Source organism: Primorskyibacter flagellatus, from assembly GCF_900176485.1.
GTDB classification, from domain to species: Bacteria; Pseudomonadota; Alphaproteobacteria; order Rhodobacterales; family Rhodobacteraceae; genus Primorskyibacter; species Primorskyibacter flagellatus.
This window is the reverse complement of record NZ_FWYD01000001.1, coordinates 172856-227923: the sequence shown is the minus strand read 5'-3', so window position 1 is coordinate 227923 and position 55068 is coordinate 172856. Positions and strand designations below refer to the sequence as shown.

60 protein-coding genes (2 of these 60 only partly in view) are annotated in these 55068 nt (G+C 61.4%); 22 read left to right on the top strand and 38 right to left on the bottom strand.

Going from position 1 to position 55068, the window contains the following annotated elements; translation table 11 throughout:
• On the top strand, positions 1-113 hold the 3' end of the coding sequence (locus B8991_RS01080) for a MurR/RpiR family transcriptional regulator (RefSeq protein ID WP_084349953.1). The gene continues 769 nt to the left of window position 1, outside the view; 113 of the gene's 882 nt are visible here — the last part of the coding sequence; the start codon falls outside the window, past its left edge; it ends in the stop codon at positions 111-113.
• A 42-nt stretch (positions 114-155) separates the two neighbouring features.
• On the opposite strand, the gene B8991_RS01075 is transcribed toward B8991_RS01080, so the two are convergent.
• From B8991_RS01075 to B8991_RS01065, 3 genes are all read right to left on the bottom strand, one after another.
• The gene (locus B8991_RS01075; RefSeq protein ID WP_084349952.1) at positions 156-1367 is read right to left on the bottom strand and encodes an MFS transporter; all 1212 of its coding nucleotides are present in this window, start codon (positions 1365-1367) and stop codon (positions 156-158) included.
• Between the two features lie 192 nt (positions 1368-1559).
• A complete protein-coding gene (locus tag B8991_RS01070; protein WP_084349951.1) occupies positions 1560-2327 on the bottom strand; it encodes an SDR family NAD(P)-dependent oxidoreductase in 768 nt (255 codons plus the stop codon).
• A 97-nt stretch (positions 2328-2424) separates the two neighbouring features.
• Complete coding sequence (locus tag B8991_RS01065; RefSeq protein ID WP_084349950.1) at positions 2425-2634, bottom strand: hypothetical protein; 210 nt, start codon at positions 2632-2634, stop codon at positions 2425-2427.
• A gap of 240 nt (positions 2635-2874) precedes the next feature.
• Between B8991_RS01065 and B8991_RS01060 the strand changes: the two genes are divergently transcribed.
• The 3 genes from B8991_RS01060 (at position 2875) to B8991_RS01050 (ending at position 4790) form a co-directional block, all read left to right on the top strand.
• Complete coding sequence (locus B8991_RS01060; protein WP_084349949.1) at positions 2875-3225, top strand: hypothetical protein; 351 nt, start codon at positions 2875-2877, stop codon at positions 3223-3225.
• On the top strand, positions 3222-3791 hold the full coding sequence (locus tag B8991_RS01055) for a DedA family protein (protein ID WP_084349948.1): 570 nt from the start codon (positions 3222-3224) through the stop codon (positions 3789-3791). The genes B8991_RS01060 and B8991_RS01055 overlap by 4 nt, the downstream gene beginning before the upstream one ends.
• Before the next feature lie 231 nt (positions 3792-4022).
• A complete protein-coding gene (locus B8991_RS01050) occupies positions 4023-4790 on the top strand; it encodes a LuxR family transcriptional regulator (RefSeq protein WP_084349947.1) in 768 nt (255 codons plus the stop codon).
• Between the two features lie 370 nt (positions 4791-5160).
• Here the strand turns inward: B8991_RS01050 and tsf are convergent, their stop codons facing one another.
• The 3 genes from tsf to B8991_RS01035 all read right to left on the bottom strand — a co-directional run bounded on the left by tsf (position 5161) and on the right by B8991_RS01035 (position 8484).
• On the bottom strand, positions 5161-6036 hold the full coding sequence (tsf, locus tag B8991_RS01045; protein ID WP_084349946.1) for a translation elongation factor Ts: 876 nt from the start codon (positions 6034-6036) through the stop codon (positions 5161-5163).
• Between the two features lie 94 nt (positions 6037-6130).
• The gene (gene rpsB / locus B8991_RS01040; protein WP_084349945.1) at positions 6131-6904 is read right to left on the bottom strand and encodes a 30S ribosomal protein S2; all 774 of its coding nucleotides are present in this window, start codon (positions 6902-6904) and stop codon (positions 6131-6133) included.
• Between the two features lie 263 nt (positions 6905-7167).
• On the bottom strand, positions 7168-8484 hold the full coding sequence (locus B8991_RS01035; RefSeq protein ID WP_084349944.1) for a HupE/UreJ family protein: 1317 nt from the start codon (positions 8482-8484) through the stop codon (positions 7168-7170).
• 117 nt (positions 8485-8601) lie between these two features.
• Between B8991_RS01035 and B8991_RS01030 the strand changes: the two genes are divergently transcribed.
• From B8991_RS01030 to B8991_RS01020, 3 genes are all read left to right on the top strand, one after another.
• Positions 8602-9501, top strand: coding sequence for a PfkB family carbohydrate kinase (locus B8991_RS01030; RefSeq protein WP_084349943.1), 900 nt, complete (start codon positions 8602-8604; stop codon positions 9499-9501).
• Entirely contained in the window at positions 9498-10427 is a 930-nt protein-coding gene (locus B8991_RS01025) for a pseudouridine-5'-phosphate glycosidase (protein WP_084349942.1), read from the top strand. The genes B8991_RS01030 and B8991_RS01025 overlap by 4 nt, the downstream gene beginning before the upstream one ends.
• Before the next feature lie 70 nt (positions 10428-10497).
• On the top strand, positions 10498-11211 hold the full coding sequence (locus B8991_RS01020) for a DUF502 domain-containing protein (RefSeq protein WP_084349941.1): 714 nt from the start codon (positions 10498-10500) through the stop codon (positions 11209-11211).
• 51 nt (positions 11212-11262) lie between these two features.
• Here B8991_RS01020 and B8991_RS01015 read toward each other — a convergent pair whose 3' ends face one another.
• Positions 11263-12297: a patatin-like phospholipase family protein gene (locus B8991_RS01015; RefSeq protein WP_084349940.1), complete on the bottom strand. Its 1035-nt coding sequence runs from the start codon at positions 12295-12297 to the stop codon at positions 11263-11265.
• A 151-nt stretch (positions 12298-12448) separates the two neighbouring features.
• Positions 12449-13222, bottom strand: coding sequence for a 3-hydroxybutyrate dehydrogenase (locus B8991_RS01010; RefSeq protein ID WP_084349939.1), 774 nt, complete (start codon positions 13220-13222; stop codon positions 12449-12451).
• 792 nt (positions 13223-14014) lie between these two features.
• On the opposite strand from B8991_RS01010, the gene B8991_RS01005 reads away from it, so the two are divergent.
• Together B8991_RS01005 and B8991_RS01000 are read left to right on the top strand one after the other, a co-directional pair.
• Positions 14015-15832 carry an extracellular solute-binding protein gene (locus B8991_RS01005; protein WP_084349938.1) on the top strand — a complete coding sequence of 606 codons (1818 nt, stop codon included), beginning with the start codon at positions 14015-14017 and terminating at the stop codon, positions 15830-15832.
• A 1-nt stretch (position 15833) separates the two neighbouring features.
• Complete coding sequence (locus B8991_RS01000; RefSeq protein ID WP_084349937.1) at positions 15834-15962, top strand: entericidin EcnA/B family protein; 129 nt, start codon at positions 15834-15836, stop codon at positions 15960-15962.
• A 195-nt stretch (positions 15963-16157) separates the two neighbouring features.
• Here the strand turns inward: B8991_RS01000 and pgi are convergent, their stop codons facing one another.
• From pgi to B8991_RS00980, 4 genes are all read right to left on the bottom strand, one after another.
• On the bottom strand, positions 16158-17765 hold the full coding sequence (gene pgi, locus B8991_RS00995; RefSeq protein ID WP_084349936.1) for a glucose-6-phosphate isomerase: 1608 nt from the start codon (positions 17763-17765) through the stop codon (positions 16158-16160).
• A 6-nt stretch (positions 17766-17771) separates the two neighbouring features.
• Complete coding sequence (gene pgl / locus B8991_RS00990; protein ID WP_179141399.1) at positions 17772-18443, bottom strand: 6-phosphogluconolactonase; 672 nt, start codon at positions 18441-18443, stop codon at positions 17772-17774.
• Entirely contained in the window at positions 18440-19894 is a 1455-nt protein-coding gene (gene zwf, locus B8991_RS00985) for a glucose-6-phosphate dehydrogenase (RefSeq protein ID WP_084349935.1), read from the bottom strand. Before zwf ends, pgl begins: the two co-directional genes overlap by 4 nt.
• Positions 19895-20236: 342 nt before the next feature.
• Positions 20237-21328 carry an anhydro-N-acetylmuramic acid kinase gene (locus B8991_RS00980; protein ID WP_084350292.1) on the bottom strand — a complete coding sequence of 364 codons (1092 nt, stop codon included), beginning with the start codon at positions 21326-21328 and terminating at the stop codon, positions 20237-20239.
• Positions 21329-22054: 726 nt separating this feature from the next.
• Here B8991_RS00980 and tyrS point away from each other — a divergent pair.
• Positions 22055-23308, top strand: a complete 1254-nt coding sequence (gene tyrS / locus B8991_RS00970) for a tyrosine--tRNA ligase (RefSeq protein WP_084349933.1) — start codon at positions 22055-22057, stop codon at positions 23306-23308.
• A gap of 77 nt (positions 23309-23385) precedes the next feature.
• Here tyrS and B8991_RS22120 read toward each other — a convergent pair whose 3' ends face one another.
• Positions 23386-23514: a hypothetical protein gene (locus B8991_RS22120; protein ID WP_268876723.1), complete on the bottom strand. Its 129-nt coding sequence runs from the start codon at positions 23512-23514 to the stop codon at positions 23386-23388.
• A 46-nt stretch (positions 23515-23560) separates the two neighbouring features.
• Between B8991_RS22120 and B8991_RS00965 the strand changes: the two genes are divergently transcribed.
• Positions 23561-24478 carry a lipid II:glycine glycyltransferase FemX gene (locus B8991_RS00965; protein WP_084349932.1) on the top strand — a complete coding sequence of 306 codons (918 nt, stop codon included), beginning with the start codon at positions 23561-23563 and terminating at the stop codon, positions 24476-24478.
• A 254-nt stretch (positions 24479-24732) separates the two neighbouring features.
• Here B8991_RS00965 and B8991_RS00960 read toward each other — a convergent pair whose 3' ends face one another.
• Together B8991_RS00960 and B8991_RS00955 are read right to left on the bottom strand one after the other, a co-directional pair.
• On the bottom strand, positions 24733-25278 hold the full coding sequence (locus B8991_RS00960) for a peptidylprolyl isomerase (RefSeq protein WP_084349931.1): 546 nt from the start codon (positions 25276-25278) through the stop codon (positions 24733-24735).
• Positions 25271-25777 (bottom strand): peptidylprolyl isomerase, encoded by a 507-nt coding sequence (locus B8991_RS00955; RefSeq protein WP_084349930.1) that lies wholly within the window; start codon positions 25775-25777, stop codon positions 25271-25273. The genes B8991_RS00960 and B8991_RS00955 overlap by 8 nt, the downstream gene beginning before the upstream one ends.
• Before the next feature lie 129 nt (positions 25778-25906).
• Between B8991_RS00955 and B8991_RS00950 the strand changes: the two genes are divergently transcribed.
• From B8991_RS00950 to B8991_RS00915, 8 genes are all read left to right on the top strand, one after another.
• Positions 25907-27094 carry a phosphoglycerate kinase gene (locus B8991_RS00950; RefSeq protein ID WP_084349929.1) on the top strand — a complete coding sequence of 396 codons (1188 nt, stop codon included), beginning with the start codon at positions 25907-25909 and terminating at the stop codon, positions 27092-27094.
• 216 nt (positions 27095-27310) lie between these two features.
• Entirely contained in the window at positions 27311-28240 is a 930-nt protein-coding gene (locus B8991_RS00945; RefSeq protein ID WP_084349928.1) for a class I fructose-bisphosphate aldolase, read from the top strand.
• Between the two features lie 178 nt (positions 28241-28418).
• Complete coding sequence (locus tag B8991_RS00940) at positions 28419-28721, top strand: FtsB family cell division protein (protein WP_084349927.1); 303 nt, start codon at positions 28419-28421, stop codon at positions 28719-28721.
• 146 nt (positions 28722-28867) lie between these two features.
• The gene (gene pdhA, locus B8991_RS00935; RefSeq protein WP_084349926.1) at positions 28868-29866 is read left to right on the top strand and encodes a pyruvate dehydrogenase (acetyl-transferring) E1 component subunit alpha; all 999 of its coding nucleotides are present in this window, start codon (positions 28868-28870) and stop codon (positions 29864-29866) included.
• Complete coding sequence (locus B8991_RS00930; protein WP_084349925.1) at positions 29866-30249, top strand: VOC family protein; 384 nt, start codon at positions 29866-29868, stop codon at positions 30247-30249. Before pdhA ends, B8991_RS00930 begins: the two co-directional genes overlap by 1 nt.
• 3 nt (positions 30250-30252) lie before the next feature.
• Positions 30253-31623, top strand: a complete 1371-nt coding sequence (locus tag B8991_RS00925; protein WP_084349924.1) for a pyruvate dehydrogenase complex E1 component subunit beta — start codon at positions 30253-30255, stop codon at positions 31621-31623.
• Positions 31624-31666: 43 nt separating this feature from the next.
• Positions 31667-32020 (top strand): hypothetical protein, encoded by a 354-nt coding sequence (locus B8991_RS00920; RefSeq protein WP_179141398.1) that lies wholly within the window; start codon positions 31667-31669, stop codon positions 32018-32020.
• Between the two features lie 3 nt (positions 32021-32023).
• Positions 32024-33307 (top strand): pyruvate dehydrogenase complex dihydrolipoamide acetyltransferase, encoded by a 1284-nt coding sequence (locus B8991_RS00915; RefSeq protein WP_084349923.1) that lies wholly within the window; start codon positions 32024-32026, stop codon positions 33305-33307.
• Between the two features lie 193 nt (positions 33308-33500).
• On the opposite strand, the gene cysE is transcribed toward B8991_RS00915, so the two are convergent.
• Positions 33501-34310 carry a serine O-acetyltransferase gene (gene cysE, locus B8991_RS00910; RefSeq protein WP_084349922.1) on the bottom strand — a complete coding sequence of 270 codons (810 nt, stop codon included), beginning with the start codon at positions 34308-34310 and terminating at the stop codon, positions 33501-33503.
• A 79-nt stretch (positions 34311-34389) separates the two neighbouring features.
• Between cysE and B8991_RS00905 the strand changes: the two genes are divergently transcribed.
• Positions 34390-34722 carry a TraR/DksA family transcriptional regulator gene (locus B8991_RS00905; RefSeq protein WP_084349921.1) on the top strand — a complete coding sequence of 111 codons (333 nt, stop codon included), beginning with the start codon at positions 34390-34392 and terminating at the stop codon, positions 34720-34722.
• A gap of 59 nt (positions 34723-34781) precedes the next feature.
• Here the strand turns inward: B8991_RS00905 and B8991_RS00900 are convergent, their stop codons facing one another.
• The 22 genes from B8991_RS00900 to fabD all read right to left on the bottom strand — a co-directional run bounded on the left by B8991_RS00900 (position 34782) and on the right by fabD (position 54222).
• The gene (locus B8991_RS00900) at positions 34782-38690 is read right to left on the bottom strand and encodes a baseplate multidomain protein megatron (protein ID WP_084349920.1); all 3909 of its coding nucleotides are present in this window, start codon (positions 38688-38690) and stop codon (positions 34782-34784) included.
• 4 nt (positions 38691-38694) lie between these two features.
• Positions 38695-39132, bottom strand: coding sequence for an NlpC/P60 family protein (locus B8991_RS00895; RefSeq protein WP_084349919.1), 438 nt, complete (start codon positions 39130-39132; stop codon positions 38695-38697).
• The gene (locus B8991_RS00890) at positions 39132-40016 is read right to left on the bottom strand and encodes a DUF2163 domain-containing protein (RefSeq protein ID WP_084349918.1); all 885 of its coding nucleotides are present in this window, start codon (positions 40014-40016) and stop codon (positions 39132-39134) included. The genes B8991_RS00895 and B8991_RS00890 overlap by 1 nt, the downstream gene beginning before the upstream one ends.
• Positions 40016-40648, bottom strand: coding sequence for a DUF2460 domain-containing protein (locus B8991_RS00885; RefSeq protein ID WP_084349917.1), 633 nt, complete (start codon positions 40646-40648; stop codon positions 40016-40018). The genes B8991_RS00890 and B8991_RS00885 overlap by 1 nt, the downstream gene beginning before the upstream one ends.
• Positions 40649-40658: 10 nt before the next feature.
• Positions 40659-41321, bottom strand: a complete 663-nt coding sequence (locus B8991_RS00880; RefSeq protein ID WP_084349916.1) for a phage tail tape measure protein — start codon at positions 41319-41321, stop codon at positions 40659-40661.
• Positions 41314-41517 carry a rcc01693 family protein gene (locus tag B8991_RS00875; RefSeq protein ID WP_084349915.1) on the bottom strand — a complete coding sequence of 68 codons (204 nt, stop codon included), beginning with the start codon at positions 41515-41517 and terminating at the stop codon, positions 41314-41316. Before B8991_RS00875 ends, B8991_RS00880 begins: the two co-directional genes overlap by 8 nt.
• On the bottom strand, positions 41514-41840 hold the full coding sequence (locus B8991_RS00870; protein ID WP_084349914.1) for a gene transfer agent family protein: 327 nt from the start codon (positions 41838-41840) through the stop codon (positions 41514-41516). Before B8991_RS00870 ends, B8991_RS00875 begins: the two co-directional genes overlap by 4 nt.
• A gap of 4 nt (positions 41841-41844) precedes the next feature.
• Complete coding sequence (locus B8991_RS00865; RefSeq protein ID WP_084349913.1) at positions 41845-42258, bottom strand: phage major tail protein, TP901-1 family; 414 nt, start codon at positions 42256-42258, stop codon at positions 41845-41847.
• A 23-nt stretch (positions 42259-42281) separates the two neighbouring features.
• Complete coding sequence (locus B8991_RS00860; RefSeq protein WP_084349912.1) at positions 42282-42692, bottom strand: DUF3168 domain-containing protein; 411 nt, start codon at positions 42690-42692, stop codon at positions 42282-42284.
• On the bottom strand, positions 42689-43027 hold the full coding sequence (locus B8991_RS00855) for a head-tail adaptor protein (protein WP_084349911.1): 339 nt from the start codon (positions 43025-43027) through the stop codon (positions 42689-42691). The genes B8991_RS00860 and B8991_RS00855 overlap by 4 nt, the downstream gene beginning before the upstream one ends.
• Positions 43024-43620, bottom strand: coding sequence for a head-tail connector protein (locus B8991_RS00850; RefSeq protein ID WP_084349910.1), 597 nt, complete (start codon positions 43618-43620; stop codon positions 43024-43026). The genes B8991_RS00855 and B8991_RS00850 overlap by 4 nt, the downstream gene beginning before the upstream one ends.
• A gap of 159 nt (positions 43621-43779) precedes the next feature.
• On the bottom strand, positions 43780-44961 hold the full coding sequence (locus B8991_RS00845; RefSeq protein ID WP_084349909.1) for a phage major capsid protein: 1182 nt from the start codon (positions 44959-44961) through the stop codon (positions 43780-43782).
• Positions 44962-44989: 28 nt separating this feature from the next.
• The gene (locus B8991_RS00840) at positions 44990-45544 is read right to left on the bottom strand and encodes an HK97 family phage prohead protease (protein WP_084350291.1); all 555 of its coding nucleotides are present in this window, start codon (positions 45542-45544) and stop codon (positions 44990-44992) included.
• A gap of 32 nt (positions 45545-45576) precedes the next feature.
• Positions 45577-45798: a GTA head formation protein, RCAP_rcc01685 family gene (locus B8991_RS00835; RefSeq protein WP_084349908.1), complete on the bottom strand. Its 222-nt coding sequence runs from the start codon at positions 45796-45798 to the stop codon at positions 45577-45579.
• A complete protein-coding gene (locus B8991_RS00830; protein ID WP_084349907.1) occupies positions 45791-46999 on the bottom strand; it encodes a phage portal protein in 1209 nt (402 codons plus the stop codon). Before B8991_RS00830 ends, B8991_RS00835 begins: the two co-directional genes overlap by 8 nt.
• A 201-nt stretch (positions 47000-47200) precedes the next feature.
• Entirely contained in the window at positions 47201-48544 is a 1344-nt protein-coding gene (locus B8991_RS00825) for a DNA-packaging protein (protein ID WP_084350290.1), read from the bottom strand.
• Positions 48492-48821, bottom strand: a complete 330-nt coding sequence (locus B8991_RS21360) for a hypothetical protein (RefSeq protein WP_165907508.1) — start codon at positions 48819-48821, stop codon at positions 48492-48494. The genes B8991_RS00825 and B8991_RS21360 overlap by 53 nt, the downstream gene beginning before the upstream one ends.
• 337 nt (positions 48822-49158) lie before the next feature.
• The gene (mltG, locus tag B8991_RS00815; RefSeq protein WP_084349905.1) at positions 49159-50316 is read right to left on the bottom strand and encodes an endolytic transglycosylase MltG; all 1158 of its coding nucleotides are present in this window, start codon (positions 50314-50316) and stop codon (positions 49159-49161) included.
• The gene (gene fabF / locus B8991_RS00810; protein ID WP_084349904.1) at positions 50316-51575 is read right to left on the bottom strand and encodes a beta-ketoacyl-ACP synthase II; all 1260 of its coding nucleotides are present in this window, start codon (positions 51573-51575) and stop codon (positions 50316-50318) included. The genes mltG and fabF overlap by 1 nt, the downstream gene beginning before the upstream one ends.
• 269 nt (positions 51576-51844) lie before the next feature.
• On the bottom strand, positions 51845-52081 hold the full coding sequence (locus B8991_RS00805) for an acyl carrier protein (protein WP_084350289.1): 237 nt from the start codon (positions 52079-52081) through the stop codon (positions 51845-51847).
• A 205-nt stretch (positions 52082-52286) separates the two neighbouring features.
• Positions 52287-53024 carry a 3-oxoacyl-ACP reductase FabG gene (fabG, locus tag B8991_RS00800; RefSeq protein WP_084349903.1) on the bottom strand — a complete coding sequence of 246 codons (738 nt, stop codon included), beginning with the start codon at positions 53022-53024 and terminating at the stop codon, positions 52287-52289.
• A gap of 259 nt (positions 53025-53283) precedes the next feature.
• Positions 53284-54222, bottom strand: a complete 939-nt coding sequence (fabD, locus tag B8991_RS00795; RefSeq protein ID WP_084349902.1) for an ACP S-malonyltransferase — start codon at positions 54220-54222, stop codon at positions 53284-53286.
• A 242-nt stretch (positions 54223-54464) separates the two neighbouring features.
• Between fabD and rpsF the strand changes: the two genes are divergently transcribed.
• Both rpsF and rpsR read left to right on the top strand, forming a co-directional pair.
• The gene (gene rpsF, locus B8991_RS00790) at positions 54465-54818 is read left to right on the top strand and encodes a 30S ribosomal protein S6 (RefSeq protein WP_084350288.1); all 354 of its coding nucleotides are present in this window, start codon (positions 54465-54467) and stop codon (positions 54816-54818) included.
• A 25-nt stretch (positions 54819-54843) separates the two neighbouring features.
• Positions 54844-55068 carry the 5' portion of a 30S ribosomal protein S18 gene (gene rpsR / locus B8991_RS00785; protein WP_025061827.1) on the top strand. The gene runs 3 nt beyond the window's last position, so the window shows 225 of its 228 coding nt (coding positions 1-225); the start codon lies at positions 54844-54846; the stop codon falls past the right edge of the window.

Sequence of the window (55068 nt, the reverse complement as noted above, 5' to 3'; positions counted from 1 at the left end):
ACTTTCTGATCGAGGCGCTGGTGGCGGGCATACAGGCACGATCATCCAGCACCGACCGGATTGCCGCGCTCGAAAAGATGATCGGTGCATCGCGGATATTTCGCGGGACGTAGGCCCCCGTTCAGAACCACTCGATGCCGCGCAGGATCAGGACGTTACCGCCGCCCGCCCGCGATCTTCGCAGCTTCGGGCATGCGTCGCAATGTCAGCATCGCCCAACTTCCCAGCACAGGCCCAGGCACCAGCACGAGAAAGCTCCATCGCCACGACCCAAGCGCCTCGGCGATCAGCGGCATCATCCAGATCGTCACGATGGTGATCGCAAATCCCACGCCCATCTGGAATGCCAGCGCCGCACCGACATGGTTTTGATCCGCCAACTCGGTCACTGCGGCCGAGAACTGAGCAGAGTCGGCCGCCACGGTCATGCCCCAGAACAATGCAACCACGGTAAAGATCCAGACCGGTCCGTCAAAGCTGACCCCGATCAACACAGCGGAAACGCCCGAAAGCCCCAATGCAATCGCCGTTGTCTTGCATCGCCCAATCCGGTCGGCGACCAACCCGCCCAGCACGCTGCCCGGTGCGCCGAACGCAATCGCCGCGAAGGCAAGGATCGAGGCATTGGTCACAGCCAGCCCAGCCTCTTGCGCGGCACCGATATAGACCAGTATCCACGCCCACATTGCGTACACCTCCCACGTGTGGCCGAAATAGCCCGCATTGGCCAGCATCACCGGCCGGTCGCGAATGACCTTGCCAATCTGGCGCAGATCGACAGCGGCCCGGACAAACGGGTCCGGCCCTTCGCGCAGTACAAGTCCGAAGATTGCCGCCGCAACAAGGCTCGCCAAAGAGCTGACAACAAGCACCGCCTGCCAATCGAACCCCACGCCGACCCCGCGCACCAGATGCGGCAGTGCAGATCCAAGCGTCAGCGCGCCAACCATGACCCCCATCGCAAATCCCCGCCCCTTGCGGAACCACGTCGCGATGAATTTCAGCGAAGGGGGGTAGACCAGCGCAAGTGACGCGCCCGTTGCAAACCGCGCGGCAATCACCCAACCGGCCCCCGGATCCAGCAGCGCCACCGCATTGAACGCCGCCGCCGCAAGGCTTGCCACCGCCATCAGCCGGGTCAGCGGCAAGACATCCGACAGTGCCAGAACGCTGGAAACCAACGCCCCCAGAACAAAACCAGCCTGCACCGCATTTGTCAGCCAGGCCGCCCCTGACGCATCAAGCCCCAACACGATCTGCAAGTCCGGCAGAACCGCTGTCGCTGAAAACCACGTTGTCAGCGACAGGACGACGGCCAATCCGGCCAGCGTAAGCGCGACCCATTTATTCGAGAGCTGTGCGGACATTTAGACCCTGTTCTCCGGCATCCTGAATGCAACCCCCTGCCCGCATCCCGGACACGACGCAAGTGTCACCGTAGACGACCGGAACGATCGACAGGCTCTGTCCAAATCATCGAACCGCCGCTTCAGCGCAGTCTGGTTGCATGGTGACGGCCTCCAGCGCAACCCGACCTCACCTGCGACGTCAGAAATGCCTTAGCGCGGGGCCATGCGGATCGCCCCGTCAAGTCGGATGACCTCACCGTTCAGCATCTGGTTTTCGATGATATGCAGCGCAAGGGCCGCGTATTCCGCAGGATCGCCCAACCGCGACGGGAACGGCACCTGTTGTCCAAGGCTGTCCTGCACATCGTCAGGCAAACCCTGCAACATCGGTGTCAGGAAAAGTCCCGGCGCGATGCTGCAAACCCGTATTCCAAGGCTGGCCAGATCGCGCGCCATGGGCAGCGTCATGCTGACAATGCCACCCTTGGAAGCTGCATAGGCAATTTGTCCGACTTGTCCCTCATAAGCTGCGACCGACGCCGTGTTGATGATCACGCCGCGGCTTCCATCCCCAGGTCCGGGGTCATTTTTCGACATTATCGCAGCAGCTTGGCTGGCGCAGTTGAAGCTTCCTATGAGGTTGACCTGAATGGTCTTGGAGAACATCGCCGGATCATGCGCGCCGTCGCGCCCCACGGTTTTGGCCGCCGGGCCGATGCCGGCACAATTTACCAGAATATCTAGCCTGCCGTAAACCCTTGCCACTTCATCAAGCGCTGCGCGCACGCTGTCGGCGTCACTGACATCGACCTTGTAAAAGCCTCCGTCGAGTTCCTTTGCCATCTCGGGTCCGGACGTCGTGTTCATGTCGAACAAAACAACGGTCGCACCCGCAGTTGCCAAAGCCCGCGCCGTTGCGGCGCCAAGCCCTGACGCGCCGCCAGTCACCACGGCGATGCGGTTATTGTCGATGATCATGTGAAAGCCCTCTCTTTTCAGTGGCGCGGCGCCGGATTGCACGGCCGCTGCAATTTGTCCTCAAAGTGCGCGGTGCGCGGGCCAAGCGCAAGTCCGGTCAGGTATCCTTGTCGCCCTTGAAATTCTCGGGATCGAAAACGATGAAAAACTCATAGGCACAAAACGCGCTCGCAGCGCCGAAAATCGCAGCCCATCCAGGATTTCCATTCGCCAGTTCGAAAGCCGCCCAACCACCCGTCAAGACGACGGTAACGACGCGCCGCCAGAGCGGCAGAAAGAACGGAATGCGAAGATCAAAGAATTTCATGTCGGGTTATCGCTTGGCATGCTCGCTCCTGTTCGCAACGCGGCTTGACTGCCGCCTTCAGTGATCTGCGATGCCCAATCTCGGCAGGACGGTCAGATACATCAAGCCAAAACCGGCCTGCGGGCGAAAAACCTGCCGACAACGCTTTGCGAAACCGCCTGCGCGGCCCTCCGCATTGTTCCCCGCGCCAGGATGCGTCACACTATACCCGCCCAGACGACACCATACGGAGACCAGAAAGTGAGCCGGAACGCCAAACATCGTGAACGCAACCGGCGCGCGGCCCGTTGGTTGCTGGGGCTGTCGCTCGTGGCCGCGCTGTTCTTTGGCGTGCGTGTCGGATTGGACATGGTGTACTGGAACGACCCGAAACACCATGAACAACAGTTGGAACCCTGGATGACGGTCGGATATGTCGCGCGGTCATGGGTTCTGGACCCGCGAAAGCTGCACGAGGCGCTGGCGCTTGGGCCTGGCCGTGATCGCAAGACCAGCCTGGGTCATCTGGCGCGTCAACAGGACATCGACTTCGAGACCTATGCGCTTCGCGTCATGGATGTCATCGCCCGACAAAAAGCGGCAACTGAATGACAGAAGTCGCATTGGAATGGTTACCGGTTTACGGCCTTCCGGTGCTTGTGCTGATCATCGGACTTGGGTGCCTGGGGGCACCTGCGCCGGCCTCACTGACGCTGCTTATCAGCGGGTCTTTGATCGCCGCCGGCGATTTTAACGGCACGCAGGTCTATGTGACCAGCCTTGTCGCGGCGATCTTCTTTGATCATGCGGGCTACGCCGTTGGACGTTGGGGCGGCCCGCGCCTCGCGCAGTGGCGCATCCCGCTGATGGACCGCGCCCGCCACATGCTGGAGACGCGCGGCGGCATGGCGGTGTTCCTGACCCGTTGGCTGCTGGCTCCGCTGGGGCCGGGCGTCAACTATATGGCAGGCGTGGTGACAATGCCTCTGCAACGCTTCACGCCTTTCGATATTGCAGGCGAGGTGGTGTGGGTGACGCTTTATCTCGGGTTGGGATATGTGTTCGGCAGCTACGTCTCGCAGATCTCCGAAGTGCTTGGCGACATTACCGGATTTCTGGCCTTCGCGGTTTTGGCCTGGCTGCTTTGGCGCTTTATCCGAAGCGATTTGAAACGTTAGAAAAATGCGAAGGTTGCATTTTGACCGGCTGGTCAATTTCAGACTGGACAGCAAAACTTGCAACTGTCACCCTTACGCCTATACACCAAGGGTGGCTGTTTCATCTATAAAGAGTGAACGCGCCTGCCTGGGTGCCGATGTCAGAAATGGTTCCGGCTCCGGGGAATGCCAGACATTGCGACCGTTGCGCGTCTGGCCGTATGGGCTAAGCCTGAATGACAAGAGGCAGACATGAACGCTGGCGACAAGACATATCTGATCGAGATGACCAATACGCCCAGCATCGAAGAGCTTTGGGCGATGCATACCGAACGCATGGCCAGCTTCGGATTTGACCGGATCATGTACGGGTTCACCCGGTTCCGCAGCGCCAGCTCGCTTGGGGATCCCAATGACTTTCTTCTGCTGACCAATCACAGCACGGCCTATACGGATGGGTTTATAGGCCGGGGGCTGTATCATCACGCGCCGATGGTCAACTGGGCGCTGGAGAACGAAGGCGATTGCAGTTGGCGGGTGATCGCCGACATGGCGCGCGCCGATGCGCTCAGCAAGGCCGAACGTCGCGTGGTCGATTTCAACCTGTCCCAAGGCGTGACGGCCGGCTATACGCTCAGCTTCAAATCGGTTTCGGCGCGCTCCAAAGGTGCCATCGCCCTGACCGCCCGTAAGGGCCTGACGCAAGACGAGGTCGACGATATTTGGGTGCGTCATAGCGATGACATCATCCTGATGAACAATCTCGCGCATCTGAAAATTCTTACCCTGCCCTATTTCGCCCCGAACCGGACACTGACACCGCGCCAGCGCGAAGCCTTGGAATGGGTGGGTGACGGCAAAACGATGCAGGACATTGCAATCCTGATGGGGCTGACAACAGCGACGGTGGAAAAGCATCTGCGGCTTGCCCGCGTCGCGCTGAGCGTTGAGACAACGGCGCAGGCCGTGCTCAAAGCTTCTTTCCAGAATCAGATGTTCGTTCTGGATGTCCAATCCTAAAATGGCATTAAAATTAGATGGTTATTCGACGACCTGAGAGTTTTCTCCGAAAGGTCCGGAATACCTTACTTTCGTGACCTAGGGTTAAGAGGCATGCTGAAGATGTTCCGTGAGTGGTGGCTTTAGCCAAAGGAACAGGGGACGGCACCCTAGCGATTACTAGGCCCTGCCGTCCCTAACCGGCAATTCCTGCCGGTGCGGACTGTACCGTTTTAGTTGGTTCGTTTTTGTGTGTGGTTTGGTCGCCTTTTATCGGCCCTCCCTGCTTGCTCCCCGCATTGGGACGGATCGAAAAAGAAACGGTGCCGCGGCTTTCGCCGCGGCACCGTTCGAAAGTCCATCGACCGCCCGAAAGCGACCGCCACATGGTTCAGCCCTGAGCAGCCTTGGCCACTTCTGCGGCGAAATCTTCTTCTTTCTTCTCGATGCCTTCACCGACTTCAAGACGGACATAGCCGACAATCTCGACACCGGCTTCCTTGGCGGCGTCTTCAACCGTCAGATCGGGGTTGACCACGAAAGCCTGGCCTAGAAGGGTGACTTCGCCGAGGAATTTTTTCATCCGGCCAACGATCATCTTTTCGATCACCTGCTCCGGCTTGCCCGACTCGCGCGCGATATCGATCTGGACCTGACGCTCTTTCTCGACCACGGCCGGATCAAGCGAGTCAGCGTTCAGCGCCTGCGGCGATGCCGCCGCGATATGCATCGCAACCTGCCGTCCGAATGCGGCATTGTCACCTTTCAGCGCAACCAGCACACCGATCTTGCCCATGCCGTCAGCGACTGCGTTGTGGACATAGGACACAACCGTGTCACCCTCGATTGAGGCCATCCGGCGCAGGGCCATGTTCTCGCCAATCGTGGCGATCTTGGCGGTCAGGGTCTCGGCGACGGTCTTGCCACCCAGATCCGCATCGGCCAGTTCCTCGACCGTTGTCACATTGACCGCCGCTTCGGCAATCGCAGCGACCATCGACTGGAATTCAGCGTTCTTACCGACAAAATCGGTCTCGGAGTTAACTTCTACGGCGACGCCCTTGTTGCCTTCGACCTTGACCGCGACAAGACCTTCGGCAGCCGTACGACCGGATTTCTTGGCCGCTTTCGCCAGACCTTTGGTGCGCAGCCAGTCGATTGCGGCTTCCATATCGCCGTCATTCTCGGTCAACGCCTTCTTGGCGTCCATCATGCCTGCGCCGGTCATTTCGCGCAGTTCTTTCACCTGGGATGCTGTGATCGCCATTTCGGCTCTCCTCATGTTCTTGGTGGTCGGGGGCGGCAGTGGCCGCGCCCCAGTATCAAGCTATCATGTCGTTCTCACGACATCGCTGTCGGGCTTACGCCTCGGCAGGTGCGTCTTCGGCGATGGCTTCTTCGACAGGGGCTTCTTCAAGCGCACCCAGATCGACGCCGGCAGCGCCCAGCTGAGCCTGCATGCCGTCGAGCGCGGCACGGCTGGCCAGATCGCAATACAGGTTGATCGCACGGGCCGCGTCGTCGTTGCCCGGAATGATGTAGTCGATGCCATCGGGCGAGCAGTTGGTGTCAACCACGGCCACAATCGGGATGCCCAGCTTGTTGGCTTCGGCAATTGCCAGTTGCTCTTTCTTGACGTCGATGACGAACAGCAGATCCGGCAGGCCGCCCATTTCACGAATACCGCCAAGCGAGGCTTGCAGTTTGGTCTGCTCGCGCTCCATGCCCAGACGCTCTTTCTTGGTCAGGCCCTCGGCACCGTTTTCCATCTGCTCGTCAATCTGCTTGAGACGATTGATCGACTTTGACACGGTCTGCCAGTTGGTCAGCGTACCACCCAGCCAGCGGTGGTTCATGTAATACTGGGCGCATTTTTCAGCGGCTTCGGCAACGGGGGTCGCGGCCTGACGCTTGGTGCCTACAAACAGCACGCGGCCATTCTTGGCAACGGTTTCGCGGATCACGTTCAGCGCCTGGTCCAGCATCGGAACGGTCTGTGTCAGGTCCATGATGTGGATGCCGTTGCGCGCACCGTAGATGAACTCGCCCATACGGGGGTTCCAGCGCTGCGTCTGGTGGCCAAAATGTACGCCTGCTTCAAGCAGTTGGCGCATGGTGAACTCTGGAAGAGCCATGTCTTTATCCTTTCCGGTTTTCGCCTTGGTACGGGGTGCAGCGCGGAATGCGCCAACCGGTGGACGGATGAGGATGTCTCCCCCATCAGCCCGCCCATACCTGCGGATTGAGTGGCGCGCGTATAGACCGCATCAGAGCCGCGCGCAAGCCCCGATGCATTGCAAACAGGTTCAACACGCGCGCGTCGTCGCAATCCCCGTGGTGCAGGAGCGCAGAAGGATGCGCAGGTTACCGCATCTTCACCAGCGTTATCAGGCCACGGCTAAAGGAAAACCCGTTCGATCACCCAATAGACGCCGACCAGACCGATCACGGCAGAGGCGGGAACCTCGACGAACCGGCGATAGGCTGCAAGTTCATCGACCAGCGTGACCGATGCCAGACACAGCGCCGACAGCACGGCAAGCGGGGCAAGAAAGACGATCGGATCGACCTCCAGCACTGCCGCCATCGCGCCGCGATCCACCAAAAAACCGGCACCCAGGAACAGCACAATCAGCACGCCATAGACGGTTTGCCCTGCCTCGACCTTTGCCCGCCCCTCATCGACACGCAGCGCCACCCAGACCAGCGCCAGCATCGCGGCGATCACGGTCAACTGACCCAGTTCCACACCGATATTGAAGCCAATCAGCGCGGAAAGGAACCGGTCCTGCGGCAATCCGAACTCTCCCAGAACAGAGGCAAAGCCCAACCCGTGCAGCAGCCCGAACCCGAAGATCACCAGCGGACGCCAGCGGCTCATCACGGGCGAGCGGATATTCTCGAAGGCGACATAGGCGATGGATGCTGCGATCAGCGGTTCGACAATGGCGGGTGACACGCTGACCACCCCGGTCGCCCCAAGCGCCAGCGTCACGGTATGGGCGAGCGTGAAGGCCGAAATCTGCCACAACAGTGGCTGGATGCGCGGCGAAAGAAAGAACAACCCCAGCACGAACAGGATATGGTCGAGACCAAGCGGCAGAATATGGTCGAACCCCACCGGCACATAGGCGGCAAAGGTCGCAAGCGCCCCGCGCTGATCGCCGCCCGAGACCGATATGGGCCCACTGCCCTGCCCGCCCGACAAGTATTCGGTATAGGGATCCTCGACCCCCTGCTGGCGCAGCACCAGCGTGCCGTATTCTGCGGGCCAGGACATCTGGACCGTATCGACGGCAGGCGGCAGATCGGCGCTGAGCACAATCGTCGTGTCACGCGGCAGATCTGTATTTCCCACCGGTGCCACGTCAATGCTGTCGATCTGGGCAGTCAGCGCCGCGTCACCGGCCCGCAAGTCGAGTGCTGTCACGACATCGGCAAGCGCTGCGCGCAGGCGTTCGGCCATCTCCTCCGGCGACAGCGCGCGCAGCGCATCGACGCGGTCGGAACTGTCCGTCTCGTCCGTGTCAGTCACACCGTCAAGGTCGACCCCGGCGACAAGCGCTTCGGCATTCAATGACAATGCCAATTCAAGCCTGCCGTCGGCGGTGGTCAGGTCGCCAATGGCTGGGCGCACCTCATGTGCCCAGACGGTGGACGCGGAAATCAGCAAGAAGACGCCTGTCAGCAGACGAACGAGTAACAAATGTGGCATGCGCCCTCCGAAGAACTTGTCTTTGCAAAGTATTTCAGGTGGATCGTCAATCAAGTAGAAACTTCAACACGGCGGAGTCCTGTTGCGTCGCCGCCGTGAACCGTTCAAAAGATATTCATGACTTCGCACGCGCCCCATACCATCCTTTGCATCGGTTCCGCCTTATGGGACGTAATCGGCCGCGCCGCCAGCCATATGCGTCAGGGATCGGATGTGCCGGGACGGATTACGCGGCTGCCCGGCGGTGTTGCGCTGAATATCGCGATGACGCTGGCACAATTCGAGATGCGCCCGGTGCTGCTGTCAGCTGTGGGGCGCGATGCGGAGGGCGACGAGTTGGTGGCCGCTTGCACGTCGCGCGGATTGGTGATGGACCATATCTACCGGTCAGAAGATCTGCCGACAGATGTCTACATGGCGGTCGAAGGTGCCAATGGTCTGATCGCTGCAATTGCAGACGCGCATTCGCTGGAAGCGGCGGGCGCGCGCATACTGGCCCCCTTGCGTGACGGCACCTTGGGCAGCGCCGACGCGCCATATACCGGGACCGTCGCGCTGGATGGCAACCTGACAACCACGTTGCTGGAAGAGATCGCCAAGGATCCGGCCTTTGCCCGCGCCGACCTGCGCATCGCCCCCGCCTCACCGGGCAAGGCGGAACGCTTGCGCTCTTTCCTGCTGCAACGCCGCGGCATGCTCTATGTCAATCTCGAAGAGGCCGGGCTGCTGTGTCATCAAAGCTTTGACGACAGCGCCGCCGCTGCCGCTGCGCTGGTGAAACTCGGTGCCGCGCGCGCGCTTGTCACCGATGGCGGCAGCCCCGCCTCGGATGCCTCGCCCGACGGGGTGATCCAACAGATGCCGCCCGAAGTGCTGGTGACCCGTGTCACCGGTGCGGGCGATACTTTCATGGCCGCGCATATGGCCGCAGAACAGCGCGGAACCGACAGGCAGGAGGCATTGACCTCTGCCTTGCAGGTGGCCGCCGATTACGTCTCAGGAGAAACACCGCTATGACCGCTTCGCTTACTCTGTCCCCCGTCGTCGAAAAGGCACTGGCCGAAGGTCGTCCCGTTGTGGCGCTGGAAAGCACCATCATCACCCATGGGATGCCTTATCCGCAGAACCTTGAAACCGCACGCCAGGTTGAAAAGGAATTGCGCGACAACGGGGCAGAGCCTGCCACGATCGCGGTTCTGAACGGGACGCTGCATGTCGGGCTGACAGATCCGCAGCTGGAACAGCTGTCGCAGGCCAAGGGGGTGGCCAAGCTGAGCCGGGCCGATATGGCGGTTTGTATGTCGCAGGGCGGCACGGGGGCGACAACCGTCGCCGCCACGATGATCGGTGCCGCGAAGGCCGGGATCGAGGTGTTCGCCACCGGCGGCATCGGCGGCGTGCATCAGGGTGCCGAGATGAGCTTTGACGTCTCCGCCGATCTGGCGGAACTGGCGCTGACGCCGGTCAGCGTGGTCTGTGCGGGCGCAAAGGCCATCCTTGATCTTGCCAAGACGCTGGAAGTGCTAGAAACCCGCGGCGTGCCGGTCATAGCCGTCGGGCAGGATGCGTTTCCGGCCTTCTGGTCGCGCAATTCCGGCCTGCGCGCGCCGCTGCGCATCGACGATCCTGCGGACATTGCCGCAGCACATATGGCACGGCGCGCGCTTGGACTGCCCGGCGGCCAGCTGATCGCCAACCCGATCCCGGTCGAGGCTGAAATCCCCCGGTCTGAAATCCAGCCCGTGATCGCGCAAGCCATGGCCGACGCCAAGCAGCACGGGATCATCGGCAAGGCGGTCACGCCCTATCTGTTGCAACGCATTTTCGAATTGACGAAAGGCCGCTCGCTGGACGCAAATATCGCACTTGTCCTCAACAATGCCCGTCTGGCGGCGAAGATTGCGCAAGAAATGAGCAAACGACCGGAGAATGCGCCGTCTTAAACGGTCGCGCCCATTGTAGCGCCCCCGCTGACCACCTAGTTTGAGACGACCGACCCCTGCGGATAGATCCATGACCAGCCCTTTCGACAAAGACCCGCGACGCCCCGGCCTGTTTACCAGTCTGCGCTCCAGCTTTCTGACCGGTCTTGTGGTGATTGCTCCGGTGGGCCTGACGATCTGGTTCATCTGGACGTTGATCGGCTGGGTCGATGGGGTGGTGCTGCCGTTGGTACCCTATACGTTCCAGCCGGAAAAATACATCGGCATCAACCTGCGCGGTGTCGGCGTCATCATCTTTTTGCTGTTCACAATCACTGTGGGCTGGGTCGCCAAAGGCCTGATCGGCCGGTCCATCCTGCGCTTTGCCGAAAATCTGCTGGAAGGCGTGCCGATCGTCCGTTCGATCTATTCCGGTGTGAAACAGATCGCCGAGACGGTCTTTGCGCAAAGTGACCGCAGCTTTGAGAAAGCTTGCCTGATCCAATATCCGCGCAAGGGCATCTGGGCGATAGGTTTTGTCTCGACCCAAGCCAAGGGCGAGGTTGCGGCCCGGCCCGAAGTGGCCGGTGATCTGCTCAGCGTCTTTGTTCCGACAACGCCGAACCCGACCTCGGGCTTTCTACTGTTTTTCCCGCGCGAGGATGTGGTCGAGCTGGACATGACCGTTGAGGACGCCGCCAAGCTGGTGATTTCGGCGGGGCTGGTCTATCCGCACGAAAAGGCACCGGCAGAGCTGGCCAAGGCGAAATTGCGGGCGCAAGAAAAGAACCGCCTCAGCGCCTGAGCGGGGGCCTTTCTCGCGCTCATGTCGATTGTTACGGTTCGCGCTAATCGCTCAGTCGAACATGTCTTTCAGATCGGCTGTCTGACGCACATTCAGGTCATCCCAATGTGTTTCCAGAAACGTGCCCGCCGCAGTCCGGCCCGCCGCTTTCAACGCGCTCAGAACAGACGGGATCGCAATCGTCTTGGTGGCCACCGACAGGTCATTCATCAGCGCATCGTCCGAGATCATGTGGACCAGGACGCTCTTCATCGCCCCCTCCGTCACCGATCCATCCGTCATCAGACGCTGCACAAAATTGATCGCCCGCAACTCTCGCAGCAGTGACGAGTTGAAGCTGATCTCGTTGATGCGGTTCTGGATCTCCGGCGGCGTGGTGGGCAGTTTTTCGCGGATGATCGGGTTGATATTGATGATCACAAGATCATCGGGAAGCGATTTGGCAAAAAGCGGGAACAGCGCCGGGTTGCCGGTATATCCACCATCCCAGAACGGCTCCATCTTGCCGGAACGCGGATCGCGCAGGGTGACGGCCTGAAAAAGGGTCGGCAAGCAGGCCGAGGCCATGACGACATCTGCATTGATGCTGTCGCCCGAAAAGACGCGCACCTTTCCATCACGGACATTGGTGGCGCAGATGAACAGATCCGGCCCCCCCGGCCCGCAGACATCATCATAATGAAACTGACTGACAATCGATTCCAGCGGGTTGCGATAGAACGGCCCCCAGACATAGGGCGACACCATGCGGCTGAACGAATCTGCCATCATGTAGGGCAAGGACCACTCCAACGCGCCGGAAATCATCCGCGCCTCCGGTATCGCCATGCCCATCCAGGCGGGCACATGCAGGTCTTTCACGGCACCGATCTGTCCCCAGAGCCAGTCCAGATTGTCGCGCGCCTGTTCACGCCCGCCCTGCCGCATTCCAGCCTTCAGCGCGGCACCGTTCAGCGCCCCGGCCGATGTGCCGGAAATTCCGGCGATTTCCAGATCTGGCTCTTCCAGCAGGCGGTCAAGTACACCCCAAGTATAGGCTCCATGTGCCCCACCCCCCTGAAGCGCCAGATTGATCCGTTTCTTCATGGGTTTTGCCATAGGCCTTGCACGCCCTTCAGAGAGGTTCGGATGTATGTCTTGGGGGTCACGCCGATGCCGTCACTTGGGCCGCCCGACATGGTCGCATCGCCACAAACAGCGCCGGACAGATCCTGACCGCGAAAGCGGTTCTCGCCGGTCAAAGCGCCGTCCAGCCGCCATCCACGCTGATTGTCGTGCCGGTGATCTGCTCTGCCGCGGAGGAACATAAAAACACCGCGGTGCCGCCGATCTGTTCGACGGTCGCGAACTCTTTCGAGGGCTGGCGTTCAAGGATCACCTTCTGTTTCACCTCGTCCTCGCTCATGTCGTATTTCTTGGCGGTGTCAGGAATCTGCGCTTCGACCAGCGGTGTCAGCACATAGCCCGGACAGATCGCGTTGCAGGTGATCTGCTCGCGTGCGGTTTCCAGCGCCACGGTCTTGGTCATCCCGACAATCCCGTGCTTGGCGGTCACATAGGCCGATTTGAACGGCGAGGCCGTCAACCCGTGGGCGCTGGCGATGTTGATCACGCGACCCCAGCCCGCCTTGCGCATCAGCGGCAGGGCCGCGGCGGTGGTGTGAAAGGCCGAGCTCATGTTGATGGCGATGATCGCGTCCCATTTTTCGACCGGAAATTCATCAATCGGCGCGACATGCTGAATGCCGGCATTATTCACCAGTATGTCACAAGCGCCTGCGGTTTCGATCAGCTTGCGGCACTCATCGCCCTTGGACATATCCGCCTGGATGTAGCGCGCCTTGACGCTATGTTCCGCGGCCAGATCCTCGGCCAGCTTGTGATCTTCTGCCCGGTCGGTGAAAGAGTTCAACACGACATCCGCGCCGGCACGCGCCAGTTCATGTGCGACGCCCAACCCGATGCCTGAATTCGATCCGGTGATGATGGCGGTCTTGCCCTTCAAGCTCATGTGATAGTCTCCGTCGTTGCGTGAATGCATCGCTATGCTGTCATGCAGCATCCTAGCCCCTACAGTCGCGAGAAACAGGGGAAAATCGGTTTTTCACGATAACTTGGTCGATTGGCAGTTCGCCGCGCCGCGCATTGGCGCAGAACCTGCGCGAGGATATGCGTATTGTCGCGCGGAAATGGGGGTTAGCTCGATTATCTATGATCTGCACCTTGCCCCTCCGACAACGCGCCGACGAAGCCAATCACCTCGGACAGCAAACTATCAGTGCCGCGGCAACGTCGGCCTCGTCATCGGTGCCAATCCGGGCCATTTCGTAAAACGCCAGCCGAATCGCGGATGCGCGTGATGATGACCGACGCCACTGGGCAGCTCGATTCGTGCCCCGCGTTTTTGCGACAGAATCACGCCGCCAGCGCTGCACGTTCCCGCATCTGTGCCGTCGGGTCGCAATATAAGCCATCCATCGCGAATGCCCTCGCCGGCAACCTATCCCGCTTTGCCCGTCAGGCCCGCGTCATGCTGTTATATAGGGCTGCAACACCGTATTCTTGTCCATTATCTGCCGTCGCACGGTTTAAGTGTGGGGCCAAAACTCTGCCAAAAAAAACGCCCGCACGAAGCGGGCGTTAAGTTATTGAGGCAGGTTTCATACAGGCAAGAAACCTATCGAGCAGTGGCCCCTTTATAAGCAATCCTGCGCCGCCATCCAAGCTAAAAGTTTGAAAAGGCGTGAATCCATCGTTACGGTCCGGTTCCATAAAACAAGAGCAGTCGAGGAATGTTGCCAGTATGGGACCAGATTTTTTCCAATCTCTGCGACGTCAGGGGCTGGCAATTGCCCTTTGCTTCGCCGCGACATCAACCGTGGCAGAGCCGCAACATGGCATAGCTATGTATGGCGACCCCGCGCTTCCACCTGATTTTGTGTCCCTGCCCTACGCAAACCCGAACGCGCCCAAGGGCGGGCGCATCGTCACCGGCGAAACCGGCGGTTTCGACAGCCTCAATCCCCACATCCTGAAGGGCACGACGCCGTGGCAATTGCGCTACCTTTCTTATGAAAGCCTGATGGGCCGAAGCTGGGACGAACCCTTCACGCTTTACGGGCTTTTGGCCGAATCGATAGAGGTCGGGCCGAATCGCGAATGGGCGGAATTCACCCTGCGCCCCGAGGCCGCATTTTCCGATGGCGCGCCCGTCACGGTCGAGGATGTCATGTGGTCCTACGAAACTTTGGGCACCGAAGGTCATCCACGCTATCACGGAACCTGGAACCAGGTGGCCCGCATGGAACAGACCGGCCCCCGCAGCGTGCGCTTTACCTTTTCTGAGCCGAACCGCGAGCTGGCTTTGCTGATCGGCATGCGGCCGATCCTGAAAAAGGCCCAATGGGACGGCAAGGTGTTCGGTGAATCCGGGCTGGATACGATTCCGATCGCCACGGCGCCTTATGTGATCGACGATTTCGAGGCAGGCCGTTTCGTGTCTCTGCGCCGCAACCCGGACTATTGGGGCCGCGACCTGCCCTTCATGGCAGGACAGGCCAATGTGGATGAAATCCGCATGGAGTTCTACGGCGACGGCTCTGTGATGTTCGAGGCGTTCAAGGCGGGCCAGTTGACGGCGATGCGCGAATTCAATGTCGAAAAGTGGGACACCCAATACGATTTCCCCGCCGTCACCCAGGGCGATGTGGTCAAATCCGTCATCCCCCATCAGCGCCCCTCGGGCATCACCGGGTTTGTGATGAACACCCGCAGCAAGATTTTCGCGGATTGGCGCGTCCGCGATGCCATGCTGCATGCGTTCAACTTTGAATATGTCAACGAGACGATGACCGGCTCGCAGCAGCCGCGCATCTCCTCCTATTTTTCCAACTCGGTTCTGGCGATGGATCACGGCCCCGCCACAGGCCGCGTAAAGGAGTTTCTGCAACCTTTTGCGGACGAATTGCTGCCCGGCGCGATCGAAGGCTACACTCTGCCCGAAGGTGACGGATCAGAGCGGAACCGCCGCAATATCGCCCGCGCCATGGATCTTCTGGCAAAGGCCGGCTGGACCGTGCAGGACGGGACGATGAAGAATGCCGATGGCGCGCCCTTCACCTTCGACATCCTGCTGCAACAGGCGGGTGGCGAGGAACAGGCCATCATCGACATTTTTGCCCGCTCTCTGAAGCGTCTTGGGATCACGCCCCGGATCACGGTTGTTGACAGCGCCCAGTATAACGAGCGCACCAACAGCTATGATTTCGACATGACCTATATGCGCCGTGGCCTGTCGCTCAGCCCCGGCAACGAACAGCGTCTTTACTGGGGGTCCGAAGAGGCGGACGCACCGGGCGGGCGCAACCTGATGGGGATGAAATCAGCCGCAGCCGACGCGATGATCGACCGGCTGCTGACCTCGGAAAGCCGCGAGGATTTTCTGGCCGCAGCCAAGGCGCTGGACCGCGTGTTGACCACGGGGCGCTATGTGATCCCGATCTATCAATGGAACATCAGCCGCATCGCCCATGTGAAAGAGTTGAAATTCCCCGAAAACATCCCGATGTATGGCGACTGGATCGGCTGGAATCCGGATGTCTGGTGGTATGAAGAGAATTGATATGACACGAACGAAAATAACTGCTGCCTTGGCGCTTCTGTCCCTCGCAGCCCTGACGGCTTGCGCGACGGTCGATGGCGTCGGTCAGGACATCTCTACCGGTGCGCGCAATGTGCAAAGCTGGTTCTAAGCCTGTCGCGACATGCCGCGCGGGAACCGCAAAGCGCCGCTGCGCGCAAAGCGTCGGCTAACCCGTGAGTGATCCGGCACCGCAGTTCCACGGTCGCCGCCCCACGCCAGCGATTTCAACGATAGATCAACGCGACAGGTCAGCGCCTGTCGCGTTGTTACGTTTGACGGGTCTCAGGCTGGCGCAGCGTCAGTCCTAACCGCGATGCTTCAAAACGTAGTCCACCAATGCGCGGGTAGAGCCGTCTTTGCCCTCGGCGCTGGCCTCACCGGCCACGACCGGACCCAGCGAAGTGGCCAGTTCCTTGCCCAGCTCGACACCCCATTGGTCGAAGGAGTTGATGCCGAGGATCACACCTTCGACAAACACCCGGTGTTCATAAAGCGCCACGATCTGACCCAGCACTTCCGGGGTCAGTTGCGGATAGACCAGAGTCGTTGACGGACGGTTGCCGGGGAAGACCCGGTGGCGGGCCTGACGTTCCAGCTCGTCCCCGGTGAAGCCCTTGTCGGCCATCATCTTGCGCGCCTCATCCAGTGAACGGCCGCGCAGAAGCGCCTCTGACTGCGCCAGGCAATTGGCGATCAGCAGCGTGTGGTGATGCGCCAGATCCGGCTCGTGCCCTTCGGCAGCGACCATGAATTCGCATGGAATCACCCGCGTGCCCTGATGGATCAGCTGATAGAACGCGTGCTGGCCGTTGGTGCCCGGTTCGCCCCAGACAACGGGGCCGGAATCGACATCCAGCGTAGAGCCGTCCATCGCGACACGCTTGCCGTTGCTCTCCATTTCCAGCTGTTGCAGATAGGCGGGCAGACGCGACAGCCGCTGGTCATAGGGCAGCACCGCGCGGGTGGCATAGCCGCAGCCCTGATTGTGCCAGATCCCCACCAGCGCCAGCAGCACCGGCATGTTCTCTTCGAGACTGGCGGATCTGAAATGCAGATCCATCGACTGCGCGCCGCGCAGGAAGGCGCGGAAAGCCTCACCGCCGACCGCAATCATCAGCGACAGACCAATCGGTCCCCACATCGAATAGCGACCGCCGACCCAATCCTCGAACCCGAAGACCCGGTTCGACGCAATGCCGAAATCGCCGGTCTTTTCAAGCGAGGTGGACACGGCGGCAAACTGCGCGGCCGGGTCGCTGACGGTCTCGGACATCCACGCCTTGGCGGTGCGGGCATTGGTCATCGTCTCGATGGTGGTAAAGGTCTTGGAGGCGACGATCACCAGCGTCGTTGCCGGGTCCAGACCGCGCAGCGTATCGGCGATATGCGCGCCGTCCACGTTCGACACGAAATGGCAGCGCGGCCCGTCATGGTAGGGTGCCAGCGCCAATGTGCCCATTGCGGGGCCAAGATCCGATCCGCCGATACCGATATTGACCACATCGGTGATCTTGCCGCCCTGCCCGGGAAATGCGCCACTGCGCACTGCCTCGGCAAAACTCTGCATCCGGTCCAGCCCGTCCAGCACGCCGGGCATCACATCGACACCGTCCACCATGACCGGACCGCCATCCAGATTGCGCAGCGCGGTGTGCAGCACGGCGCGGTCCTCGGTATTGTTGATCGCGGCCCCGCTGAACATCTCCTCGCGCTTGGCCTCGACACGCGCCTCGCGGGCGATCTCGATCAGCATCGCGCGGGCCGCGACATCAATGTTGGTTTTCGAATAGTCGAACCGCATCCCCAAAGCGTCCAGACTGAAGGCGTCGGCGCGGGTCTCGTCCTCGAACAATGCCAGCATATGTCGGCCTTCAACGGCATCGGCCGCGGCTTTCAGATCATCCCAAATCATTGCAGCTTACTCCGCCCAGTGGACTGTCATGCCGTCGAGCACAGCCGCGACCGGCGCCTCTTCCGGCGAAAGGGTGCGGGCCTTTTCCAGCGCGTCGCGCTTCTCAGACCCGAAAATCAGCAGGTGTTTGGCCAGCGCCCCGTTCAACACATGCGCCGTGATGGTAATCCGCGGTTCCGGCGCGCCGGGTGCGCGCATCGGCAACAAGACGGGCGCATCGGATGCCAGCGCCTCTGCCAGCAAATCCGCGCCGGGAAAGATCGACGCGGTATGCATATCCGCGCCCATGCCCAGCAACACGACATTCAGCGGCAGGCGCGGTTTGATCTCCAGTTCGATCTCGGCCAGTACATCCTCGGGCTGGCGCGCATCCGCATAAAGCGGCACCAGACGCGCATCGGACGCGCGGTCGGTCAACAAGCGCTGCCGTAAAAGCCGCGTGTTGGATCGTTCGTGATCTGTCGGCACCCAGCGTTCATCGGTCAGCATCACATCGACGCGACCCCAATCCAGCCGCACACCACAAAGCGCATCAAAGACCGGCCCCGGCGAGGTGCCACCCGGCACCGCAAGCGTCACACGGTCATGGCTGTCAAGCGACGCGCGCAGTTCCGATGCCAGCTTGTCTGCCAGGTCAATCGCCAGCATTTCACGGTCTGCATATTCAATCAGGTTCACGTCTTCAACTCCCTCCAGCGGCGTCCGTCACGATGCATCAGCATCATCGAATCGTCGGGGCCGGCCGTGCCGGGATCATAGGGTTTCGGCACATCGCCGCGCTGCTTCCAGCCCTCGATCAGCGGATCGGTCCAAGCCCATGCGGCCTCTACCTCATCCCCGCGCATGAACAGCGTCTGGTTGCCCCGGATCACGTCCATGATCAACCGCTCATAGGCGTCCGTCACCTCTTCGGCCTCGTCGCCAAGCGCATCGGCAAAGGTCATGTCCAACGGCACGTCAATCAGACGCATGCCGCCCGGTCCCGGTTCCTTGATGGTGACGTCCAGCGTCATACCCTCGTTCGGCTGCAACCGGATCGCCAGCACATTGCGGTGCCGTCCGGCATCGACGCCGAAGATCGAATGCGGCGCATCCTTGAACACCACGGCAATCTCGGATGTACGCGCCTTGAGCCGTTTGCCGGTGCGCAGGTAAAACGGCGTCCCCGCCCACCGCCAGTTCGAGATATGCGCCCTGAGCGCGATGAAACTTTCGGTATTGGAACGTGGATTTTCGGCATGGTCGCGATAGCTGGGCTGATCGCCTCCGGCGCTGTATTGCCCGCGCACGATATGGTGCGGCTCGATCGGCTCCAGCGCGCGGATCACCTTCAGCTTTTCGTCGCGCACCTCGTCGGGCTCGAATTTCGAGGGCGGCTCCATCGCGATCAGGCACAAAAGCTGCATCAGGTGATTCTGCACCATGTCCCGCATCGCGCCGGATTTGTCGTAATACCCGCCGCGCCCGCCGACACCGACGGTTTCGGCCACCGTGATCTGGATATGATCGACATATTGCGCGTTCCACAGCGGTTCGAACAACACGTTGCCAAAACGCACCGCCATCAGGTTCTGGACGGTTTCCTTGCCCAGATAGTGGTCGATCCGGTAGATCTGATCCTCGCGGAAATGCTCGGCCAGCGTGGCGTTCAGCGCACGCGCGCTTTGCAGATCACGGCCAAACGGTTTTTCGACGACGATGCGCGATTGATCGGTCGCCAGACCATGCGTGTGCAGCCGTTCCGCCAGATCGCCGAACAGCGATGGACCGACCGAAAAATAGAACGCCCGAACTGTCCCGTCCCGCATCCGGCCAGCCAGCTCCGCCCAGCCATCCGTTCCTGTCGCATCAACGGCGACATAGCCGATCCGTTCAAGAAACGCGTTAAGTGTGGCGGCTTCGAATGTGAATCCGTTGCCGAACTCCTTGATCGCGTCGGCAATCAATTTGCGATAAGCCGCATCATCCATATCGGACCGTGCAGCGCCGATGATGCGGGCCTCTTCGGGCATCTGCCCGGCACAAAAGCGCCGAAACAGACCGGGAAGAATCTTGCGGCGGGCAAGGTCGCCCGTGCCGCCGAAAATAACAAGATCGAACGGGTCGACAGGAATGACGCGGGATACCATCTGGTCTCGGACTCCGATTTTCTGGACGCAATACGCTTTTGCGCATCACTGCGTTAGCGCTAACGAGGATTAGCTATCGCATCTTTCTTCAAGAGTCTAACACGGGTTTGATCCGTCTCAACAGTTTACCAGCATAATGAGGAAACTGGCCGTGCAGACGAATGAATTCGTGGATTTTTCTCGCTGGTCGCGATCCGTCTCGTGCTGAATTTTACGGTAATCGCTTCTTTGTGCCGATTCTACGATTGTAGCAGGTTCAGTCATTGTCGAAGCGCCGCCCCGGCTATCCGGCAAACTCGCGGCCACCGAAAGCCGGATCTAAGGAACCGCTTCGGGAAACGGTCAGGGCGTGCTGATCACTCCGCCGCTTACCGGCACGCGCACGCCCGTTGTGGACGGCGCAGAGGTGGGCAAGCCGCGCGCCACCCGCACCGCGAGGTGGGCAAAGGCCTGTGCCTCCAGCATATCGCCGTCAAGCCCGACGCTTTCGACAGCGATTACCGGGCATGACAGCGCATCCTGAAGCATCCGCATCATCACGGGATTGCGCCGCCCACCGCCCGTCACCAACACGCGGTCCGGCGGAATTGGACATTGCGCCATTCCGCGCTTCACCGACGCGGCCGTCATCGCGGTCAATGTCGCGGCCGCATCGGCGTCAGACAGCCCTCGCACAAGGTCCAGCGCTGTCGCAAAGTCATCCCGGTCCAGTGATTTAGGTGGGCTGCGGCGGAAAAAAGGATGGTCCAGAAACTTCGTCACCGCACTGTCCAGAACCGTTCCGCACGCGGCCAGCGCGCCGTCGCGGTCACACTCCAGCCCGCGGCGCTGCATCATCAAGTCGTTGATCGGCGCATTGGCGGGCCCCGTATCGAAAGCCAGCAACGCGCCATCGACCTCCGGCGCAGGTTTGTTGGGGTCTATCCATGTCAGGTTGCCGACCCCCCCAAGGTTGAGAAAACACAAGGGAACTGTGGTCCCGATCCACGCCGCGCAAGCGAAATGAAAGAACGGTGCCAGCGGCGCGCCTTCGCCGCCTTTCGCCACGTCGTCGCTGCGAAAATCCCAGACCACCGGGACGCCCAAGGCCTGCGCCAATGCCGCGCCGTCCCCCATCTGATGGGTGCCCCGCCCCTGCGGATCATGCGCCAGCGTCTGACCGTGAAATCCCACAAGTTCGGCCCCCTGAAACGTTAACAACAATTCAACATGCGCCGACAGGGAAACATCCGGAGCCTGCCCAAGGTCCTCGTCGGGCCAGCGCCCCAGCGCCGCCCGAAGCGTGGCCTGTTCGCCGCCGGAATACCGCCGATATTTGGTGTCACCAAAGGCTTCGATCTTTACGCCATCAGTGCGCAGCATCGCAGCATCCACCCCGTCCAAAGAGGTGCCGGACATTGATCCCAGCGCCAGAACGCTGCCGTTCGTATCCATTGTCGCCATCCCAAACCGCCCCGTTTGAAACCCTTTTGGGGCGAAACACGCTGCTGTTCAATGCATGCACCGGAAATTCGCCAAAGGTACATGGCTGTGCGCATCTGAGTCGAGCAGCGCCTGATGTTTCGTCTTTTGTGCAGCCGGCATATGCCACCGGGATAAAGAGCACACCCGACGGATGCGATGGAACCACTGCGCATACGCAATGAAAACAAAATGTTTCGTAACATCATACCAAATGTTTCGATAAAATTCTGCTACGAAAAGCCGTTGTCTGACATTTCGGCACACGCTATAGCCTCGTCCTTCTCATTGGCAAAGAACGCGTGTCTGCTGAATGGCGTCGATAATTTTTCAAGTATTGGATATCACGTCCTGAAGACATTCCTCGCTGCGAAAGGCGAGGACTTTCTGGGCAAATCCCGACAAACGGCCATGAGCTTATAATTCTCGACACGCCGAACAAACGGTGGCTGGTTAGCCCATTAGAGCAGACTTTGAAGGCGTCTTGCCCTCGCGGTGCCTGCCGCTGCTGACTGCTCTGGGTGCATGGCTTATCTGCACCACAGGCGCAAAAAAGGACTGCCTGACCCGGCAGTACATTTTGAGAAACGCGCCATCAAAACCCGGGTTCGGTCCGGGTTGTTCTTTGCGCCTTGAAGCCCGGCCCGACGGTAGGCTAAACGAAGCCACCGTATACTCTGGCCAATGAATGGACAAACCATGACCTACCACCCCAAATCGGACTTCATGAATGTCATGATGAAGCGCGGCTTTCTGGCCGATTGCACCGATTATCAGGGGCTGGACGAGGCGCTGAATGCGGGCGTGGTGCCGACCTATATCGGCTATGACGCCACGGCGAAATCGCTGCATGTGGGTCATCTTCTCAACATCATGATGTTGCGCTGGCTGCAAAAGACCGGCCACAAGCCGATCACCCTGATGGGCGGCGGCACCACCAAGGTGGGCGATCCGTCTTTTCGCGCCGATGAACGTCCCCTGCTGACGCCTGCGCAGATCGACGACAATATCGCCGGGATGAAACAGGTGTTCGCCAAATACCTGACCTATGGCGAGGGTCCGACCGATGCCTTGATGCTCAACAATGCCGAATGGCTGGACGGGTTGAACTACCTCGATTTCCTGCGCGACATCGGGCGGCATTTCAGCGTCAACCGGATGCTGTCATTCGAATCCGTGAAATCGCGGCTGGACCGCGAGCAATCGCTGTCGTTCCTCGAATTCAACTACATGATCCTGCAAGCCTATGATTATCTTGAGCTGAACCGGCGCTACGGTTGCCTGTTGCAGATGGGCGGCAGCGATCAATGGGGCAATATCGTCAACGGCATCGACCTGACGCGCCGGGTGCTGGACCACGAGATCTACGGGCTGACCTCGCCTTTGCTGACCACCTCGGATGGCAAGAAGATGGGCAAGTCGGCGGGCGGCGCCATGTGGCTGAATGCCGATATGCTGGCACCTTATGAGTTCTGGCAATTCTGGCGCAACACCACCGATGCCGATGTGGGCCGGTTCCTCAAACTCTATACAGAAATGCCGCTGGACGAATGCGAACGGCTCGGTGCGCTGGCAGGGTCCGAAATAAACGAGGCCAAGATTGTGCTCGCCAATGCCGTCACGACGATGTGCCACGGAACCCAGGCCGCCGCTGCGGCAGCGGATACCGCGCGCGAAGTTTTTGAAAAGGGCGGCGTGGGCGATGATCTGCCAACGCTGGCGCTGTCGGCCGAGGAAATCGGAGAAGGTATTTCCATCGTGCAACTGATCGTCCGGGCGGGTCTTGCAAATTCCGGCAAAGAGGCCAAACGCCTGATCGCCGAGAACGGTGCTCGGATTGACGACGCTCCGCTATCTGATGCCGGTCTGATGCTGGATGCGGCCGCTCTGTCCTCTCCGGTGAAACTGTCGGCAGGCAAGAAACGGCACGCCTTGATCCGTATCGCGGATTGAGCGCGACAAGGCCTTGCCACTGCGCGCGGGTAAACGCGCGCAGTCCGCCATTGAATAGATCGCGATAATCTTCAGCACTACACCGTATACTCCACAATCGCGACGATCGCGGCAGGTAGCGACAGAACCAACGCGACAAGGAAAGCTGCGGCAAGCGTCGGCCTGGGGCGCGGGGCTTTGATGCCGCGAACGGTTTGAATCGTCATGGCGCGATTAACGCCGAATTAGGTTTCCAGCGTCTTAACTGGAGCCATGGAGACTGATTTTCCTGCCAGCCTGGCCCTGCCCTTGCAGCAATCCCTGCATTATGCCCGCGCGCTGGATCTACTTGGTCTGCGCGCCGAAAGTCTGGCAATCCGCAAAGACGGTGCGCCAATCGGGTGGTGCCTGACCCAAACCCGGCGGTTACCGCTGCTGGGCGACGTCCGCATGGTCACGCGCGGCCCTGTCTGGAAGAACGCCCATGCAGACGCTGCGCTCGACTGGTTGGTGCGGTGGCGGCGCGACAACCGTGCCGGGCCTTTGCTTTTGAATGCCGACGGAATGGCATTCGATGCGCTGCGGAACGATGGTTTCTGGCCGTTGATAACCGGGGCCACGGTTGCGATGCTTGCCTTGTCGACCCCCGACGAGATGCGCAGCCGTCTGACGCAAAAATGGCGCAACCGATTGGTACGCGCCGAGAACGGCCCGCTGAGCGTTCGCAGCCAGAATTTTGACGGCGACCCTGCGGATTGGCTTCTGGCGGCAGATAAGATGCAACAGCGCCGACGCGGCTATTCCGGCCTGCCGCCCGCCTTCACCACTGCCTTTGCCCGCTCCAATCCCCGCAGCGCCCGCGTGTTCACGGCCTGCCAGAAGAATGAACCTGTCGCGGCGGTTCTGATTCTGCGGCATGGACGCATGGCAACCTATCACATCGGGCACACGCTGCCCGAGGGACGAAAATGCAATGCCCACAATCTGCTGATGTGGCGGGCGATGACCTGGTTGGCAAAGAACGGCCACGATCTTCTGGACCTTGGGACAGTCAACACGCAGGATGCGCCGGGGATTGCGCGGTTCAAGTTGGGGACAGGTGCCAACGCCAAGCATCTGGGCGGCACATGGCTCCACCTGCCGGGGCTTGCGCCGTTTGCGCGTCGCCTGCCAGCACGGATGGCCGCGTGATGCTGATGCTGGAATACGCGCCCCTGGGTGCGACGATTTCATCAGCGCGATGCCGGGCGCAACAGCAGGGAGTCATCATTCGGCCAGACCTGCCATGCAGGAGCCCGTATCGGATAGGTGTCAGAAGCTTGCTGACCGATATGCCGGAACCCTGAACGCCCCTGTTTCCAACGTTACGCACAGCAAAAAGCCGCGCCCGGTTCACCCCGGCGCGGCCTTTCATCCACATTTGCGTCAGGCATGCGCCGAACGTGTCACCGCGACACAGTGACCTTTGCCATACGGTCAGGCTCTCCGATCACGGCACCGTTCGGACCCTCACCGCGCTTGATCGCATCAACCACATCCATGCCATCGGTGACTTTGCCGACAACCGTGTACTGGCCGTTCAGAAAATCGCCCGGCGCGAACATGATGAAGAATTGCGAATTCGCACTGTTAGGCGATTGCGACCGCGCCATGCCGACAACGCCGCGTTCGAACGGACGGTCAGAAAATTCGGCGGGCAGATCCGGCAGGTCAGACCCGCCGCGCCCCGCCATTCCCATATCGCCACCAAGCTTGCCAAATTCCACGTCGCCGGTCTGCGCCATGAAACCGTCGATCACGCGGTGAAACACGATGCCGTCATAGGCACCCTGCTCTGCCAGCGTGGTAATGCGGTCGACATGTTTCGGCGCCACATCCTCGAACAGGTCGATGGTGATGGTGCCGCTGGTGCCGCCCGCAACCTCGATTGTCATTTCCGTGGCCACAGCTGGCGAGCCTGCCAGCATCAGCGCCAGTGCAAGCTTACGCATCTGCGGCCACCTTGACAGAGATCATCCGGTCCGGGTTTGCTGGCGGCTCACCCTTTGCAATATCATCAACATGCTCCATACCGCTGATCACACGGCCATAAACGGTGTATTGACCGTTCAGAAAGCTGTTATCCTTGAAGTTGATGAAGAATTGCGAATTGGCCGAGTTCGGGTTCTGGCTGCGCGCCGCGCCCAAAGTGCCCCGGTCATGCGGCAGCTTGGAGAATTCGGCAGGCAGGTCCGGCAGGTCCGAACCACCTGTGCCGGCACGGCCCGGATTGTAGTCTTTTTCCATGTTGGCATGCTCGACATCGCCGGTCTGCGCCATGAATCCGTCGATGACACGGTGGAAAGCAACGTTGTCATAGGCACCGGCGCGGGCCAGTTCCTTCATGCGCTCTGCATGTTTCGGGGCCACATCGGGCAACAGTTCGATTGTGACGGTGCCACCCTTCAATTCGATCAGGATGGTGTTTTCGGGGTCTTTGATCTCTGCCATTGTCCGGCTCCTTCGCTGCGTTTGGCGTGATACCTAAGCTTGCAATGGCCAATTGCCAAGCGTGCGCATTGACCTGGCTGTCCGGGTTGGTCAGAACAACCGCAACAAAAGGCAGAAAAGGAACGCCCCATGGCCTGGAAAACGCTCGATCAGATGGACATTAGCGGCAAACGTGTGCTGGTGCGTGTCGATATCAACGTACCGGTCGAGGATGGCCGCGTCACCGACGCCACCCGCATCCAGCGAATTGCCCCCACCGTGCGCGACATTCTGGATGCGGGTGGCAAACCGGTCTTGCTCGCACATTTCGGGCGGCCCAAAGGCAAGCGCGTGCCGGAGATGAGCCTGCAACCGCTGGTGCCCGCGTTGGAACAGGCGTTTGGCGCGGATGTGGTCTTTGTTGCCGATTGCGTGGGACCTGCGGCCGAGGCTTCGGTGACAGCGCTGCAACCCGGTCAGGTCCTACTGTGCGAAAACACGCGGTATCATCCGGGCGAAGAGAAAAACGACGCGGAACTGGCCGCCGACATGGCCCAACTGGGCGATATTTACTGTAACGATGCGTTTTCCGCCGCCCACCGTGCCCATGCCTCGACCGAAGGCTTGGCGCGGTTGCTGCCCTCATGTGCCGGTCGTCTGATGCAGGCGGAACTCAGTGCGCTGGAGGCCGCTTTGGGCGAACCGAAGCGCCCAGTGGTCGCGGTCGTTGGCGGGGCGAAAGTGTCAACAAAGCTCGACCTGCTGGGCAATCTGGTGGCACGCGTCGACTATCTGGTGATCGGCGGCGGCATGGCCAACACGTTCCTCGCCGCACAGGGCGTGGATGTGGGCAAGTCGCTGTGCGAACACGAAATGGCAGACACCGCGCTGGAAATTATTGGCAAGGCAAAGGCCGCGGGCTGCGAGATCATCCTGCCCTCGGATGTTGTTGTGGCGCGCGAGTTCAAGGCCGGTGCCGCGAATGAAACCGTGCCAGCCACCGATTGCCCCGCGGACGCGATGATCCTTGATGCCGGCCCCGACACGGTGTCGCGCATTGCCCAGGTTTTCGAAGGTGCAAAGACGCTGATCTGGAACGGCCCGCTTGGCGCGTTCGAGATCGAGCCATTCGATGCCGCCACCAACGCCGCCGCCGCCAAGGCCGCGCAGCTTAGCCGGGATGGCGCATTGATCTCTGTTGCGGGCGGCGGCGACACTGTGGCGGCGCTGAACAAGGCCGGCGCTGCGGATGACTTCACCTATATCTCCACCGCAGGCGGTGCTTTTCTGGAATGGATGGAAGGCAAGACATTGCCGGGCGTCGCGGCGCTTGGCTGACCGGCAGTGCGCAACCCTTTTGCGCATGGCGCAAAAGGTCGGGGCAGCCCGGCCTTTTCCCGTTTCAAGGGCACAAACCCGGCGTTGAACCGCCATGAGTTCACGCTGTTGGCGCAAACACTGTCACTGTTAGCGCCAACAGCGTTGCAAGCGATATGTCCTGCCCATATTCGGAACACATAAAGTCAACCGCTGCTGCGAAAGGGCGTTCAAGCCATGAAATCCACCCGTACCGTTCAAAAAATTCTGTCCAATTACGAAGGCGAAACGCCCGGCGTGAAGGCCAACCTGAACCGGATGCTGATGACAGGCAAACTGGGCGGCACTGGCAAGATGATCATCCTGCCCGTCGATCAGGGCTTCGAACACGGCCCCGCACGCAGCTTTGCCCCCAACGCCCCGGCCTACGACCCGCATTATCATTACAAGCTGGCGATCGAGGCCGGGATGAACGCCTATGCCGCGCCGCTGGGGATGCTCGAAGCGGGGGCCGACACATTTGCAGGCCAGATCCCGACGATCCTCAAGGTCAACAGCGCCAATTCCCTGATGCCGTCCGAGCAGCCCAAGACGCAAGCTATCACCGCAAGCGTCGATGACGCGCTGCGTATCGGCGCCGGCTGTATCGGCTTTACCATCTATCCCGGTTCCTCCGCTGGTCTTGGCATGTTCGAGGAAATCGCAGAGATGCGCCGCGAAGCCGCCGCCAAGGGCGTGGCCACCGTGATCTGGTCCTATCCGCGTGGTGAGATGCTGGACAAGGACGGCGAAACCGCCATCGACATCGCCGCCTATGCCGCCCAGATTGCGGCCCTGCTGGGCGCACATATCATCAAGATCAAGCTTTCAACCGATCACCTGTCCCTGCCCGAGGCCAAGAAAGTCTACGAATCCGAAGGCATCGACATCGCCAGCCAGGCCGCGCGCGTGCGCCACTGTGTCGATTCGGCCTTTGCGGGCCGCCGGATCATGGTGTTCTCGGGCGGGGCCAAGAAAGGGGCCGACAGTGTTTATGACGACGCGCGCGCCATCCGTGACGGCGGCGGCAACGGGTCGATCATCGGGCGCAACAGCTTCCAGCGTTCGCGTGAGGATGCCTTGGACATGCTTGGCAAACTGGTCGACATCTACAAAGGTCGCGACTGAACTTTTGGCCCTGCGCGCCATTTCGGACAAAACCGGTCTGCGCAGGGCCACCCCTGATTGTTGCTCAAGGATCACGGGGATTTTTTTTCGAAATTCTCCTTTTCCGGAATGATTCCCAGCGTGATTCGTCTGTGCCATAGTTTCCGAAAGCGCCCCAAGAGGCGCAGTGAGGCAGAACATGAGCATCCTTCGAAACCGGCCCGCCTTCGGCGTCGTAATATTTTTCGCCGTGGCCTTCAGTCTTGGCATCTACTTCACCTTTGCCGCAGTCCAAGGCGATTTCGGCCTGTTCAGACGCGCCGAGATCAGGATCGAGGCGCAACACCTCGCCGAGGAGTTGGCCCAGTTGGATGCCGAGGTGACGCGCATGCAAAACCTGTCGCGCCGCCTGTCCGACGACTATCTGGATCTGGATCTGCTCGACGAACAGGCCCGCGATGTGCTGGGCCTGATCCGCGCCGACGAGATCGTGGTCCGCTAACTCTCAGCCCGCCCAAAGCAGGCGTGTGATTCACGCTGTCACGCAGGTGTCTTTTGCGTCGGACCGGACTTGCCAGGCAAGCCTTCCCCTTCTACGCTGATCACAAGTTCAAGGCTAAACTATCCAGCCAATGGAGGGCCTCACAGATGGCAGCCCGGAAATCCGCGACCAAGCCCAACGTCTCTGCCGAAGAGTTGACGCGCTATTACCGCGACATGCTTTTGATCCGCCGATTCGAGGAAAAAGCCGGTCAGCTTTACGGAATGGGCCTGATCGGCGGCTTCTGTCACCTTTATATCGGCCAGGAAGCTGTTGTCGTCGGGCTGGAGGCCGCGGCAGAAGACGGCGACAAGCGCATCACCTCTTATCGCGACCACGGCCACATGCTGGCCTGCGGCATGGATCCCAATGGCGTCATGGCAGAACTGACCGGCCGCGAAGGAGGATACTCCAAGGGCAAGGGCGGCTCGATGCATATGTTCTCCAAAGAGAAACATTTCTACGGCGGTCACGGAATTGTCGGGGCGCAGGTACCGATCGGCGCAGGCCTCGCCTTTGCGGACAAGTACCGCGACAACGGCCGCGTAACCTTTACCTATTTCGGTGACGGTGCCGCCAATCAGGGGCAGGTCTACGAGACATTCAACATGGCGGCGCTTTGGAAGCTTCCGGTGGTTTTTGTCATTGAAAACAACCAATACGCCATGGGCACCGCGCAGCAACGCTCTACCTCCACGCCGGATCTTCACACACGAGGCGAAGCGTTCGGCATCCCCGGCGAGGTGGTGGACGGCATGGATGTTCTGGCCGTCAAGGCGGCTGGCGAAACCGCAGTCGGTCACTGTCGCGCGGGCAAGGGTCCCTATATTCTGGAAATCAAAACCTATCGCTACCGTGGCCATTCGATGTCCGACCCCGCCAAATATCGCACCCGCGAGGAGGTGCAGAAAATGCGCGAGGAACGCGACCCGATCGAACATGTCCGCATCATGCTGCTTGAAGGCAAACACGCCACCGAAGACGATCTCAAGGCGATCGACAAAGAGATCAAGGCGGTGGTCAATGCCAGCGCGGAATTCGCCAAGGATAGCCCCGAACCCGCGCTTGAAGAGCTTTGGACAGATATATACGCGGAGGCCGACTGATGCCACATTTCGAGATCCACGCCGAGGATCCTGCCCGCGCCCGCGCCTTCTATACCGGCCTTTTCGGCTGGGAATTCACCCCCATGCCGGGTGGCGAGGAGGTCGATTACCACCTGATAGACGGCAAGGATCTGGGTGACAGCCTGACCGGCGGCTTGATGAAGCGGATGGATGCCACACCGGCACCAAACGGCCCCATTCGCGGCTGCACCTTGACCTTCGAGGTGGCGGATGTCGATGAACGCTACGCCTGGGCGCTTGAACATGGCGGCGCCGAAGCGTTGCCCCCGACCGATTATCCCGGCGTCGGCCGCGCGGCCTATGTCGAGGATGGTCAAGGCAATGTCGTGGGATTTGTCACGCCCGCTGAAACGGAGAGTTAGGACATGGCCACAGAAATTCTGATGCCCGCTCTGTCGCCGACGATGGAAGAAGGCACGCTCGCCAAATGGCTGGTCAAGGAAGGCGATACCGTCTCTTCGGGCGACATCCTTGCCGAGATCGAAACCGACAAGGCCACGATGGAATTCGAGGCCGTGGATGAGGGCATTCTTGGGCGCATCCTGATCCCGGCCGGCACCGAGGGCGTCAAAGTAAATACCCCCATCGGATTACTTCTTGACGACGGCGAAGACGTCGCCTCTGCCACGGTTGAATCCGCGCAAAGCCAGCAACCGGCCCCTGCCGACAAAACGCTGACCTCCGAAAGCGCACCCGCGGCGGCGCGCACCCATCCGGAACCCGACCGCTCGCCCGACTGGCCCGAAGGCACGGAGACACACCAGCAGACCGTCCGCGAGGCGCTGCGGGATGCGATGGCCGAAGAGATGCGCCGCGATGGTGACGTGTTTTTGATGGGCGAAGAGGTGGCCGAGTATCAAGGCGCCTACAAGATCAGCCAGGGCTTGCTGGACGAATTCGGATCCAAACGGGTCATCGACACACCGATCACCGAACACGGATTTACCGGCATCGCCGTGGGGGCCGCCTTTGGTGGATTAAAGCCGATCGTCGAATACATGACGTTTAACTTCGCCATGCAAGCCATGGATCAGATTGTAAATTCTGCCGCCAAGACCCTATATATGTCCGGCGGTCAGATGGGTGCGCCGATGGTATTTCGCGGCCCCAACGGTGCCGCTGCACGCGTCGGGGCCCAGCACAGTCAGGATTTCGCCGCTTGGTTTTCGCATATTCCGGGCCTGAAGGTCGCGATGCCCTATTCCGCCTCGGACGCCAAAGGACTGCTGAAAACCGCCATCCGCGATCCGAACCCGGTGATCTTTCTGGAAAACGAAATCCTCTATGGGCGCAGCTTCGATGTGCCGAAACTCGACGATTTCACCGTGCCGTTCGGCAAGGCGCGGATCTGGCGGGAGGGCACGGATGTGACCATCGTCAGCTTCGGAATCGGGATGACCTACGCGCTGGAAGCCGCTGAAAAGCTTGCCGAAGACGGGGTCAGCGCCGAAGTCATCGACCTGCGCACCCTGCGCCCGTTGGACACGGCAACCGTCATTGCATCGGTACAGAAAACCAACCGCTGCGTCACGGTCGAGGAAGGCTTTCCCAAGGGCGCGATCGGCAACCACATCTCGGCCATCCTGATGCAAGAAGCGTTCGATTGGCTCGACGCGCCCGTAATCAACTGTACCGGCAAGGACGTGCCCATGCCCTATGCCGCCAACCTCGAAAAGCACGCGCTGGTCACCACCCAAGAGGTGATGGAAGCCGTGCGGAAAGTGACGTATCGGTGATGCCGCCAATGCCCTTCCCGGCCACTTCGATCGCGGTCAGACGATGACCCGCGTTGAAGTCCAGGGCCGTGACATCGCAAACGATGCCTACCGGATCGTGACGACGGTGGCGGGGACGCCAGTGCGCGCGCTGGTGCCCGAATGTCTGATGCAGGGCGTGCGCCCGGGCGACCGCGCTTCCCACCAGGAAGCCTATGAATGGATCGCCGCCCACAGACCCCAGCTGATACGCGCCGTCGCGGCCCTGACACGCGGCGAAACTCCAAAACGCCCACACGACATTCTGACACTAAGCGAAGACGCCCCTGCTTCTTCTTGGCAAAAATACTCCGGGGGTGTGGGGGCTGGTCCCCACGCGCCGACGCCCGCAGCCGACGCGCCGTCAAAGAGGACCTGACCGATGCCTTTAGAAATCCTGATGCCCGCCCTCAGCCCGACGATGGAAGAAGGCACGCTCGCGAAATGGCTCGTCAAGGAAGGCGACACCGTGTCGTCCGGCGACATCCTCGCAGAGATAGAAACCGACAAGGCAACGATGGAATTCGAGGCCGTCGATGAAGGCACGATCGGCCAGATCCTCATCTCGGAAGGCACTGTAGGCATCAAAGTGAACACCCCCATCGCGGTGCTGCTCGAAGAGGGCGAAAGCCAAAAGGACATCCCGGCCAAAACCGAACAACCGACCCCGCACAACACCAAGATAGACTCAAAACCCGCCCCGGCCTTCGAGCCGGGGCCCCGCGCGCCCGCCGCCTCGAAATCCGACACTGGCGACCGAATTTTCGCTTCGCCATTGGCACGCCGCATCGCGGCCCAGAAAGACCTGGATCTTGCGCAGATCAAAGGCTCTGGCCCACATGGGCGAATTGTCCGTGCCGATGTTGAAGGCGCGCGCCCCCAGGAACACGCGACGGCGTCGCAAGATCGTGCAGCGTCTCCCGCTCCCATCGCGCCTGCGTCTGACGATCAGATCGCAGCGATTTATGCAGATCGCCCCCATAAGGAAGTTCCGCTCGACGGGATGCGCAAGACAATTGCCGCGCGATTGACTGAAGCCAAACAGCAGATCCCGCATTTCTACCTGCGCCGCGATATTCAGCTGGATGCCTTGCTGAAGTTCCGCGCCGAGCTGAATGCGCAACTCCACACGCGCGGCACCAAACTCAGCGTCAATGACTTCATCATCAAGGCCTGTGCGCTGGCCCTGCAACAGGTGCCCGCTGCCAATGCGGTCTGGGCCGGGAACCGCATTCTGCAATTGACCCCCTCGGACGTGGCCGTCGCCGTGGCGATCGAGGGCGGTCTGTTCACACCCGTTCTCAAGGACGCCGAACAGAAAACCCTCACCACCCTGTCGGCCGAGATGAAAGATCTCGCCACCCGTGCGCGGGACCGCAAACTTGCCCCGCATGAATATCAAGGCGGCAGCTTTGCCATTTCCAACTTGGGGATGTTCGGCGTCGAGAATTTCGATGCCGTGATCAACCCGCCCCACGGCGCGATCCTTGCCGTTGGTGCGGGCATAAAGAAACCTGTCGTCGGGCCGGATGGCGATCTGACCACAGCCACGGTCATGTCCGTGACGCTCAGCGTCGATCACCGGGTCATCGACGGCGCGCTTGGCGCCGAATTGTTGGCAGAGATCAAGGATAATCTGGAAAACCCGATGGCCATGCTGGCCTGATCTTATCAGACCAGCATGCTGTCAACTTGCACAAACGCACAGCCCCGCACTTGATGGCGCGTGTCCGACCTGCATAGACCGCGATGACAGCGAGTCTCACGCCTTTCGGACAAGTGCTGTAAGTGTTCTCAGCCCGCAAAAAGCAGTCGACGCGTCATCGTATCCGCGTTCATTTCCGCCACAAATCCCGGCGTTACGCGCCCGAACGCAGGATCTGGTCCATCGTCATCGACGGCTGGTCGCATCCCGCCTCGCCCACAATCCGTGCAGGCACCCCGGCCACAGTTTTGCAGGCCGGAATCGCATCCAGAACGACAGACCCAGCCGCAATCCGCGAGCAATGACCGATATGAATATTGCCCAGCACCTTTGCCCCGGCACCAATCAGCACGCCATCGCCAATCTTCGGGTGCCGATCTTCCTCTTCCTTACCGGTTCCGCCCAAAGTCACCGAATGCAACATCGAGACATTGTCGCCCACCACCGCCGTCTCACCGATGACGATGGAATGCGCGTGGTCGATCATGATGCCGCGCCCGATCCGCGCCGCCGGATGGATGTCCACGCCAAAGGCTTCGGAACAGCGCATCTGGAAGAAGTAGGACAGGTCCCGCCGACCTACGCGCCAAAGCCAATTGGCAACGCGGTAGCTTTGCAGGGCTTGGAAGCCCTTGAAAAACAACAATGGTTGCAGGAAACGGTGGCATGCCGGGTCGCGATCATAGACCGCCACGATATCGGCCCGCGCCGCCGCTGCCAGTTCAGGATCTTCGGAATAGGCCTCATCGCAGATCTCACGCAGCATCTGCTCGGACATCTCGCCCGAGGCCAGCTTCAGGGACGTCCGATAGGCCAGTGCGGCCTCGATCGTGCCGTGATGCAGCACGCTCGAATGGATCAAGCCGCCCAAAAGCGGCTCTTGACCGATCGCAACGTGACCCTCTTCGATGATCTGGCTCCAGACCGGATCGAGTTCGGCGAGCTTCGCGCGGGTCGTTGGCATGACAATTCCTCCTTGGGCCGTACTTGGATACACCAAATAGGTGCCTGACGCCAATTGCAAACCTGTGATAGATGAGATCATGGGCCGAAATGACAAATTTCGTGAATTGCTCAAGGATCGGCTGGCCGCCTTGACCACAGACGACGCATTGGCTCAGGACGCTCAAGCTGTGGTAGAGTTGGACCAACAGGCCGTCGGTCGTCTCAGCCGCATGGATGCTTTGCAGATGCAGGCGATGGCCCGCGCCGGCCAAGTGCGTCGTGACGCCGAAGCCCAACGTTTGCGCCAGGCTTTGCTACGGTTGGACCAGGACGAATATGGCTGGTGCGACGACTGCGGCGAAAAAATTGCCGAAAAGCGGCTGGAGGTCGATCTAACCGCCACCCGCTGTATCGGATGTGCCTCCGGTTAGACGGTACATCCACCAGAAAATACCCTGCGCGTTTCGATCCCACCGCGCAGGGTCAACGTTCAGCCTGTAATCGTTACCTTCGCGAATGGTCCGGGCCCGAAACGTGCCGAAAGTTGTGCGACCTGCACCGTCACATCCGGGCCGTCCTGAGCCCGCGCTGCGGCGCTATAATGCCAAGCAGTTGTTTCCAGCGTATGTTCGCGAAGCACCGTTTCACCGTTCAGCACCCGCAACAGATAGGCTTCACGTTCTTCGCCGATCGGCACTTCCGGGGTTTCCCATATGTCGCCTTCGGTTCTGGTTCGCCGAATCCAACTGACATCCACCCCCCCGTCTGACGCCTCAAGCCGCAGATGTGCAGGGCGGTAGGGTCGCAGCCCGATGCCATCAAACGCATGCACCTCGTGGACATAGCTGGGATCGTCATAGCCGCGTTTCGCCGGTCCGATCCGGTAGTGCCGCGCCAGCCCGCGTGTCGCTGTCGCCAGCTCTATCTGCTGCGGTCTGCCATCCAGCATCACCACCCAGGACCCGGCGGGCCAGACAGCGGGCTGCGTCCCGTCAGTACCCGCCTGCCCGCGTAACCTGTGCGACAACAGCCAGGTGTCCTTGTCCACCAGTTCGGCATCGCGGAACTGGAACACCTCCCATCCGCCCGGTGTGCCATCCCCGATCGCGGCCATGTTCGCGCCGGACAGCAACGCGCCATCGCTGACGCTTTGCAAGGCACCGGAGGTCAGCTTGATCTGAAGGTCGCCGCCCCGGTCAATGCGGCCAGCGGGTGCTGCAAATAACGGTGTTTCTGTCAGGCCAACCTTGGACCGTGCCGCGATGATCTGGTTAAGCCCGTAATCCTCGTCACTGACAGCATCATAGACGGCAACCGTTCCGGGCCAGGGATCCGCCGCCAGCGCCAGATGCGGTGCATGGACGACCTCATCGCCGGTCAGCAGCGGCAGATCCAGAAACAACGGCAGTACCGGCACCGGCGCGGCAAAGGGGCGCAAGCTGACCTGATCATCAGGGAATTCGGACGGCAGGTAGACATCGGGATCAACCCGGACGGCCTCGATCAGTTGACCATTGCCATGTTCGATCCGGTCGACGCGGTACACCGCGCCATCCTCGTTCAGCGCCACCACATCGCCAGCGCCAAGATCCATCCGCGAAGGCGGCAAGGCAAAGCGCACCGCGTCCCGCGACAGCCGCGCCTCGGACAGCCAACGCTCGGCGGTCTGGCGACCCTCGGCACGGGTCATCGACAGGGCAAGCTCTGTTTCAGCCACTGAATGCGTGGTGTCGTCGGGCAATACGGTTTCTTCGGCCACGGTGTCATAATCGCCATCCGCCTGTAGAAAGCGCACCCGGACTCGTCCCGACATTTCTACATCTGCTGCGCGGGTCTGCTCTACCGTGCCCTCGAATTCCGCGTTTTCGGCAAGTGCTTCGCTATCCAGCGACAAAGGCTTGCTTTGCGCCCGCATCACAAAGCTCAGCAGGCCGTTCCGCTCTACCGCGTCAAACCCGTAGGCCAGCATCAACGGTTGCAACGCGCCGCGCGCCGCCGCGACATCCGGCACGACATAGCCACGCACGAACCCGTGCAGCCCGCTTACATCGTAGTCCCGCAACCCTGCCCGTTCGCAGATCTCGGCCACGACAGAGGCCAGGGTGCGCCCCGAGGATCGCCCGTTCAGCCAATGCCCGCGCAGGTAGTTGGCCCCATCCGACCACAAGGCCCGATTGGCAGGAAACCACGGATAGGGCCGCGCGTCCCAGGCCCAGACAAACGCCCGGTCCATGTCGATCATCGGACCGTCGTAAATCTCGGACACGGGGTTATGTGCCGGATCGCGCCAGTATGCCTGCATCGCGCGCAGATACTGGTGCTGGATCAGCTCGTCCCGCCGACCGTCCGAATAATGCGGCAATGCGGATTCCGAGCTTTTGGGATCCAGAAACTTGTTGGGCTGGTTGCTGCCCTTGTCGATGGCCGCGCAGCCATATTCGGTGAACCAGATCGGTTTCGACCCCGGCACCCAGGCCGTCGGCTGCGCCTGCCGTTCGCCCGCAATCCGTTCGTGATGCGGGTTCGACCACCAGTTCCGGATGTCCTTGTACCGCCAGACCCAGGGCTCGTCATGGGCCTCGTCGGTGATCGGTACACGGCGCTGCGCTGCGCGCGCCTCATCGGACGGGTAATACCAGTCGTAGCCTTCGCCGCCCTCGATATTCGATGCGAGATAATCCTGATTGTGGATCGACTCCCACGCTGCGTCGGCGTGATCATGCCCGTCGCGCCAGTCCGACAAAGGCATGTAATTGTCGATCCCGATGAAGTCGATATTGTCATCCGCCCAAAGCGGATCAAGATGAAAGCGCAGATCGCCCGTGCCGTCCTGCGGGTGATGACCGAAATACTCCGACCAGTCAGCCGCGTAGCCAATCTTGCAATCCGGCCCCAGAAGCGTGCGCACCTCTGCCGCCAGTGTCTGCAACTCCGCAACCGCCGGATAGCCGGAACTGCCACGGATCGTCGTCAGCCCCCGCATTTCCGAGCCGATGCAGAATGACGACACACCGCCCGCCGCCGCGCACAGCGCCGCATAATGCAGGATGAAGCGCCGAAATCCCCATTCAGCGGGACCGGAATAGCCGACCTTTCCATTCCCCACCGCGAAGTCGGCGGCACTGGCCGTCCCGAAAAACTGCGCGACCTGCGCATCGGCGGCGGCTGTTCCATCGGGCGATCCGTCCTGACCGGGGGCCGCCGACAGGGTGATCCGTCCGCGCCACGGCAACGGCGGCTGTCCTTCCGCACCCGTCCACGGATCCGGCACGGTGTTTCCAGCCTGCTGATCCATCAGGATAAACGGATAGAACATCACGTCCTGCCCGCGCTCGTTCATCTCGCGTATGGCCTGCACAACAGAAGTGTCACATGGGGTGCCACCATATACCGGTCGCCCCTCCACCTCCGGCACGATGCCCGCGGTCGCGCGCGTCTGTCCCGCAACCCTCCAGGGCATCGTACCGGCGTCAAACTCGTCCTGCTCCACGCGTGGGCGTAAGCTACAGGCCCCGCAGCGCAGATCGTTGCCAAACCAGCTGACGACCAGCGACACGGAGCGGGCGTTGGGGAGTTCCGCCTCCAGCATGTCCAGCGATTGCAGAAGGTCGGGCTGTTCAGCGGCAGTGTTGATATTGGCAATCGCGGCCTTGCCGCCGCCATATTTGAAATGCACAGGCACAGTGGCCAGCGCGTATTCGCCGGTTCCTGGCATCAGTGCGACGCCGCTGATCCCATGCGCCACGCTGGCGGGATCGTCCTTGTCCTGATCGGGGCGCGTGACCTCAAAGCTGAACTGCGGGATACGATTGCCGAACCGTTCCAATGCCAGATCCTCTAACACCACATAGGCGGTGCCACGATAGGCCGGCACACTGCCCGCCCCCTCGACTGCCGCAATTGCCGGGTCGGGCAACTGGTCGCGGCTGCCCGGATAGACGCGCATCGACACATCGCCCAGAGGCACTTCGGCACCATCGGCCCAGACCCGGTGCACTCCGGTGATTTCGCCTTCGCAAAGCGCCATCGCAATGCTGACGGAATAGCTGAACGACTTTGTCTTGGGCTGACGTGGCGCGCCCTTGCCGCCACCGCCGCCCCCACCGCTGGTGGTGACGTGCTCCTGAAATTCCGTCGCCCAGATCAGGTGCCCACCGATCCGCATACGCCCGTAGACCTGCGCAATCGGGGCACCTTCGCCGGCACCTGTCAGACGAAACCGGTCGATGCGGCCGGTTTCGACCGTCTCCGATCCCTGCCCCATCAGGCGTTGGTCGATGGCCCGACCCAGCGTCGCCCCGGCAAACCGGCCCACGGTCGTCATCGACAGGCCCAGCAGGCTCCCGCCGACAGAGCTTCCAAGCGCCGCACCCGCGGCCGACAGCAGAATCGTCGCCATGAGATTATCCCTCCAGAGGAAAACGGAAACGCGCCACGATGCGGCGTCTCCAGGGGGCGCTGAGCGGGCTTTCGACCACCCCATGCCCCGTATATGCGTGAACGAAGGCGGGCAGAGTTCCTGCGTCCGACAGGATGCCAAGATGCTTCGCGACCGCCCCGTTCCGCATTCGGAACAGCAACACATCGCCCGGCTTCATATCGGGCCCGGCGGGCGAAAGATGCGCAAGGGCAGCGGCCCACAGGCGTTCCTCGCCCTGCGGCTCCGACCAGTCGAACGTGTAGGCCGGAATGATTACAGACTCTGGCCCGATGACCTCGCGCCAGACACCGCGCAAAAGACCCAGGCAATCCGTTCCTGCGCCCCGCGTTGAGGCCTGATGCCGGTAAGGCGTCCCCAACCAATCGCGCGCCGCGTTCACCACCTGCAAACCCGCCGCCATCACCGTCGGCTCCCGCCGGATTGCGCCGTGGCGACCGATGGATGCACCATTACCCAATCCTCTTCCGGAATGTCGGGGAAACCCTGAAAGTTCAGTTGATTGGCGAATTTCAACCGGCAGGTTTCAAAGCGCTTGTCACAGCCCGCGATCACGCGGATCTTGTCGCCGGAGGCAATGTCTGCCCGCAACGGCTCCCACAGTTCGACGATGCGCAGATCGCCTTCGGACCGGTCGCGCTTCACTGCGCCCTTGAGCCCCTTTGCCGCCCCTGACAGCACCTCAAAACGTCCACGTTGAAACCACCCGGCATCAAAGCTGCCCGTATCGCCGAACCGAAAGATCCGCCGCGCTTCAACGTCCATCAGATGCGCCTCGACCGAATAGCCCGGTGTCGACGTGTCGAAACCACATGCGCCATCGCCCAAAACCGCCGAGCACGGTTTCTGGAACACGCGCCCCAACGGACGGTTCAGCGCCTCGCTCAGCCCGCGCAGTTCCGCCTCAAACGCGCCGCCGGATCGTCGGATCTCGCCCAGAGAGCCACGAAACAGCAATTGCCGTTCGTCCGGGTTTGCCCAATTCACCAGCCAGGAAGACACTTGCGCGCCGTCGAACCGCCCCGAGGCAATATCCGCCTCTGAAATCGCCGACGAAGACAGCGCGCCCATCGCTTCGCTATTGTCCACCGACAGGCCCGTACTTTGTTGCAGCGCCCGCGCCGTCAGGCCGGCATCCGCACGATGGATCATGCCGTTAAAGACCAGATCGCAATCGTGGTCGGTAAAGCCCATCTGGACGCCATCGCGCCGCGTCACGCTCCAGGCGCGTGCAACGGTAGTGCAGCCGGTTTGCAGATGCGTCTTCAGCCCCTCATGAAACGTCATCAGACCCGCACCTCCACCACTGGCACGTCGGGCACCTCGCCTGCATGGAAACTGGCGACGCTTGTGCGGATACTGTCCGTGTCGAACCGCACCGGCACGTCGAATTCAAATCCGGCCGTCACCTCGCCCTCCGCCAGCGGCGGCTCTGCAAAAGTGATGAGGCCCGTCTCGTGATCGACCTCGTAATGCACACCGTGAAGCAGTTCGTCGCCCTGTACGCCCGCACGCACAGACCCCTGAACCGGCTTGGTCACGGGACGGTCATAGTGGCTTTCCCCCGACCAGTAGCGCTTGATCAGTTGGAACGTCACCGTCGCGCCGTCACCGCGCGCGATCGCCTGATCGTCGAACCGGACAGTCCGCGACGCGCGGCAGCTTTTGTAATCCGCCCAGTCCTTCCAGCGAAAACCGAACAGCTGCCCCTGACGGGCCTCGAAAAAGGCGATAAGCTCGCCGATATCGTCCAGCGACCGCAATCCCAAACCCGCGTCATACCGCCTGCGGGAATGTGCCCAGGGCGTGTTGCGTTCCTCGAACCCGTTTGCCAGCGTCACCACATCGGTGCGCCGTTCGGGACCGCCAACCGAACCAAAGCTCAGGCTGGCGGGAAATCTGACTTCGTGAAATGACATCACATCCTCCTCAGCGGTTGCGTTGACCGCGGCTTAACGCGCGGCTCATCTGGGCGGCGACCTGCGCCTGACTGCGGCGGAACCCATCGACATCCGGCGTGGTGATGTTCATCACCACCGTAGTCGCGCCGGCCCCACCCTGTGCCTGCACGCCCAGCTTGCCATCGGCACCGCGTGTCAGCGGCATGATCGCCTCCGGCCCGGCCTCGCCCATCAGCCCGGTGCCGCCGCGCATCGGGAAATTCGTCGGCCCGGTGACAACGCCGCCCTTGGCGAAAGGCATCACCCGGCCCTGCCCGAAGGCCGCGCCGTCAGCAAAAGGCGATGCGCCGCCGAAAATTCCCGACACTCCGCCCGCGATCAGGCTGCCAACGTGATCCGTCACCGGCTTGACAGCCGCGTTATATGCAGTGCCGATCATGGAGTTGGCGACCCGCTCCAGCGCGTCCGACAGCTTCATCCCGTCGAACACAACCCCGTCGATTGCGCCCTTCAAACCCCGGCTCAGCGACGTTTCCAGCGCAGCGACCCCCTTGCCGGTGGCACTGAAGGTCTGGTGGATGCGGCGCATTTCCGCATCGAACCCGGCCGCCATGCCGGTCGCGGACGCCAGAGAATTTTCCAGCGCATCCACCTGATTTTCCAACGTTTCCACTGCGTCTCTGTCAGACATCTTCTGCCCTTTCCTGACTGTCGGGATAGGCGCGGATCAGCGCCTCCAACCCATCGCGCCCCAGGGACGCCGCGCCGGAGCGTTCGCCCAGCATCACCCGCAATTCGGCAGGTGTCAGTGCCCAGAACTCCGCCGGGCGCAGACCCAGCCCCTGCAAGCCGGCCCGCATCAGCGCCGGCCAGTCCAGCGCGGTCACGTTGCGATCTCCTCCGGTGGCAGGAAGGCGCGGGTCAAAAGCTCTGCCGCCGCCCGTGCCGCCGCCATCGGACCGCCGCTGATTTCGGCCGCCAGAAGATCGCCCGCGCGGCCCTGCCAGCCGCCGCCACGAAGCCCCGCGACGATCAAGGCCAGCACATCGCGGCTGCTGACCTTGCCGCCTTCGAAACGGGCCACCAGATCCATAAGCGATCCGCTGTCCAACCCGGCTTCCAACTCTGCCAATGCGCCCAGAGTCAGGCGCAACTGGTGCTGCACCCCGTCGATCTCCAGCGCGACTTCCCCTCTGTACGGATTGGTCATGGCCTTAAAGCGCCGTAAAGGTCAGCTGACCGGCGGAGGCCATGGACAGCTCGTAGGTCGCTTCGCCGTTATGCGAACCGGCATATTCGATCGCCGTCACCTGGAACGGGCCCTCGACCACCCCGAAATCCGGAATGATGACCTGAAAATCAGGCGTCTCGCCGTCAAAAAAGATCTGACGCGCGCGCTCGTCCGTCGTGTCATCGCGGAAGACGCCCGACCCTGAAAGCGAGGCCGAACGCACACCCGCGCCGCCCAGCAGTTCGCGCCAGCCGCCCGAGCTTTCCAAAGAGGTCACATCGACCGTCTCTGCGTTGAAACTTACCCGCGTGGCACGCAGCCCCGCCAGCGTCTGGAACTGGCCGACACCGGTCAGATCCACCTTGATCAGCATGTCCTTGCCGTTCTGGGCACCCATGGCATTTACTCCGTTGATAGTGTTCAGTTGTCTTCCACGCGGGCGCGGAATTTCAGGTCGATGCGGCGGATGGTTCCGGTTCCCACACGCGCTGCCTGCGCCTTGAGAAACCGCATCCCCACCAATCGTCCGCGGCTAAGTGTCAGCGCGGGATCTTCCAGCGCGTCACTGATCGCAGCGGCGGCTTCCTTGGCCTGCTGGAACCCGGAAGCACCTGTGACGACGGTGATCGTCAGGTCATGCTCTGCCCCGGCGCCCGTGGCGTCGGATTTGTCGCGGACCACCTCGGCCCCCAGCGTGACGTAAAGATCCGGCACCCGGCCAGATGGCAGCGCATCGTAGACATGCGCACCGACGGTGGCCTGCACCCTGGCATCTGCCAGCAAGCACGCATAAACGGCCGACTGAAGCGGTGCAGAAAGCGCATAGCTCATGCCGCGACCTCCTCTTCGGCAAAGCAGATCAGGAACCGGCCACGCGGGTCGCGTTCGCTCACGGCTTCGATCCGGTAATGCCTGGTGCCTTCACGGAACCGCTGTCCTGCCTGTGGGCGCATCGCACTGCCCACCGGGGCGCCGCGCACCGTTATCTTGAACCCCATGACCGAGGCCGAGGATGCAGGTCCGGACACTTCGCGCCCGCTGCGCGGCTTGACCTCTGCCCAAAGCGTGCCAAGTGCGTTCCAGCCCTCGTCGTAGCCTCCTGCCCCATCGGCCGTGACCAGCGGTGCCTCCAGCACCAGCGGGCGGCTCAGCTCGACGGTACTCATTGTTCTGCCCCCAGGCCGATCCGCAGCGGCCGGTAGCGTTCGATCAGGCTGGTCACGCCGAAAGGCATGCAGCCACGGCCCAGCGAGGTCTCGTCGCGGTATTCATAATAATGCGCGGCCAGCAACATCACCGCCTGCGCCAGATCAGCGGGCAGATTGCCCCAGTCCGGCGACATTCCGGCGGTCAGTTTCAGTTCTGCATGACCGCCATGCGGAATCGTCGGCAGGCAGGTGCCCATCGGTGCCAGAACCGGACGAACGGCATCCTGCACCAGACGATACTTGCACGGTTCAACCACTGTCGGCAGGCCATCGCGCCCAACCATGGACAGTTGCGAAATCGCGCTGACCGGGGCAATCGGCAAGCCCTGCCCGGCACCGTTCCAACGCTCCACCGTCCAGGTGAAATCACGCGCGATCAGCGCCTTCCCGGTGCGCGCCTCAATGCCCGCAAGCGCCGCGCGCAGAAAACCTTCCAGCAATCCGTCCTGCAAGCTATCCTCGGCAAAGCCCGATCCCAGCCGCAGGTGGCTTCGCAATCCGGCAATCGGAAGCACCGCCTGCGGCACTGTGGTTTCTTCGATCAACATCATGGATCGTCTCCAAACATCCTGCCCCTCCGCGGGAGCTTTTCCGGCAAAAAAGGCGCGCGCCACTCACGTTGCTCGGACGGAGGGGAGCAGCTGGACAACGCAAGTCCAAACCGGCGCGCGCCAGGGCAGCGGGGTTTCCCGCCACCCATCCGCCGCGCCTTACGAGACGGCGAAACGCAGAAGCTTGATCGCGGCAAAATCGCTGACATCGCCGCCGACACGCTTGGTGGCGTAGAACAGCACATGTGGCTTGGCCGAGAACGGATCGCGCAGCACACGCAGATCGGGGCGTTCAGCAACCGTGTAGCCCGTGCCGAAATCGCCAAATGCAATCGCATCGGCACCCGGCGCAACATCGGGCATGTCCTCGGCAATCAGCACGCGATAGCCCAACAGACGCGCGGACTCTGCCGCCGCCAGACCGTCCGACCACAGGAAACGACCATCCGCGTCCTTGAGCTTGCGCACCAGACCGGCGGTCTTGGAGTTCATCACGAAGGTCGCATTGGCGCGGTATTCCGCCCCCAGAGAGTAGACCAGGTCAATCAGCGCGTCAGCGCCTGCAAACCCACCGTCAGCGCCGGTCGGCACATAGCCGATATTGCCCCAGCTCCAGACGTCATTATCGACAGCGGGGTGGCTCAGAAAACCGGTGGGTTTGTCATTGCCGTCCCCGTTGATGAAGGCGGCAGCCTCGGCACGCGCGAACTTGTCGGCGATCCGGCCGGCCAGCCAGCCTTCGATGTCGAACGCGGCATCATCCAAAAGACGCTGCGAGGCTTTCGGCAAAGCCGACAACTCGTGTAGCGGAATGGCGATACGGTCAACGATCGGCGTACTAGTTTCAGTCGAAGATCCGGTCTCGGACGCCCAGCCAGCCCCCATTTCGGTGGTGTCGATCAGCACGTCATAGGACGTCGCCTCGACATTGACGACATTGGCGATCGCCCGGATAGATGCCGTGGTTGCCAGCACCGAATTGACCGATGCGGAGGTCACGGGATCGACCAGATAGCCGCCATCGCCATTTACGGCGGTGGACATCGCCTTACCCTCGAATTCCAGACCGCGAAGGCCGTCATCGTCGCCAGAGCGCAGATAGGCGTTGAACGCCTTCTGGTGCGGCACCTCGACCTCGGCCGAAGTGGCCAATGCGGGGCGGTAGGCAGTGTGTGATTTACGATCAAGCATGGTCAGTCGCTCTTCCTGTTGTTGAAGCCGTGCGGACATATCGTCCTGAAAACTTTTGAAATCCCCGACAAAACCCGCGATTGCGGATTTCACCTGGGTGACCGGAGACAGATCTTCCCCGGTCCGAGAGGTCGTCTCGGTCTTGCTCATGGCATTGGTCCCGTGATGGCTTGACGCGTCAGTCGCGCGCCAGGTTCCGACGCGCGCCTTCCAGCGCCTGCGCCAACTCGCGCAGCATGGCCTCGGCCGGGGCATCGCCCTTGGCCGCCACCCGCGCACTGGGCAGCATCGGGAAGGTCACAAGCGAGACTTCCCAAAGCTCCAGTTCCCTCAGAAGCCGCTGGCCCCTGTCATTCTTCGTGGCCTTCAGCGTGCGGTAGCCAATCGACAGCCCGTCAATGGCCCCCGCCGCGATCAGCGCCGCCGCTTCACGGCCCTTCTGGGTGCTGTCCAGCAGACGCCCCTTGACGAACAGCCCGCGACCGTCCTCGCGCACCTCGTCCCAGATCCCGATGGGCGTCGCCGGATCGTGCTGCCACAGCATCTTTACCGCGCGGCGTTCCTGGGCCATCCGCTTGAGCGATGCTTTGTAAGCGCCGGCCTCAACCACGTCACCGCCCTGATCGCAGGCCCCGAACAAGGAGGCATAGCCCTCGATCCGGCTGCCATCAGTCACCGAGACTTCTGTCTCGAAACGGCAGAATTTCTGCTCCAGCCCATAATCCGTCTGCATGTCTTGTCCTTCCATCATCTCGAAATCCCGGATCACGGCGCCGCCGCCAGAAGGCCCTGGACCGCTTGCGCGAGGATCACGCCCACCACGCCGTAGACCGCCAGCCACAATCGTCGCTCTAGCCGTTCCATCAGCACTTCGATCTTGTCGATCCGTCGGTTCACGGCTTCGAACTGCATACGCGCCATGCGTTCATGCGCTTCCAGTTTCAACGAGGGCGCACAGTCGAAAGGCAGGCCTCGGCCATCAGCCATTGGCCTCGTCCTCCGTCAGTGCAGGCAGGCCCAACATGGCGCGCTTTTCGGCGACGGTCAGGAACTCGGCACCTGTGACACGGACCCATTGCGCGTCGCGTTCGGCACTCAGCGCGGGCACCTGATCCAGGTCGGGCTTGAGATCAAACGTCTCGCCGATATGTCCGCCCAGCCATCCGCTCAGCGCCCCGGCCACCCGCATCGCCAGCGGCAGCACCGTCAGCCGGTAGAAGGCGCGGTTGGCCTCTTGGTAATTGGCATAGGTCGCATCGCCCGGTATCCCCATCAGCATCGGCGGCACCCCGAAGGCCAACGCAATCTCCCGCGCAGCACTTTCCTTGGTCTTCTGGAATTCCATATCCGAGGGGCTGAACCCCATCGGCTTCCAGTCCAGCCCGCCTTCCAGCAGCATCGGCCGCCCGGCATTGCGCGCGCCCTGGTGATAGCTTTCCATCTCGCTCACCAGCCGGTCATATTGATCGGGCGCGAGACTTCCCTGCCCCTCGGCACCCTTGTAGACAATCGCTCCCGAAGGCCGCGCGGCATTATCCAGCAGCGCCTTGGACCAGCGCGAGGCACTGTTATGCACATCCAGCGCCATGGCGGCCGCCTGCATCGGGCTTAGCCCGTAATGGTCGTCCTGCGGATGAAAGCTCTTGATATGGCAGATGGGGGAAACCGGTCCCGTGGCATCAAACCGGTGCTTGCGACCGCCAACCGCGTATTCATACCCCACAGGCCAGCCATCCGGGCCGGGGATCACCGACAGCCGGTCGGACCGCAGGACATGCAGTTCCGCCAGCTCGCCCAGATCGGTTTGCACGGCCTCGACATAGCCATTGCCCGACAGCAGGATCTGGCCATAAAGCGCCTCCAGCAATTCCGCCCGCCTTTGGGCAGGGTTCGGTGCAGAAAGCAGTGCCAGCACCGGGTGGCTGTCATAGCGCCGTTCCGCGTCCTGAAGCACCAGCGGCAACGCCGCCGCGGCCTCGGCAATCAGCTTCACCGCGCGGAACCCGACCGGGTTGCCGGCAAAGCCTGTGCGCGTCAATGACACCGTGTCGCGCGGGCTCCAGGCCACCCGGCCATTGCCCTGCATGGCGATCACCCGACCCACCGCGCTCGCCTTGGCCTCGGGGGCCGCAGGCGCTTTCACCGGGGCCGGTACTGCCTGGCTCTTGCGCATGAAATCAAATACCATCGTGTGATGCTCCTCGTTTCACCTGTGCCGTGCAGACAAGCCGCGATCCCTCGGATCACGCTGTTTCGCGCGCCCGTCCTGCCTGCCTGCCACTCTGGCTGTCTGTCCGTCTTGCTGTCAGTCTGACGAGGTTGCCCGCCGCCGTTGAAACCAACCTAGGGTTTAATGGTTAAGGTCGCTTAACCAATGCGTTCGCACCCCCTAAAGCGCGCGCAACTGCGGCTTGCGCCAGCCCGCCGCCGGTTGGATCATGCCCTCTGTCAACGCCCAGACCAGCGCATCCACGCGGTCCGGCGATCCTTTGCCTTGATAGCCCTGAAAGGTCATGCGGCACATCTGATCCTCAAGTTCGCCAAGGCCGCGCAAGTGGCTGACGCGCCCCTGCTCATACAAAGCCGCGACAGGCTCGGCCCGTGCGATCTTGCCCTTGGCGGCATGCACCTTGGTCACCGGCACCAGCGGATCGACCTGCCGGATGACCTGTTCGACCATATCGCCGCCCTGGTTGACCTCGGCCACCAGACGATCAGCCCCCCAATGCTCCATGCAGGTGATTGCCGCGCGCGCCCACGTCATCGGACTGGCCGCGCGGACGCTGGCATCTTCCAGCACCACGGCGCGCCAATCCTGCACCGGCCCCTGCATGGTGACACCAATCACCACGATCCCGCATTCGTCAGACCCCGCATGGCCGCTGACCGGCGGATCGACCGCGACCAGCACCCGGTCAAATGCGCCGGCCTTGTCGATCCGGACCTCGTCCAGCAAGGAATGTGTCCAGAGCGCGCCCTCCTCGTCTTCCATCAACACGCCGTCCAGTTCCTGCCGCCCCAACCGCGTCCCGGCATAGCGCGCGCGCACCTCGGCCAGAAAACTGTCGGCAAGATTGGCGCGGTTCGCCTCGGTCGGCGCGTGGCTGACAACGGTAGAGTCCAATTTCAACAACTGCTTCAGCACGCCCACATTGCGCGGCGTCGTCGTCACGCATTGCTGCGGACACTCCCCCAGCCGCAAACCGAATTGCAGCATGTCCCAAGTGTCCTGAGCCCGCTTCCACTTCGCCAACTCATCCACCCAGGCGGCATCGAATTGCGGCCCGCGCAACGACTCCGGCTCATGCGCGGAAAAGGCCATCGCTTCAGCCCCGTTTGGCCAGATCAGCGTGCGCCGGCCGCCGTGCCATTCAGGGCGCCGGTCTGGGGGCGAACAAGCCAGAATGCCGCTTTCACCAAACACCATCACCTCGCGCACCTGATCCAAAGTCTCGCCCACCAGCGCCACGCGCTTGGCCCGGCCGGGATCGCGCGGACGCGACCCCTCTACCATGGACCGGACCCATTCGGACCCGGCGCGGGTCTTGCCCGCGCCGCGCCCACCCAGAATGACCCAGGACCGCCAATCCCCCACCGGGGGCAGTTGATGGTCCAGCGCCCAGAACTCGAAAATGTAAGGGAGAGCCAGAAGCTCTCCCTCGGTCATATCGTTCAGGAACTCATTCCTCACGGCAACATCTGCGCAAGCGATCCAGGCGGCACCCGATCTCAGATCGTGCGGCGTCGAAATCAATCGCGTAATCCCGGACAATTCCGGCTCTGTCTCGTTGTGCTTTGGCAAGTTGCGCCTCCGTTTCGCTGGCAGCCTTCAACATGGATCGCACGTATGCGAGTATCTTCAGGCCCTCTGTTTCCGTTCCGACTTCCCCGGTGCGAACCCGTTGTCTCAGGTCCTGCAAATCTTTTCGTGCTTCCCGAAGTTCTTCGCGGACCTCGCGGGCCACGTTTTCCAGTTCGGCAAACCCTTCTTCCGGGGTAATAAGTGTCATGTGCTCGATGACCTCTCGCTAGAGTGATCCTCCGCCCGAACCGCATGAAAAAACGGCCACCGGGGTCACCCCCCGGGGCCGTTCGCCCAACTGTTCCAGCATGCCACAACCTATACGGGAGACCGTTCGCAGAGTCAAGCCTGAACACGCCCACACGATTCCGTAAGTAATTGTAAATTAATGTTAATAACTGCTACTGCGCAACCTAAGCGCAACGCGAAAACCATCACTTTTAGCGATTTTTCAGACAAACGAAAAAGGCGGCACCAACCCTAAGGATAGCGCCGCCTTCTAAATCAAGTGATTAACTTTTTCGAAACCATACCGCGCGGTGGCGCTACTGATTGCGCTGCGCTTCCAGCGCACGGTAAGCCGCCACATTGCGATTATGTTCGTCCAGCGTGACAGCGAAGTTGTGGCCATCCGCCGGATCGAGCGTCCGCGCGACAAAATAGATGAAATCCGTATCAGCCGGGTTGAGTGCCGCCACGATGCTGGCACGCCCCGGATTTGCGATCGGTGTCGGCGGCAGACCCTTGATGACATAGGTGTTCCACGGCGTCTCGCGGTCCAGCTCCGACCGGCGCAACCCGCGCCCCAGCACACCTTTGCCTTCGGTCACGCCATAGATGACCGTCGGATCGGTTTGCAGGGGCATGTCGGCGCGCAGCCGGTTGGTAAAGACCGAGGCAACCTGTCCGCGCTCTTCGGCATTGCCGGTCTCTTTCTCGATGATTGACGCAAGGATCAGTGCCTCTTCCGGCGTTTCAAGCGGCAGATCATCGGCGCGGTTCTCCCATGCATCGGCAAGGATTGCCTCCTGTGCGCCCTGCATCCGGGCGATCACCGAGTCCAGCGTATCGCCGGGCTGAACCTCATAGCTGTCGGGGGCAAGACTGCCCTCTGCCGGAACCTCCGCCTCGCCCTCCAGCAGGTCCAGAGACGCCAATTCCTGCACCACCTGCCAGCTGGTGACACCTTCAGCCAGCGCGACGCGGTAGCGGGTGTCGTCCTTTGCACGCATCTCGGCGTAAACCGGATTGGTCTCTGCATCGCCAGGCGCAAACTTTGCCCGTTCGGCATAGCGGCCGCTGGCGGGATCAAGCTCGCGCACCTGGATTTCCGCCGCAGTCACGCCGATGCGGTAAACAATCTCTGTCCCGCAGGTGCTGGCACCGCCACGGGTCACGATATCGACAATTTCTGCCATCGACGCGCCTTCCGGCACCAGAAAACTGCCCGCTTTCAGGTCTTGCGCCTTGTCCATGTAATCCGCGCCGATCCGCAGGATCGCCCCGCTTGTGACGGCCCCCTGACCTTCCAGATTGCGCGACACAGCGCGCAGGTTGGTCCCACGTTCGACCTGCACGCAGATTGCCTGCTCCAGCGGTCCTTCGGACAGGTATTGCGACCGGCCCCATATGACCACGCCCCCGGCCAGGAACAGCAAGACGGCGAGGAACGTCAGCGCGTTAGACGCGATATGGCGCCACATCAATCGACCTTTCTGAAGATCACGCTGGCATTGGTGCCGCCAAAGCCGAAGCTGTTGGACAGGGCCACATTGATCTTGCGCTCGCGCTTGGCGTTGGGGGCAAGGTCCACCTTCGTTTCCACCGCCGGATTGTCGAGGTTGATCGTCGGTGGTGCCACCTGATCACGGATTGCGAGAATCGAGAAGATCGCCTCGATCGCGCCAGCAGCACCCAGCAGGTGCCCGGTCATCGACTTGGTCGAGGACATGGTGACCTTGTCTGCGGCATCGCCCATCATGCGCTCTACCGCGCCCAGTTCGATCTTGTCAGCCATCGTACTGGTGCCATGCGCGTTGATATAATCAATATCGGACGGTTGCAGCCCGGCCTTTTTCAGCGCCATGCGCATACAGCGTTCCGCGCCGTCGCCATCCTCTGACGGCGCGGTGATGTGATAGGCGTCGCCCGACAGACCGTAACCGATCACCTCGGCATAGATCTTGGCACCGCGCGCCTTGGCGTGTTCGTATTCTTCCAGCACCACGATGCCGGAGCCTTCGCCCATGACAAACCCGTCACTATCGACATCATAGGGGCGGCTTGCCTTTGTGGGATCATCGCTGCGCTTGGTGGACAGCGCCTTGCAGGCGTTGAAGCCGGCGATGCCGATCTCCGAGATCGACGCCTCGGCCCCGCCGGCGATCATCACATCGGCATCGTCGTCGCGGATCAGCCTGGCTGCATCGCCGATGGCATGCGCGCCAGTCGAACAGGCCGTCACAACCGAATGGTTCGGTCCGCGGAATCCGTAGCGAATGCTGACCTGACCCGAGATCAGATTGATCAGCGCGCCCGGAACAAAGAACGGCGACACGCGCCGCGGTCCGCGATCCCGCAGAACCAACGCTGTCTCGGCGATGGAGTTCAGCCCGCCAATACCGGATCCGATCAGAACGCCGGTCCGTTCCAGCTCTGCCCGATCATCCGGGGTCCAGCCTGCATCTTCGACAGCCTGCGCCGCTGCGGCAATACCGTAAAGGATGAACGTATCGACCTTGCGCTGGTCTTTTGGTGCCATCCAGTCATCTGGATTGAACGTACCGTCGGTTCCATCACCATGCGGCACTTCGCAGGCATAGTCAGTTGCCAGATGGCTGGCATCGAACCGCGAGATCTTCCCCGCACCCGATTGCCCATCCAGAATGCGTCTCCAGCTTTCCTCGACCCCGCTGGCCAAGGGGGTGACAAGGCCAAGTCCTGTGACAACAACACGGCGCATTCGGTTGTCCTTCCATCAATTTCGTTCCTGCCGCTCTTACCCTGCATGCGGGCAAGGGGGCAAGACCGTCGATTATCACTTTGACAAAGTTCCGCACAGCCCGGCATGATCTTGCGCCCGAAACAGCCCGCAAGCATCGCCCCAATTTGTGCCTCTATCGCCTGTCAGAATGGGACCAAACACGGCTCCGCAGGTGAGCGTGGTACCCCACAAACGAAAACGGCCCCCATGACGGAGGCCGTTTACGCTGTCTCTATGACTGCTGGGGCTCAGGCGTTGGCGTTGGAGATGAATCCAACCGCGTCGCCGAAGGTCTGAATGGTTTCAGCGGCGTCGTCAGGAATTTCGATGCCGAATTCCTCTTCGAAAGCCATGACCAGTTCCACGGTATCAAGGCTGTCTGCGCCCAGATCGTCGATGAACGAGGCATTGTCGACGACCTTGCTTTCTTCGACACCCAGGTGCTCTACCACAATCTTTTTAACGCGATTTGCGACGTCGCTCATATTGTCTTCCTCACGGTATTGTCGGGACATTCGCCCGGATTATCCCTCGCCCCTGCGGGGTTTTCAAGTGCCCTTGCGGGCGGCTCAACTCCCCGCGATGCGGGTCGGATTCGAAAGAGTTACCCCCTTCTGCCCGAAACTTCTGCGCCTATAGCACATGGTGCAGCGTTGGCAAACGCTTTCGCACCGGTGCCAAAGACGCTTATCACAACATGGCCATGCCGCCATTGACGTGCAAGGTGGTTCCGGTGACATACCCGGCCTCTGGCGCGGCAAGATACAGAACCGCAGCGGCAATTTCGGCCGGATCACCCATGCGGCCTGCGGGTATCTGGCCCATGATCGCAGATTTCTGATCGTCGTTCAGCTTGTCTGTCATCGCGGTGGCGATGAAACCCGGTGCCACGGCATTGACGGTGATGCCACGGCTTGCGACCTCATAGGCCAGCGACTTCGACATGCCGATCACACCCGCCTTGGCGGCGGCATAGTTGCCCTGACCGGGATTACCGGTTGCCCCGACAACGGACGAGATATTCACGATCCGGCCCCAGCGCGCCTTCATCATGCCGCGCAGTACACCTTTACACAGCTTGAATGTCGCGGTCAGGTTCACGTCGATCACCGATTGCCATTCATCATCCGACATCCGCATGAACAGGTTGTCGCGGGTGATACCGGCGTTGTTGACCAGAATATCCAGACTGCCCATCGCCTCGATTGCCTGCTTGGGAAGGGCATCAACGGCTGCGAAATCCGAAAGGTTGCACGGCAGGACATGCGCACGCTCGCCAAGTTCGGCGGCCAGAGCCTCAAGCGGTTCGGTCCGCGTGCCACTCAGCCCTACCGTGGCACCCGCGCCGTGCAACACGCGTGCAATCTCGCCGCCGATGCCCCCCGAAGCGCCGGTGATCAGCGCGGTTTTTCCAGTCAGATCGAACATACCTGTCCCCCGTTTGCGGCGGGTCAGCTGTTTTGCCGACTGTGCCGCGATGTTCCATATTTGAGGCGTATCGCATTGCATGGCCTCATAATCAAGACGAGCAAATCGTGATCTCACCCCGCCCGGTAACACCTTGCCCCGCAGCCAGAGACCCAGGTTGTTTGCGTCGCACTCTGTACCTGCCAGCGCTAATCTTCACCGGCAAATCCCGCTTCACGATTCTCTTGTGACCCGCCGAAGCGGGCCTGTGCGACATTCTTCAGCTCAGGCTTTCTGCTGCCGCCTTGACCTCGTCGGGCGTGCCGATATTGCGCGTCGCGATGGTTTTGTCGATCCGTCGGATCATGCCCGACAGCGCCTTGCCCGCGCCGATCTCCCAGATCTCGGTGACGCCCTGCGCCGCCATGAACCCCACGCTTTCGCGCCACCGCACCGATCCGGTGACCTGCTGCACCAGCAAGGAGCGGATGGTCTCGGGATTGGCCACATCATGCGCCAGCACATTCGCCACCAGCCGCACGGACGGGTTGGAGATTTCGACATCCTCCAAAGCCTCTGCCATCGCGCGGGCGGCAGGCTCCATCAACTGACAATGGAAAGGCGCGCTTACAGGAAGCAAAACAGCGCGCCGCGCCCCTTTTTCCTTGGCGATCTCGACGGCGCGTTCCACGGCCGCCTTGTGCCCGGACACGACCACCTGCGCCGGGTCATTGTCATTCGCAGCCTCGCAAACCTCGCCCTGTGCAGCCTCTTGCGCGACGGTACGGGCGGTCTCGAAATCCAGCCCCAGCAAAGCGGCCATGGCCCCGGCACCGACAGGCACGGCCTCTTGCATGGCTTTGCCGCGAATCCGCAAAAGCCGCGCGGTGTCGGCAATGCTGATCGCACCGGTTGCCGCCAGTGCGGAATATTCGCCCAGCGAATGGCCCGCCACATAAGCGGCCGCATCCACCGCCACGCCTTCTGCCTCCAACGCCCGCATCGCGGCAAGCGATGTCGCCATCAGTGCGGGCTGCGCGTTCTGTGTCAGCGTCAGCGCATCCGCCTCGCCTTCCCAGATCAGTGTACTCAGCTTTTCGCCAAGCGCGTCGTCCACCTCGTCAAACACGGCCTGCGCCTGCGGATAGGCCTGGGCAAGCGCCTGCCCCATGCCGATGGTCTGGACACCCTGCCCGGGAAATACGAATGCGCGGCTCATCTGATGCCCCCTTGTTATGTGCGGCCCCTTTCTGTCGGGGCGGTTGCTCCTGATGTACCGTCACAGCAGCTTTCGCGCAACGCAGTTGACACCTCCGCTGGCAGACTTGCACCCTGGACATTTCCGTGTATACGGAGCGCTCCTTTCGCAAGTACAGACAAACCGCGCAGACTCTCGTGGGCAGGGGCGGAAGGATCACAGACCTGTCCTTTGAAATGCGCCGCAATATGAACGGAGACCGCATGCCACTGTATGAGCATGTATTCATTTCGCGTCAGGACTTGTCCAACACGCAGGCCGAAGGCCTTGTTGAACATTTCGGCACCGTCCTCGCCGACAACGGCGGCAAGCTCGTGGAACACGAGTATTGGGGCGTCAAGACCATGGCGTACAAGATCAACAAGAACCGCAAGGGCCACTATGCCTTCCTGCGCACCGATGCCCCTTCCGAGGCCGTGCAGGAAATGGAACGCCTGATGCGTCTGCATGACGATGTGATGCGCGTCCTGACCATCAAGGTCGACGAGCACGCCGAAGGACCCTCGGTCCAGATGCAGAAGCGCGACGAGCGGGACAACCGCCGCGAGCGCCGTTGATCACCTGAGAAAAGGACGCTAAACCATGGCAACAAAACCATTTTTCCGCCGTCGTAAAGTCTGCCCCTTCTCGGGCGACAACGCACCTGCGATCGACTACAAGGACACACGTCTTCTGCAACGCTACATCTCTGAGCGTGGCAAGATCGTACCCAGCCGCATCACCGCCGTCTCGGCCAAGAAGCAGCGTGAACTGGCCCGTGCGATCAAACGCGCCCGTTTCCTCGCCCTGCTGCCCTACGCAGTGAAG

What these genes read in the sequence shown, in the direction of transcription:
- B8991_RS01075 (WP_084349952.1), bottom strand. Translation starts at nt 1,367, where the DNA reads ATGTCCGCACAGCTCTCGAATAAATGGGTCGCGCTTACGCTGGCCGGA.
- B8991_RS01070 (WP_084349951.1), bottom strand. Translation starts at nt 2,327, where the DNA reads ATGATCATCGACAATAACCGCATCGCCGTGGTGACTGGCGGCGCGTCA.
- B8991_RS01065 (WP_084349950.1), bottom strand. Translation starts at nt 2,634, where the DNA reads ATGAAATTCTTTGATCTTCGCATTCCGTTCTTTCTGCCGCTCTGGCGG.
- B8991_RS01055 (WP_084349948.1), top strand. Translation starts at nt 3,222, where the DNA reads ATGACAGAAGTCGCATTGGAATGGTTACCGGTTTACGGCCTTCCGGTG.
- B8991_RS01050 (WP_084349947.1), top strand. Translation starts at nt 4,023, where the DNA reads ATGAACGCTGGCGACAAGACATATCTGATCGAGATGACCAATACGCCC.
- tsf (WP_084349946.1), bottom strand. Translation starts at nt 6,036, where the DNA reads ATGGCGATCACAGCATCCCAGGTGAAAGAACTGCGCGAAATGACCGGC.
- rpsB (WP_084349945.1), bottom strand. Translation starts at nt 6,904, where the DNA reads ATGGCTCTTCCAGAGTTCACCATGCGCCAACTGCTTGAAGCAGGCGTA.
- B8991_RS01035 (WP_084349944.1), bottom strand. Translation starts at nt 8,484, where the DNA reads ATGCCACATTTGTTACTCGTTCGTCTGCTGACAGGCGTCTTCTTGCTG.
- B8991_RS01030 (WP_084349943.1), top strand. Translation starts at nt 8,602, where the DNA reads ATGACTTCGCACGCGCCCCATACCATCCTTTGCATCGGTTCCGCCTTA.
- B8991_RS01025 (WP_084349942.1), top strand. Translation starts at nt 9,498, where the DNA reads ATGACCGCTTCGCTTACTCTGTCCCCCGTCGTCGAAAAGGCACTGGCC.
- B8991_RS01020 (WP_084349941.1), top strand. Translation starts at nt 10,498, where the DNA reads ATGACCAGCCCTTTCGACAAAGACCCGCGACGCCCCGGCCTGTTTACC.
- B8991_RS01015 (WP_084349940.1), bottom strand. Translation starts at nt 12,297, where the DNA reads ATGAAGAAACGGATCAATCTGGCGCTTCAGGGGGGTGGGGCACATGGA.
- B8991_RS01010 (WP_084349939.1), bottom strand. Translation starts at nt 13,222, where the DNA reads ATGAGCTTGAAGGGCAAGACCGCCATCATCACCGGATCGAATTCAGGC.
- B8991_RS01005 (WP_084349938.1), top strand. Translation starts at nt 14,015, where the DNA reads ATGGGACCAGATTTTTTCCAATCTCTGCGACGTCAGGGGCTGGCAATT.
- B8991_RS01000 (WP_084349937.1), top strand. Translation starts at nt 15,834, where the DNA reads ATGACACGAACGAAAATAACTGCTGCCTTGGCGCTTCTGTCCCTCGCA.
- pgi (WP_084349936.1), bottom strand. Translation starts at nt 17,765, where the DNA reads ATGATTTGGGATGATCTGAAAGCCGCGGCCGATGCCGTTGAAGGCCGA.
- zwf (WP_084349935.1), bottom strand. Translation starts at nt 19,894, where the DNA reads ATGGTATCCCGCGTCATTCCTGTCGACCCGTTCGATCTTGTTATTTTC.
- B8991_RS00980 (WP_084350292.1), bottom strand. Translation starts at nt 21,328, where the DNA reads ATGGATACGAACGGCAGCGTTCTGGCGCTGGGATCAATGTCCGGCACC.
- tyrS (WP_084349933.1), top strand. Translation starts at nt 22,055, where the DNA reads ATGACCTACCACCCCAAATCGGACTTCATGAATGTCATGATGAAGCGC.
- B8991_RS22120 (WP_268876723.1), bottom strand. Translation starts at nt 23,514, where the DNA reads ATGACGATTCAAACCGTTCGCGGCATCAAAGCCCCGCGCCCCAGGCCG.
- B8991_RS00965 (WP_084349932.1), top strand. Translation starts at nt 23,561, where the DNA reads ATGGAGACTGATTTTCCTGCCAGCCTGGCCCTGCCCTTGCAGCAATCC.
- B8991_RS00960 (WP_084349931.1), bottom strand. Translation starts at nt 25,278, where the DNA reads ATGCGTAAGCTTGCACTGGCGCTGATGCTGGCAGGCTCGCCAGCTGTG.
- B8991_RS00955 (WP_084349930.1), bottom strand. Translation starts at nt 25,777, where the DNA reads ATGGCAGAGATCAAAGACCCCGAAAACACCATCCTGATCGAATTGAAG.
- B8991_RS00950 (WP_084349929.1), top strand. Translation starts at nt 25,907, where the DNA reads ATGGCCTGGAAAACGCTCGATCAGATGGACATTAGCGGCAAACGTGTG.
- B8991_RS00945 (WP_084349928.1), top strand. Translation starts at nt 27,311, where the DNA reads ATGAAATCCACCCGTACCGTTCAAAAAATTCTGTCCAATTACGAAGGC.
- B8991_RS00940 (WP_084349927.1), top strand. Translation starts at nt 28,419, where the DNA reads ATGAGCATCCTTCGAAACCGGCCCGCCTTCGGCGTCGTAATATTTTTC.
- pdhA (WP_084349926.1), top strand. Translation starts at nt 28,868, where the DNA reads ATGGCAGCCCGGAAATCCGCGACCAAGCCCAACGTCTCTGCCGAAGAG.
- B8991_RS00930 (WP_084349925.1), top strand. Translation starts at nt 29,866, where the DNA reads ATGCCACATTTCGAGATCCACGCCGAGGATCCTGCCCGCGCCCGCGCC.
- B8991_RS00925 (WP_084349924.1), top strand. Translation starts at nt 30,253, where the DNA reads ATGGCCACAGAAATTCTGATGCCCGCTCTGTCGCCGACGATGGAAGAA.
- B8991_RS00920 (WP_179141398.1), top strand. Translation starts at nt 31,667, where the DNA reads ATGACCCGCGTTGAAGTCCAGGGCCGTGACATCGCAAACGATGCCTAC.
- B8991_RS00915 (WP_084349923.1), top strand. Translation starts at nt 32,024, where the DNA reads ATGCCTTTAGAAATCCTGATGCCCGCCCTCAGCCCGACGATGGAAGAA.
- cysE (WP_084349922.1), bottom strand. Translation starts at nt 34,310, where the DNA reads ATGCCAACGACCCGCGCGAAGCTCGCCGAACTCGATCCGGTCTGGAGC.
- B8991_RS00905 (WP_084349921.1), top strand. Translation starts at nt 34,390, where the DNA reads ATGGGCCGAAATGACAAATTTCGTGAATTGCTCAAGGATCGGCTGGCC.
- B8991_RS00900 (WP_084349920.1), bottom strand. Translation starts at nt 38,690, where the DNA reads ATGGCGACGATTCTGCTGTCGGCCGCGGGTGCGGCGCTTGGAAGCTCT.
- B8991_RS00895 (WP_084349919.1), bottom strand. Translation starts at nt 39,132, where the DNA reads ATGGCGGCGGGTTTGCAGGTGGTGAACGCGGCGCGCGATTGGTTGGGG.
- B8991_RS00890 (WP_084349918.1), bottom strand. Translation starts at nt 40,016, where the DNA reads ATGACGTTTCATGAGGGGCTGAAGACGCATCTGCAAACCGGCTGCACT.
- B8991_RS00885 (WP_084349917.1), bottom strand. Translation starts at nt 40,648, where the DNA reads ATGTCATTTCACGAAGTCAGATTTCCCGCCAGCCTGAGCTTTGGTTCG.
- B8991_RS00880 (WP_084349916.1), bottom strand. Translation starts at nt 41,321, where the DNA reads ATGTCTGACAGAGACGCAGTGGAAACGTTGGAAAATCAGGTGGATGCG.
- B8991_RS00870 (WP_084349914.1), bottom strand. Translation starts at nt 41,840, where the DNA reads ATGACCAATCCGTACAGAGGGGAAGTCGCGCTGGAGATCGACGGGGTG.
- B8991_RS00865 (WP_084349913.1), bottom strand. Translation starts at nt 42,258, where the DNA reads ATGGGTGCCCAGAACGGCAAGGACATGCTGATCAAGGTGGATCTGACC.
- B8991_RS00860 (WP_084349912.1), bottom strand. Translation starts at nt 42,692, where the DNA reads ATGAGCTATGCGCTTTCTGCACCGCTTCAGTCGGCCGTTTATGCGTGC.
- B8991_RS00855 (WP_084349911.1), bottom strand. Translation starts at nt 43,027, where the DNA reads ATGAGTACCGTCGAGCTGAGCCGCCCGCTGGTGCTGGAGGCACCGCTG.
- B8991_RS00850 (WP_084349910.1), bottom strand. Translation starts at nt 43,620, where the DNA reads ATGATGTTGATCGAAGAAACCACAGTGCCGCAGGCGGTGCTTCCGATT.
- B8991_RS00845 (WP_084349909.1), bottom strand. Translation starts at nt 44,961, where the DNA reads ATGAGCAAGACCGAGACGACCTCTCGGACCGGGGAAGATCTGTCTCCG.
- B8991_RS00840 (WP_084350291.1), bottom strand. Translation starts at nt 45,544, where the DNA reads ATGCAGACGGATTATGGGCTGGAGCAGAAATTCTGCCGTTTCGAGACA.
- B8991_RS00835 (WP_084349908.1), bottom strand. Translation starts at nt 45,798, where the DNA reads ATGGCTGATGGCCGAGGCCTGCCTTTCGACTGTGCGCCCTCGTTGAAA.
- B8991_RS00830 (WP_084349907.1), bottom strand. Translation starts at nt 46,999, where the DNA reads ATGGTATTTGATTTCATGCGCAAGAGCCAGGCAGTACCGGCCCCGGTG.
- B8991_RS21360 (WP_165907508.1), bottom strand. Translation starts at nt 48,821, where the DNA reads ATGACACTTATTACCCCGGAAGAAGGGTTTGCCGAACTGGAAAACGTG.
- mltG (WP_084349905.1), bottom strand. Translation starts at nt 50,316, where the DNA reads ATGTGGCGCCATATCGCGTCTAACGCGCTGACGTTCCTCGCCGTCTTG.
- fabF (WP_084349904.1), bottom strand. Translation starts at nt 51,575, where the DNA reads ATGCGCCGTGTTGTTGTCACAGGACTTGGCCTTGTCACCCCCTTGGCC.
- B8991_RS00805 (WP_084350289.1), bottom strand. Translation starts at nt 52,081, where the DNA reads ATGAGCGACGTCGCAAATCGCGTTAAAAAGATTGTGGTAGAGCACCTG.
- fabG (WP_084349903.1), bottom strand. Translation starts at nt 53,024, where the DNA reads ATGTTCGATCTGACTGGAAAAACCGCGCTGATCACCGGCGCTTCGGGG.
- fabD (WP_084349902.1), bottom strand. Translation starts at nt 54,222, where the DNA reads ATGAGCCGCGCATTCGTATTTCCCGGGCAGGGTGTCCAGACCATCGGC.
- rpsF (WP_084350288.1), top strand. Translation starts at nt 54,465, where the DNA reads ATGCCACTGTATGAGCATGTATTCATTTCGCGTCAGGACTTGTCCAAC.